Source organism: Pseudoalteromonas lipolytica, from assembly GCF_900116435.1.
Lineage (GTDB): Bacteria > Pseudomonadota > Gammaproteobacteria > Enterobacterales > Alteromonadaceae > Pseudoalteromonas > Pseudoalteromonas lipolytica.
In genome coordinates this window covers 291,852-334,755 of record NZ_FPAZ01000002.1, presented here as the reverse complement: position 1 = coordinate 334,755, position 42,904 = coordinate 291,852, and the positions used below count along the sequence as shown (strand labels likewise).

Annotated in this window: 31 protein-coding genes and 1 pseudogene (1 of these 32 running past the window's edge); 6 read left to right on the top strand and 26 right to left on the bottom strand. The window is 38.0% G+C overall.

Annotated features, from left to right (window positions below):
* Both BM378_RS20520 and BM378_RS02940 read left to right on the top strand, forming a co-directional pair.
* Positions 1-294 (top strand): annotated as a pseudogene (locus BM378_RS20520) (IS4 family transposase); the annotation flags it as partial.
* Between the two features lie 161 nt (positions 295-455).
* Positions 456-2,051, top strand: a complete 1,596-nt coding sequence (locus BM378_RS02940) for a carboxylesterase/lipase family protein (RefSeq protein ID WP_083422861.1) — start codon at positions 456-458, stop codon at positions 2,049-2,051.
* A gap of 40 nt (positions 2,052-2,091) precedes the next feature.
* Here BM378_RS02940 and BM378_RS02935 read toward each other — a convergent pair whose 3' ends face one another.
* The 3 genes from BM378_RS02935 to BM378_RS02925 all read right to left on the bottom strand — a co-directional run bounded on the left by BM378_RS02935 (position 2,092) and on the right by BM378_RS02925 (position 4,522).
* Positions 2,092-2,811, bottom strand: a complete 720-nt coding sequence (locus BM378_RS02935; RefSeq protein ID WP_074988568.1) for an SIR2 family NAD-dependent protein deacylase — start codon at positions 2,809-2,811, stop codon at positions 2,092-2,094.
* Positions 2,808-3,830: a Kelch repeat-containing protein gene (locus tag BM378_RS02930; RefSeq protein ID WP_074988567.1), complete on the bottom strand. Its 1,023-nt coding sequence runs from the start codon at positions 3,828-3,830 to the stop codon at positions 2,808-2,810. The genes BM378_RS02935 and BM378_RS02930 overlap by 4 nt, the downstream gene beginning before the upstream one ends.
* A gap of 62 nt (positions 3,831-3,892) precedes the next feature.
* The gene (locus BM378_RS02925) at positions 3,893-4,522 is read right to left on the bottom strand and encodes an NAD(P)-dependent oxidoreductase (RefSeq protein ID WP_074988566.1); all 630 of its coding nucleotides are present in this window, start codon (positions 4,520-4,522) and stop codon (positions 3,893-3,895) included.
* Positions 4,523-4,624: 102 nt separating this feature from the next.
* Here BM378_RS02925 and BM378_RS02920 point away from each other — a divergent pair, with 102 nt between their 5' ends.
* Together BM378_RS02920 and BM378_RS02915 are read left to right on the top strand one after the other, a co-directional pair.
* Positions 4,625-5,509: a LysR family transcriptional regulator gene (locus BM378_RS02920; protein WP_074988565.1), complete on the top strand. Its 885-nt coding sequence runs from the start codon at positions 4,625-4,627 to the stop codon at positions 5,507-5,509.
* Positions 5,510-5,554: 45 nt separating this feature from the next.
* A complete protein-coding gene (locus BM378_RS02915; protein ID WP_036972356.1) occupies positions 5,555-5,806 on the top strand; it encodes a TIGR03643 family protein in 252 nt (83 codons plus the stop codon).
* A 64-nt stretch (positions 5,807-5,870) separates the two neighbouring features.
* Here BM378_RS02915 and BM378_RS02910 read toward each other — a convergent pair whose 3' ends face one another.
* The gene (locus BM378_RS02910) at positions 5,871-6,125 is read right to left on the bottom strand and encodes a YfhL family 4Fe-4S dicluster ferredoxin (RefSeq protein WP_074988564.1); all 255 of its coding nucleotides are present in this window, start codon (positions 6,123-6,125) and stop codon (positions 5,871-5,873) included.
* A gap of 381 nt (positions 6,126-6,506) precedes the next feature.
* On the opposite strand from BM378_RS02910, the gene BM378_RS02905 reads away from it, so the two are divergent.
* Both BM378_RS02905 and BM378_RS02900 read left to right on the top strand, forming a co-directional pair.
* Positions 6,507-6,869 carry a hypothetical protein gene (locus tag BM378_RS02905; protein WP_074988563.1) on the top strand — a complete coding sequence of 121 codons (363 nt, stop codon included), beginning with the start codon at positions 6,507-6,509 and terminating at the stop codon, positions 6,867-6,869.
* 179 nt (positions 6,870-7,048) lie between these two features.
* On the top strand, positions 7,049-8,509 hold the full coding sequence (locus BM378_RS02900) for an ankyrin repeat domain-containing protein (protein WP_074988562.1): 1,461 nt from the start codon (positions 7,049-7,051) through the stop codon (positions 8,507-8,509).
* Positions 8,510-8,594: 85 nt separating this feature from the next.
* Here the strand turns inward: BM378_RS02900 and BM378_RS02895 are convergent, their stop codons facing one another.
* From BM378_RS02895 to csm6, 22 genes are all read right to left on the bottom strand, one after another.
* The gene (locus BM378_RS02895; protein ID WP_074988561.1) at positions 8,595-10,652 is read right to left on the bottom strand and encodes a DUF262 domain-containing protein; all 2,058 of its coding nucleotides are present in this window, start codon (positions 10,650-10,652) and stop codon (positions 8,595-8,597) included.
* Positions 10,645-12,210, bottom strand: coding sequence for a DUF262 domain-containing protein (locus BM378_RS02890; protein WP_074988560.1), 1,566 nt, complete (start codon positions 12,208-12,210; stop codon positions 10,645-10,647). The genes BM378_RS02895 and BM378_RS02890 overlap by 8 nt, the downstream gene beginning before the upstream one ends.
* Before the next feature lie 102 nt (positions 12,211-12,312).
* Positions 12,313-13,791 (bottom strand): VWA domain-containing protein, encoded by a 1,479-nt coding sequence (locus tag BM378_RS02885; protein ID WP_083422860.1) that lies wholly within the window; start codon positions 13,789-13,791, stop codon positions 12,313-12,315.
* A complete protein-coding gene (locus BM378_RS02880; protein ID WP_074988559.1) occupies positions 13,784-15,328 on the bottom strand; it encodes an AAA family ATPase in 1,545 nt (514 codons plus the stop codon). Before BM378_RS02880 ends, BM378_RS02885 begins: the two co-directional genes overlap by 8 nt.
* 11 nt (positions 15,329-15,339) lie before the next feature.
* The gene (locus BM378_RS02875; RefSeq protein ID WP_074988558.1) at positions 15,340-15,870 is read right to left on the bottom strand and encodes a HEPN domain-containing protein; all 531 of its coding nucleotides are present in this window, start codon (positions 15,868-15,870) and stop codon (positions 15,340-15,342) included.
* Between the two features lie 244 nt (positions 15,871-16,114).
* Positions 16,115-18,358 carry a dynamin family protein gene (locus BM378_RS02870; protein ID WP_074988557.1) on the bottom strand — a complete coding sequence of 748 codons (2,244 nt, stop codon included), beginning with the start codon at positions 18,356-18,358 and terminating at the stop codon, positions 16,115-16,117.
* Positions 18,355-19,569, bottom strand: a complete 1,215-nt coding sequence (locus tag BM378_RS02865) for a hypothetical protein (RefSeq protein ID WP_143104560.1) — start codon at positions 19,567-19,569, stop codon at positions 18,355-18,357. Before BM378_RS02865 ends, BM378_RS02870 begins: the two co-directional genes overlap by 4 nt.
* Positions 19,570-19,690: 121 nt before the next feature.
* The gene (locus BM378_RS02860; RefSeq protein ID WP_074988555.1) at positions 19,691-20,974 is read right to left on the bottom strand and encodes a TerB family tellurite resistance protein; all 1,284 of its coding nucleotides are present in this window, start codon (positions 20,972-20,974) and stop codon (positions 19,691-19,693) included.
* A 108-nt stretch (positions 20,975-21,082) separates the two neighbouring features.
* Positions 21,083-22,801 (bottom strand): dynamin family protein, encoded by a 1,719-nt coding sequence (locus BM378_RS02855; protein ID WP_074988554.1) that lies wholly within the window; start codon positions 22,799-22,801, stop codon positions 21,083-21,085.
* A complete protein-coding gene (locus BM378_RS02850) occupies positions 22,801-26,469 on the bottom strand; it encodes a patatin-like phospholipase family protein (RefSeq protein WP_074988553.1) in 3,669 nt (1,222 codons plus the stop codon). Before BM378_RS02850 ends, BM378_RS02855 begins: the two co-directional genes overlap by 1 nt.
* A gap of 287 nt (positions 26,470-26,756) precedes the next feature.
* Positions 26,757-27,230: a hypothetical protein gene (locus tag BM378_RS02845; RefSeq protein WP_074988552.1), complete on the bottom strand. Its 474-nt coding sequence runs from the start codon at positions 27,228-27,230 to the stop codon at positions 26,757-26,759.
* Between the two features lie 336 nt (positions 27,231-27,566).
* Complete coding sequence (locus BM378_RS02835; RefSeq protein WP_074988551.1) at positions 27,567-28,730, bottom strand: GTPase; 1,164 nt, start codon at positions 28,728-28,730, stop codon at positions 27,567-27,569.
* 120 nt (positions 28,731-28,850) lie between these two features.
* Positions 28,851-31,874, bottom strand: a complete 3,024-nt coding sequence (locus tag BM378_RS02830) for a DEAD/DEAH box helicase (RefSeq protein WP_074988550.1) — start codon at positions 31,872-31,874, stop codon at positions 28,851-28,853.
* Positions 31,875-31,915: 41 nt separating this feature from the next.
* Positions 31,916-33,610 (bottom strand): EH signature domain-containing protein, encoded by a 1,695-nt coding sequence (locus BM378_RS02825; RefSeq protein WP_074988549.1) that lies wholly within the window; start codon positions 33,608-33,610, stop codon positions 31,916-31,918.
* 2 nt (positions 33,611-33,612) lie between these two features.
* Complete coding sequence (locus tag BM378_RS02820) at positions 33,613-34,371, bottom strand: OmpA/MotB family protein (RefSeq protein WP_074988548.1); 759 nt, start codon at positions 34,369-34,371, stop codon at positions 33,613-33,615.
* Entirely contained in the window at positions 34,371-36,542 is a 2,172-nt protein-coding gene (zorA, locus tag BM378_RS02815) for an anti-phage ZorAB system protein ZorA (protein WP_074988547.1), read from the bottom strand. The genes BM378_RS02820 and zorA overlap by 1 nt, the downstream gene beginning before the upstream one ends.
* Before the next feature lie 42 nt (positions 36,543-36,584).
* Positions 36,585-37,736, bottom strand: a complete 1,152-nt coding sequence (locus BM378_RS02810) for a restriction endonuclease subunit S (protein ID WP_074988546.1) — start codon at positions 37,734-37,736, stop codon at positions 36,585-36,587.
* Positions 37,733-38,782, bottom strand: coding sequence for an HsdM family class I SAM-dependent methyltransferase (locus tag BM378_RS02805; RefSeq protein WP_256213512.1), 1,050 nt, complete (start codon positions 38,780-38,782; stop codon positions 37,733-37,735). Before BM378_RS02805 ends, BM378_RS02810 begins: the two co-directional genes overlap by 4 nt.
* Complete coding sequence (locus BM378_RS20610; protein WP_227006882.1) at positions 38,782-39,312, bottom strand: type I restriction-modification system subunit M N-terminal domain-containing protein; 531 nt, start codon at positions 39,310-39,312, stop codon at positions 38,782-38,784. The genes BM378_RS02805 and BM378_RS20610 overlap by 1 nt, the downstream gene beginning before the upstream one ends.
* Before the next feature lie 54 nt (positions 39,313-39,366).
* A complete protein-coding gene (locus BM378_RS20605) occupies positions 39,367-39,819 on the bottom strand; it encodes a type I restriction-modification enzyme R subunit C-terminal domain-containing protein (protein ID WP_227006881.1) in 453 nt (150 codons plus the stop codon).
* 12 nt (positions 39,820-39,831) lie between these two features.
* Positions 39,832-42,810 (bottom strand): type I restriction endonuclease subunit R, encoded by a 2,979-nt coding sequence (locus tag BM378_RS02800; RefSeq protein WP_227006880.1) that lies wholly within the window; start codon positions 42,808-42,810, stop codon positions 39,832-39,834.
* A gap of 67 nt (positions 42,811-42,877) precedes the next feature.
* Positions 42,878-42,904, bottom strand: partial view of a CRISPR-associated ring nuclease Csm6 gene (csm6, locus tag BM378_RS02795; RefSeq protein ID WP_074988545.1) — the final stretch only. 1,092 nt of this gene lie beyond the right edge of the window; only the last 27 of its 1,119 coding nucleotides appear in the window; its start codon lies beyond the right edge, outside the window; its stop codon occupies positions 42,878-42,880.

Sequence of the window (42,904 nt, the reverse complement as noted above, 5' to 3'; positions counted from 1 at the left end):
TTACTACTCGCTTACAACTTAATACGCATAATCATGCTTGATGCAACTAAAGAAGAAGATATCTTGCCTACTCAATTAAGCTTTAGCCAATCTATGCGGCAGGTAATCGCTTTCTTCATGTTTACGCCAATACATAGTGCAAGTAAGTTACCTGTTCATTATGATGAGTTACTGACAACACTTAGGTTGTTTATCTTACCCGATAGGCTACCAGACAGGCATTATCCAAGGGTGATAAGAAGGAAACCAAATAAGTATCCTTACAAAAGAAAATGCCAGTCAGCTCTTAACTGACTGGCATTACGCTTTGCGCGGGCTTTTCTATTCTTTATCATATGAAACAGCCAAAGACTAAACCAGCATAGTCTTTCCCTTGTTGCTGTGCTGGTTTTCTCGTTGTGGCTATTTGAATATGTTAATATTATAAGCCTAACCAAAACAGTCTGGGCTATGTTATGACATCGCGTATTTTAAAATCGATTTTCTATTCCTCTCTTATGTTAGGCTCAGCCCTGTTTCTACAAGGCTGCCAAGACCAACCACAATCCGACCATGTAGCAGTAAGTGGCGGCCTTATTCAAGGACAACAGCAAGGGCGAGTTATTGCCTATAAAGGCATTCCCTATGCAGCGCCCCCTGTGGGAAACTTACGCTGGCGAGCCCCTCAACCGGTTACTAAATGGCAAGGTGTCAAGGTATTGGAAAATTATGCCCCCGATTGCATGCAAAAACCATTTGCTGGCGATGCTGCACCATTAGCAACCACGCCATCAGAAGACTGTTTGTATTTGAATGTGTTTAAACCCGCCAAACACAGTGATAGCCTTTACCCTGTTGTAGTTTGGATCCATGGTGGCGGCTTTGTAAACGGTGGGGCTTCACCAGCAGTATACTCTGGCGAAAGCTTTGCAAAACAAGGTGTTATTTTTGTCAGCTTTAATTATCGTTTAGGTCGATTCGGCTTTTTTGCGCACCCTGCCCTCACACGATTTGAAAATGATGCACTGGGTAACTACGCATTAATGGACCAAATTGCAGCGCTTGAATGGGTGAAAAAAAATATCGCTCAATTTGGTGGCGATGCATCAAAGGTGACATTAATGGGTGAATCTGCAGGTGGTGCATCAGTGCATGCGATGATGCAAACGCCGGCTGCTAATAATTTATTTCAGCAAGCAGTTATTATGTCTGCTGGTGGCCGAGACCTATTTAAACAACGGCCTTTACACAGTAATGACGACACGGTGTTAAGCGCAGAACAAATCGGTGAAAACTTTGCTAAGCAGCATACAATTTTAGGCAGCGATGAAAACGCGCTGGCTGCACTTCGTGAGTTACCTGCCGAAGATATTATCGATGACCTCAACTTAAGCACGCTACACCAACAAAATACCGACGTACCAAACTATGTTGGAGGCCCCATTATTGATGGCACCATTATTAGTGCATCAACCGAAACGCGTTTAAGAAAAGGGACATTTAGCCACATACCAGCCATGGTTGGCACTACAGACAGGGATTTAGGGTTTGCAGGATTTGCTTCAAAAGACGCTTTATTCGACAGCTTTGCTGGGCACAGCACACAAGCAAGAATGACATACGACGCCAATGGCGACACTCCACTGCCCATGCTTAATTATCAGATTGGTCAAGATGCACAAATGCAAGAACCTGCTCGATTTGTTGCTAAACGCATTTCAGATATGGGCAAGCAGGCTTATTTGTACCGCTTTGGCTATGTGGCGCAAACTTTAGATAAACCAGGAGCTGAGCATGCCAGCGAGATTCCGTATTTCTTTAATACGGTGCAAGCAAAATACGGTCATGTTACCACCGAACAAGACAAGCAAGCGGCTAAAATTATGCACCGTTATGTTACTAACTTTATTAAATTAGGCACGCCAAATGGCCCGGGACTCCCGAAGTGGTCTGCGTTTAAACATGATGAGCCATTTTTACTGCAAATGAATAAAACAGGTACCGCAGAGTTTTTACCTGACCCATTACAAGCTCGGTTAAACATCACCGAAGCAAAAGCAGAACAACAATAATCAATAGACGAGGCGCGTAATATAAGCGCCTCGTTAGCTTTTAACCTTGCTGCTGTACGTACTCAAGTGCCGTCATTTTTTTGTAGGTCACATTAGGATGAAACACATGCGTGGGTTCTGGGTCTACCACTTCGATAGGCGTTCCCTGACTTCGTGCAATATTAAGTGCCATTTGCGTAATATTGACACTAAACGAGGTGCCTATAAATACAATTTTATTAGCATCGAGCATACGTTGCTGCGCCTCAGAAATACGATAAAGTTCGGTGTAATACTCATCGAATAACAACACATACGGCTTAAACGATTGATTAACAATAGGACTTTCATTACTAATGTTGAACACCTCAAGTAATGAATGGTGTAAGTTATCTTCGTTTACTTTATCCCATGGAGCGTTGAAGGCCATCACTTCATCACCTTGATTGTGAAAGACCGTCATTTGATCTAAACGACCGTGAATCGCAATGTAATCGGTGTTACCCGCCTTTCCATCAAGGCCATCAATGTTTTGTGTTATAAGGTTTTTATCGCTCAACCAATGATGAACTTCGTTCGGACCATGATGTCGGTACGTTGCAAAGCGATGGTAATACCACGCTAAAAATTCGCGTGGGTTGTTTTGATACATCGCACGTGTTGCCATTTCCATCGGCGTGTAGTTTTTGCTGCCAATGGTCCAAAATCCATCTTCGCCACGAAAAGTTGGGATCCCGCTTGCGGCACTCACCCCTGCGCCTGTGATATAGAGTGTATTCATAATGATAACTGTACCTTGTAGCCAAGCGCATCGGGTGTTACTTGCTGGTTATTGTTCATGCCCCCAATGCGATACAAACTGCCTTGATGTTCTAATAATCCGCGGTGATCCATACTGGCGGTATTTGCCTTTGGCATCGCGTGCCAATCATTGCTGTCGACATCAAAACGCCACACATGATCGCTTGCAGGGGCTGGTTTACCATCGTAACCCATGCCATTGTAATTATAGGGATTCGCTGAACCACCCATCATATATATATCGCCATTAAAGCTGGTTGCTGCCATGCGATAATGTGCCACGCCAGTGGGATGAGGAATCGTTCGCCAATCAATTTTTAAGGGGTTATTAGCATCAATGGTTCCTTTTAGGCACTGTGGAACCGCAGCAAACGAGCGACGTTTATCAGCATTCGCTTTGGTTTCTACGCCATCACAAACCAACATAGTATTGCCGCTAATGGCAGCCGCTTGACCAAACACCGGTTTCCCTAAAAATGGTGAAGCCTGTTGCCATGTATCCGTTTTAATATCGTAAACTTGCACTAAGTTTACGTTACCATCGTTATGCCAACCACTGACTAAATAAATATAACGTTGTTTATATGCCAAAGCGACACTGTCATCTACCGGCACTGGCATGCTGGTAAGTGGGGTGTATGAATTAGTAATCACATCATAACGATACACATCTGGGGTCGATACCTCTTGATGATCATGGCTTACTGTATAGCCACCAAACACATAAGCGTGTTCACCAACTCCTACCGCGGTACTTGCTAAACGACCCGTTAAAGGTTGAGTGCTCGGTACCTCTTTAGCTGCGTGCCAAGAATCATCACCAACTTTGAGTACCCATACTTTATTGTGAATATCATGATGTGCTTTACCCTTACCTAGTCCCATAAAACTTAAAAAGTAAGCTTGTTCATGAATAACTACTTTAGCAACCGCATTATTGGCTACCGGTTCTGGTAAGGCTGGAATTGTTGCAAGTGCAATAGAAAATAGCAGGCTCATAAGATGAATAAACGACTAAAAACAGACGTTAAGAATACCATTTTATGAGCCCGAGGAAAGGCCTAGTAAGCAATACTAATACGTTGATTTAAATGTGCTGCAGATTGCGCTTCATCAAGCATGGCTTTAGCATAATCGGTTACTGATATTTTGCTTTCGCCGTTTGAGTCAGTAAAGAAGCTGTCGCCTCCTACACGATAAGGGCCCTCTGAATCACCAGGATAAATTACCGCAGCAGGGGATACAAAGGTCCAAGCTGTATCTGCGGCTGATGCTCTAAACACCTCAAGCGCTTCACCTTGTGCACGTGCTTCATCTTTATATTCAGCAGGAAAATCAGGGCTAGAAATCAACGTGACACCCGGTGCAACCTCTAAACTACCGGCGCCCCCTACCCATAAAATACGTATGCCAGTGCCAGCCAATGCTCTCAGTAATTGTTGAGCACTGTTAGCCACAATCTCATGATTACCAAGAGCACGACCACCAATAGCCACAATTACTGCATCGCTGCCTGCTGCGGCGTTTGCTATATCGTCTTTTGTTAAATCAAATTCAGTTACCGTGACATTATCTTGGGTTACTTTACCTGCGTCTCTTACTAACACATTAACTTGGTGACCGCGTGTTAATGCTTCTGAAGTAATGTGGCTACCAATCCAACCTGATGCGCCTAATACTGCTAATTTCATGAGGAATACTCCGTTGTTTGTTTCATTAACAGCAGTTTACTTGTTCACCATTTACTGATAAATACACTACATAGATACACATTGTTTCATATTAAGATACCAATGGATAAACTCAATTCAATTACAAGCTTTGTCGAAGTGGCGCGAACAGGGAGTTTTACACAGGCCGCTGAACACTTAGGTTTAAGCCGACTACAAGTATCAAGACATATTCAAGATATTGAAAAGTGGCTTAATTTAAGATTGTTTCATCGAACAACGCGCAAAGTCAGTTTAACTATTCAAGGCGAAGAAGCGCTAAGCTATTGTCAGCAAATATTAAATCAAGTGTCTGACTTACAAAGCCGTGCTCACAGTCATAACAATGAATTAGTCGGTACAATTCGACTCGCATCTCCCATTGGTCTTGGGCAACATAAACTGTTTGAGGCCATTGAAGCATTTACCAAGCGCCATCCACAAACTCGGTTTGAGTTATTACTGTCCGATAGTCTATCGCAGCTTGTTGATGACCGCGTAGATATTGCCCTGCGCTATATCCACCAGCCTGATGAAGGGTTAATTGCTCGCAAGCTTATGTATATAGCAACAGCGGTATGCACATCGAAGGCGTATTTAGCACAGCACAATACAATAAACGACCCCAATGACTTAGCCACGCATAATTGCCTTGTCCATAAAAAACACAACGTGTGGCAGTTTCAACGTAACGGTAATACACAAAAGGTCACCGTTAAGGGCAACATAGTCGCCAATGATATGGGCGTATTACTCAAAGCAGCTAAACAAGGAATGGGGATTGCTCACTTACCCTGCGATTTAGCGAATGATCATTTGTTATCCGGTGAGCTTATAAAAGTGCTGCCAGAGTATACAACCGTCGGTTCACATATATGGGCAGTGTATTTATCGCGAAATTTTCAACAAAATGTAGTGCGAGCCTTTATCGACTTTTTAGCAGAGCAGTGGCATCACGATATTTTGTAATCTAAATGCGCTGCAGGCACGTACAACTAGCAAAAAGGAGTCGTAATGCAGCACTTAGACCACGAAATATCACGCATCATTGAAATGGCGTGGGAAGACAGAACCCCGTTCGAAGCAATAAAGCAACAATTTGGCTTAAATGAAAAAAGCGTGATCGCTTTAATGCGCCAGCAGCTAACAAACTCAAGCTTTAGACTCTGGCGAAAACGCGCAACAGGCAGGCAAACCAAACATTTAAAACTTCGCCACCCCGATATCTCAAGGGGTTACTGTAAGACCCAGTATAAGCACAGGTAAACCTGTAGACATATCGGTTTAGTACGAAGGCGATTCGTTGTTAAAAAACGCCAAACAGACTTAGCTATGATGCCTCTGTTGTTAGCCGTACATATTTTTCAGCAAGCTCATCGAGTGACTCGCGGTGATTTGGATCAGGCTTAATACAATCAATAGGACACACACTAACACAGGTCGGGTTATCATAATGCCCGACACACTCAGTGCATTTATTGGGATCAATTTGATAAATCTTTGCGCCCATGTAAATAGCTTCGTTCGGACATTCTGGATCACACATATCACAGTTAATACATTTGTTATTGATGAGTAATGCCATGACAAACCTTACAGGAAGATAAAGAAGTTACGCTTTTAAAACCTTCACCGAAAATTTCAAAACATAACAAAAATTGCAGCCGCGTAATATAGTTTGCAATGAGCAAACATTCTTTGATCTAGATCAAGCTCTACACCCGCATCACGCTCTAATCATTCAAGATTGAATGATTAACTTTAGTCAGGAGCCATCAACCGAACATAAATTGCGTAAAGAGATTAGTGAGCTGTTTTATAACATTTAGAATTGGCTTATCCCTACCAGCGTTGTTAGCAAAATCCACATAAAAAACAAATTTTTCGCAGAAATGTGGCTATGAGGAAGGGTTCTAAATTGGGCTTAACCGAGTAATGTCGGGAGATATAAATTTAGGAGTCCTATATGAATAGCAAAGTTGGTATTTTTTGGTTCGTTGAAAACACATTAGTCTATAAAGCTCAAAATGCTATCGACTTAAAGGCAGATCAACTTGGTTTTATCGATAGCCCACTGCAACACCAAGTCGAATGGGAGGAGAATAATATTTACCAATTGTTTGGGTTAACACTATTCAACAGTGACTACTACAACTTTCCCAGAGGCCGAGTTATTTTTAATACAAAGCTCAATACATCGTATGTCTATTTAGACAAAAAATTGTTTAAAAAGTATATAGTTAAAAAGATAAAAGCTAATTTTTATTTGTTGGATAGAAAGGTCAAATTCTTTACAGATCCTCATTACCATTGCTTTGGTAGTATTTAGTAAAATATAGCCCTAATTGAAGAGTAGTAAAAGCAAAGCATTTAACTAAGATAATTTATTTTTCAAAAGTTCGTTTTCGACCTTCAGTTCTTATCCTGTAATAATCTAGTTTGAACATATCTACCCAACAATGAAATTATTTATTATGATGTTACTAAAATGGATTATCAGGTAAGCATATGAGTAAAGGGAAAAAAATTTTAGAACTAATCGTGCCAATAACAATAATCGGCGGATTCCTAGGTGCTGTTCAAGACATACTAGCTCCTATTGGTAAGTTTGGTGTATGGGCAGGCTTGGTCTTTCTGTGCTTAGCTATCGCATTATACTTCGTTCCTGAGGAGTCTAAAATTGGCGAGCGAATAAAGAAAATGAGTGAGCATTGGAAAATGCCGCTCATAGTAAGCCTACTGATAATTAGCGTTAGTGTATTTATATGCACCAGTTTTTCTAGCAAAAATGTAAAACAAGGTGGTAAAGGTATTTTAGTTGAGAAAATGCCAATTTTTATAGAAATCCAAAATAAAATATTCTCTTTAGTCAAAGAAACGAATGAAATTGTAAAAGACACAAATTTAACTGTTAAAGACAACAACATAAGAATTAAAACGACTCAATTGGGTGTTGAAGAAACGCAAAACGATGTCAAGGTAATCCTTCAAAATACCAAAGCTACAGCAACACAAACTCTTGCTGAACTGGGATATAGTGTTGCTAACAGTTGGGATTTTTATAGAGCAATTCAAGAAACATCAGGCTCAGAGTTGGTTGAGGTTCTTAATTATTTCAAAAATGCCAAACTGAAACTTAATCGACAGGAAACTGTCTATCCTTATTTATTTACATCTGATAATGAAAGAAATAATGCTCTCTTACGCATGCCTAAATACGCTAACCTAATACACAGTTTAGTAATATTAGATATTCCAACAGAGAAATTAATTACCGTATTTGACGTTTTCACTGAAAGTGAACATTTGAAGTCACCTGTTGCAGATTTCTATGCACACGAGTCACTCAACCCAAACAGAAATCCCGCTGGGTACGAAACACTTCACCCTCAAGAACTGCTGGGTAACAATATGTCTAATTTAAACCGATCACTAATAAGTTATCCTTTACATAGAATGAAAAAAGATTCCACAAAAAGAGGGGGCTACTCCTTACTCCATACCGCAGCAGTTTTAGGAGAACTTGAACTCATAAAGCAGCTCATAAAACGAGGTCATAATCCAAATTTGACTAGTATTAGTGGATATACACCTCTAGCTTTAGCGATAGAAAATGAAAATCTAAATGTTGCAGACCTATTACTAGACTATAATACCGTCGATGTTTCAATGAACGAAAACGTAGCGTTAGAAATATCTCTTTTAAAAGCACTTGATGGCTATTACCCTATGCTCGAGACTAAGCAACCAAAAGATAATCCATACCTAAAAGTTGCTAAGCGTATTATGAATAAATTAGAGAAAAGGCCTGAACATGTCATTGAAGCAACTGAGAGTATTTATCGGTCACATATTGGGTTAGTAGAAAAGCTGAAGGAACAATACGAACCAGGTACATATTATTTCGAGGAATACACACAACATATAAACCTTGGTCAAAACTATTTGAACGCATTAAGAACATTGTGAATTATTTGTACTTGGACTGTACTAGCTCAGACTTGAACTGACAGTTACCACCTCACGAATCGGTCACTGTCATTTTTGTTCTTTGCTAGAGCATATTAGAGACCGCATCGTAATGTTTTGCTAATGCACTTAACATGTCTTTTTGGTGTTCTTTTATTTGAGCTTCTTGCCAATCGTTTTGTTCTTTTAATATTTTAAACATGGCTTTTAACTTTAAAGAGTCGTATTGAAGTTTTGCTTCAAAATCGACAAGCTTCTTCTTGACTGCTTGATTACTATATGAAGAGTTTTCACCAGGGCTTAATAAAACTAAATTTCCAAATGCATCTAAAAAGTCTCGCTCCAACATATTTTGGTATTCTTCATGCTGCGGGTAAACATGCTCAACAGAATTCTTAGCCGTGATACGATAGTTTTTGAATTGTTGCCGCTGCCTATCAGATTCTTGTTTCCACAAAATATATTCCAGCTTTTGAAACCAATAATGCTCAAAACTTGTTCCTCTTGGTTTGGCAAAATAATTTTCGTATGCCTGCCAAGAGTAAACTTCCGGCTGATGTTGCTTAGCTAGCTTGAAACTAGCTGTTTTTTGAGTTTCAGGCTTAGTCGCCAACGATAAGTCATTATCAATATTTTCAAGTAAGGCTATGGCTTGTGCATCTTGAGTAATATTGTCTTTTATCAAACCTGCAATAAATGGGGTTATCCAATACTGCGCACTTCGCTCACCGGTAAAGTTACGCACACATTGCAGCATTACTAATTCATTTATTTCTTTCTGAGTACGATTAATGTACCGCTTCCCATTTGAATCACTTTGACTAATATTAGTTAAACGTAATTGTTCATCATCGCTATCGTCACGCTCAACCCACTTAACCACCCAACGATCAAACTGATAACGCACTTGCCACAAGGTTTTGATAAATTCTTTAACTTCGTTTTCACTGGCTGTAATGAGTGGCTCAAAGGTTTCTAGTAATTTGTCAGCATGCACGCGAGGAGCAACATCATTAGTGCCATCACCTAGCTCAACAGCTCGGTTAGCCAAATAAATACGATAAGTATGGATAAGTAATAATGGGAAACCAATAATGGGACGACAATATACAGTTTCGGTGTCTAAATCGTAGGCGACATCACCTAGCTCAATATTAGATTTATTATCTTGATTTCCTTCGCTACCACTTACTGTGATTGCTTTTAATTGTTCTGCTAGTTGCATAATGGTTAAGCTCTGCCTAGATCTTTTACTAGCACTCTCATCTTTTACAAAAAGCTCCTCCTTAAAGCAAGCCAAATGCTCTGACTCAATTTTATCCCACGGAGCGTTAGGAAAGACTTTACGCACATTACGCTCAAAGTAATTTTCCATGTGTTCACACGCTAACCACATAGCATCGAATAAAGCTTTATCTTTAGAAACTTGTTTGAGCAGTTTTGATTTTAATATATCAGCCTGCTCAAGCTGTATGCCAGCAGTGTTCATGGTAGCGAACAAACGATTCAAGTCCATTTGAGAAGGCACTATATTATTCACCCATTGCACATTCTCAAAAATATAATCACCTAATAAAATACGATCTTCATTTTTGAGCGCTTCTACTTGTTGCTCTAACACTTGTAACGCTGCATATATACGCTTTAAATATGGATTTTCACCAATCGCTTCTAGCCCTGGAAATACATAATCATCAAGGCCAGCTAAGCTACCTAATAAGTGCTGTACTTGATCTCGAATAGTAAATTGAAGTCTCGGCTGCTTTTTAAAGGCGGCTATATCTGCAATGGCTGAATCAACTTTTGCTATTTTAAAAGCAAGCGCAATTAGCATTAGCGTGGTAGTGCGTTGTTGTCCATCGATTAGCTCATAAATACCATTACCATCTTCATCTAGTTCTACTGAGGTAAGAACTGTCCCAATAAAATAATTAGGCTCTTCCGCCAAACGAGCATCGTTAATATCGTTGAATAGCTTTAATACTGCTTCATCTGGCCAAACGTAGGGACGTTGATAACTCGGTATACTAAATTGATATTGATTCGTTTGAATGTAATTTAACGTAAGAACCTGCGTTTCAACGTGATGCTGTGTTATCTGATTTCCTTTATTATTAGCTTCACCTAAAAATACATTAGCCATTTTGGCCTCCTTGATTTGTGCGCTTGCTAATCTGATGCATAGCCATTTTTTCTGTGCCTAGAGGAAGAATGTAAGTATCTAACTTTGTAGTGTAAGTGTTTGCGAGCTCTTCTGCTGAAAGGCCATTAACAACGTCTAGTCCAAAGTTATTTAATACTTTATGTATAAAGCGTTTTTTAACGCTATTTTTATTCACAGCTAAATTAGCTGGGTCTGCTTTAAAGCTAAAACGGTCCAAATAATCAAAACACAGGGCTGGTGTGTGGCTAGCTGTAATCCAGTCAAGTACAGGGTTATCGCGGACAAAGGCTGATATAGAACTTTCTCTCACCGCTTTTTGATTGCTTACGCGAGGTGAGTAGATAACTCGGAACAGCTTCTTCGCTGCAATGTCTAACTGTTGTTCGCCAAATTGGCTAATGTATATAAGCAGTGCTGTATCGTATAACCCTTTTACATAACTACAACCCTCAAGCTGGCAGATCAGGTTTTGATAAAAATGAAAAAAGCTAATTAGAGTGTTTTCTGTATTCGTTGGAGAATGTGAAGTAACCTTTATATGGTTAGCCTTATTATTAATTCCGCCCGTTAAATACTTACACCTTAATTGTTCAAAGTAGCTTAAAAAATGAATAGTATTAATGCCGCTATTTAATGGCTGTCTCAGTTCATAACCTTGCTGTGCTTGTTTATCTATTTGTCCACCGTCTGGCAAATATGTACGTTTAAAGCGCCCAAAAGCAATATCGTCGCCTTTACCCGTACTTTCGCCAAGTTCATTGACAACAGCGCTTCTTACTAGATTAGGCTGGCGGTGAGAAGGTACATTACGGTTATAAAGTTTTTGCCAATAGCGCCCTTTAAGCAATGATCCAACAACGGGGTTTAAATCGCCTAATGCTTCCCATTTTGCAGCAAATTCATTTTGGTTTTGTCGCGCAATGGCTCTGAGGTGATGTGCTTTAATAATGTCAGGTCCACTTAACCTAACACCACCAGTATTCTGAGTTTCAAAGAAGCGATAGGCATCGTCTTCGCTACGAGTAACAACCAGAGTTAAATTGATTTTATTGGCATCAAAAGTGGCTATTTGGCTAGCATTACTGGTTGTCGAGTATGCCTGTAACCAAGCAAGGTTTTTAACGATTTGTTGTTGTGATTCTGGCGAATCGTAGCTTAGGTTAAGAGCAAAGCTATGTGATTCATTCGCTTCGTTAGCGTTATTAACCGTATAAGATAGATATTGCACATAGGAAATCAACGCTAAGGTTGTTAAACGTTGCTGACCGTCAATAATATTTAGCTGCCTACTTTCTGCTGACTGATGCAAGATTACACTGCCTAAGTAATACCCATAGGCACTATCGCTTTGTGCTAAATCGCTTAAAAAAAGCTGGTAGTCACTCAACAACTTTTTTATTTGTACTTCGCCCCAACGATAAGGTCGTTGATACTCAGGTATAGCTAACTCACCAGCAATTTCCGCTTTACTAGAACTAATAATACTTTTGCCACTGAATAACTGCGCTAAAGTACAAGATGCGACTTCAACTGACATAAAACTCCTTATTAGCTTGACTAAGAAGTCTATCTTAGTCACGCAAATCCATTTATAAAAAAACAACTACTTATAAAACACATTTCTGCAATCTTAAAATACTCAATCAATCCAACTATTAATAGCAACTAATTCAGAGATACTTGCGTGTTGAGGGTTATAAATCCATTCTTGATCAAATACTTCTCGTATTCGTTCACTTAAGTAACAATCACCAACAACCAAAGAGAAAAACTTATTCCCACATTGTTTTAATTCAGAAATTGAGTCTAATTGATTTTTTGGTAAGTTTCTCATGACAAAATCAGAAACAATTAGCAAATCAGCTTTGTTGTAAGTATTTTCAGTCATTAAATGCAAAGCATGAGAAATTGCAGGACCGACATCTGTACCACCATGGAACGACATAGATAAAAAATCTGTGAGTTTATCCAAGCTAAACCCTTTGGAAAGATCTAAAGTATTGATTGAAGTTGAAAAATTAATTATATAGCAGTCTCTATTCTTTGATTGTGCTTTTAGTGACATAACAAAGGCGACCGCTTTTGCAACAGTTTCAGGCGCACCTTGCATTGATCCACTAGTATCGATACATATAATAACAGGACCTTTTTGTTCATCTTCGTCTACAGCTAGAGCTTCTTCAATTTCAAACTCTTCATCAACAAGTTGCTGACCAGACATTTCAAAACACATCAAGGATGATTCAACATACTTAAGATCAAATAAGATTGATGTTTCAATATCACTCAAGAGTGCTAATTCTGAAGGGAGAGCGTGCTCAATATCTTTACTTAATTTAACACCTATAATTTCTTCTTTAGAGTTCACATCTGTTACAGCTGATTTTTGTATGAATGAATGCGTAACGGATTCAATTTTTTCGCTTTTTTCTGTTTGGTTTAAACGCCCAAGCAAGTCTAAGAGCCTTTTAACTCCCTCATCATTAGATATCTGCTGCAACAAGCTTTTAACTCTTGATAAGTTATTTAGCTTTAAAGTTCCACTAGATAGATCAAGCAAAAAGCCTGGTTCGATACCTAAAGAACGAAGTAACCCAAGCATTTCATCAATGAGTTTTAGTTTTTCAATCAGGCCATTTAAGAACTTTTTTCTTAGTAGGGATATTTGCTCTAGTTCCCACTGTTCATACTGTAAGCTGAGTAACTTTTCCCACTCATTCGCCAATAAATTAACGGAAGTAACTAAATTACTTGTACCCATAACACCATTAGGACTCAAAGTGACAGCATCATGCTTAATGCTCGCTAAGTCATTATCCCAAAAATTATTGTTATAATTAACGTTACTTTTAGAACACAAAACTTTGTATTGATTTAGAGCTAGTTCATACTGTTCTATAGTTAGGCTATCAAAATCTAGTGTTTTAAACACATTCAGTTCATTTTGAGCTTCATAATGAGGAAACTCTAAAATACAATGACGGTGGGACTTATTGGCCCAAGTTGTTAATCGCTCTTCAACTTGTAATGCTAAATTTGGAGCATGCTTAAATACGCTTTGGAAGTCGTCATGTATATTAGCGCGCATACTGTTCATATAGTCATCAACTTTACGCACTGCATAGCCCTTTTAAACGGTCACAATCTTTAATTCTTAATTTCAAATCACTTATTTGCTGATTTATACCATTTAGCGCAATGTTACACGATTGCTCAGACACAAATGGCGAGTACAAGTTAGCCATATATTCTGATTGTTTAGCCTCACATAACTCTAAAGTTATTCTCAAAGTTTGTTTTAGTTCCTTAACTTCATTTTTTAAAGCGTCAATTAAACGACTATTTACGTTCTGTTTTTTTTGTCCTTTTGAGCATAAGATTTTAGGTGTGAAGTGAGCCTCAGAATCATATCGCCCCTCTAGCCCTGTAATTTTAACATCGCAACTACCTTGACCATCAAATGTACACGTGTAACCTGTAAGCTCATTGCCATTCGAGTCTAAAGGTTTGAAGGCTTCTCTACTTTTCATTTTAGAAACTGGAATGTAAAAGGTACGTGTAGTCTCTTTATTATCATTATAATATCCGGTCTTATAGCGAAACGTTATTTTCGCCTTATAATAATCTTTGCCTTTGATGTTGTGTGTTTCATAAACATCATTTTGATAAAAAACTTCAACATTAATTTCTTTATCAAGCTCATCTTTCTTCCGATCAAGCTCCGCTAAGCTAACTTCAGGAGAGAAACCAGACTCTTCAATAGCAGTATTTACTATTCTTTCAACTTCTTCTCTGTTTGCTTCTGTTGTCCAAAGACAATAACGTAACAATAAAGTATCGCTATGATTGGTAACCATACGGTTATTAAAAAATGCCGAGGCTTTAAGCAATTGGGCGGCTTTTTGCCAACGTCTGTCAGACACATAAACACCAAGCTCTTCAAATTGTTCCGACAGCTCTTTTCTTATTAAATGAATAATTGTTAACGTATCTTGTGAAAGTTCAACGGTATCGATCTTTTTAAGCCAGCTAGTCCATTCATTATTCTTAATGACTACCTCATCAGCTACTTTAATTTCAGCGAGGGTTGGTTTGCTACTAATTAGGCTTTCAAAGTTTTCTTTTATCTCAATTGGACCAACCATTAACCTGATAATAAAGCGATCGTATAAAGCATCTAAACCTTGGTTTTCTTCTGGTGTTTCGTTTGACGCTGCAATTAAGGCCTTTAAAGGGGTCTTTTCAAGCTCTTGTCCATTTTTAAAAATCCCCTCATTTATAAGCGTTAATAGGCTATTTAATATTGCAGGACTCGATTTCCAAATTTCATCTAAAAACGCAAACTCTGCCTTCGGTAAATAATTTTCAGTTTTACGTGTATATTGATCTTCTTTTAACGCTTTTATCGATACCGGCCCAAACACCTCTTCTGGAGTACTAAAACGGTTCATTAAATATTCAAAATAAGGCGGGTTATCAAATGCTTTAGCGATACGTCGCGATATTAAACTCTTAGCTGTGCCTGGTGGGCCATATAAAAATGTATTTTGCCCAGTTAGTGCACCAAGTAATGCAACTGGGATTATCTCCTCACGCTCATGCATGCCAACAGAAATTTGATCAATTAATTTTTTTATTCTTGTTTGTAAACTCATTATTTATTCCTTTAAATTTGTTCTAATGCTTTGTCTGTTGCTTGTGCAAGTGCTTTAAAAAAACGCAAACACTTTTCTAGTTCATCTTTTTTGATTATTTGAGGCTTTGTAGTGTCAAATTGTACTCGATGCACTGCATCTCCCCTTTTATTAATCCATTTGTTGAGCTGTTCCCTCGCATCTTTTGGTAATACATTCGGCCACTTCCACTGCTCTGTAACATCTAGCCCAAAAAATTCTTCAAATAGTTTCTTAGTTTTATTTGAATTTGGGTTATGAAAAAACTTCAACCTTTCATGTAATTGCTTTTCAGCAAAACGACCGAATTGAGACCCTTTAATTAAAGCAAATTTGTCATCAAACCTTTCTGTTACAACATCTTCCACATAGGTTTCCCATGCAGTTAAGATCATTATCAGACTAGCTTTTTTCAATACATCATACGAACACAATTCAGGGTGGTTATTTAAAGTTTCAAAGCATGTTAATAGCTGTTCAGCTTCAGATAGAGCTCTATTAAAATTTTGTAATGAAAGAGTCATATTTTTCCTTAAACATCACTAACAACTGAGTGCTTGTTAGTCATTCCTTTTTTATAATATACAGAAGATTATCATTCTTTAATTCGCAAGCTTGCGAAATATTACTTGGCTTAGACTGAAAACTTTGTAAACAACAACGCGGAACTGGCTGTTATTTATTTTTAATGTAACTTGAGTTGAGGTACCTCTTCAACCAATTACCTTAAGAATAAATGTATAAGTTTTAGTATCCTGAGTGTTACGTTCATAACTCAGTCAAGTCAGTACTAACATTCTGCAACACATCGTTGTAGCCTTTTAGGACATTTTCTTTATGGATTAGATCTTGTTTGAGTTGTTCAACTTTTGTAACTAAATCCTTTGTTAAGCTAGGAACAAAGTTATTTTTCTCAATCACTAACTTCTCTAATATTAAGCGAATACACCGTTTTAGTTCGTCACTAATATCATTTAGTAATAGAGCAACAACTCTGGCTTGCTCTTTGCGCAATTGCTCTATTTCATCACCTTCAACTTGCTCAACAGTAAATTGTTGTCGTATTGTATTAATATGCGCATCAAGATCTAAACTAACTGCAGGAATCGTAATTCGTTCAACTGCATTGTTTAATGGCATTAAAACCATTTCGGGGTCAAAGTCATCATCCCCAAAATCAAACATCTCTCTAATTGATGCTTTTATATCCTGTTTAAATAAGCTTAATTGAATTGCATTTTCACTTACGTCATAAAGTGCTTTGCTTGTTTCTATAACAAATGACTCAAGCTTACTCACAGCATCATGAACACTTGCATAGGTGTAATTAACTGTGCGGTAATGAGTTGACGTAACTGTACGAGTTGAACCCCATGAGAATGGGTTGTACCATGATGAGTCACTCACTTCTCGGGATGTTGTATAGCTTTCTTCTCGCGAGCCTGATTGCGAATGAACTTGTTTTACCTGTATCGCATCTTGATTTATGTCAGTTAATAATCGCGTTAATGTTTTTTCAGCTTGAATACTGTATTTTTCAAAAACAATATTAACTTTAACTGTGCCAGCCTCTATGCGTTTAACAACTGCTTGTTGTTTTTTCGCTAAGCTTTCAACGTCGCCTTCAAGTAAGTTTTTACGCTTATAAGTTACGTCATCGGCAATTTGAGTTAGTTTTTGTTTAACCTCTCGTTTTGAGCCTATTAGCAGGTTATTAAAACGATCTGCCAATATCTGTTCTTTTTTCACCTTAACAGTATCTAACTTAGTTGTTACTCTTGTGAAGTTAGCAACTGCTGAAAACGTATTGGCATTAAATGTAAAATCATCAAACATACCGTTAAGAAGATTCAACGTATGCAACTCTTCTTCATTTAAAGATTGCTCTGGCTTTATGGCTAAATCGTAACAGCGAGATGAAATAAATATAGGCGGCAAAGCATTTTGTAAAGTGCTCATTAAGTGGCTTTGATTATTATCATCTTCAGTACTATGATGGGCTGAAAATTCATTACATACCTTATCTACATTACTCTTGGCCTGATTATTAAGTTTTGTAGTAATAGCCGGTAACGCCTCTTGAATAGACGGGTACTTATGGTACTCATCCAATAAGGCCCCATCAAACAGTGAACCAATTAGTACAATATCTTCAATACCTTTATTGGGAATATTTTGCGCCAGCAAGCTCATATCTGATTGGTCTAAAAATTGGCCGCTATTGCTGAGTACAAATACAACGTCACATTGACCTATAAACTCTTGTGTACGCCTACCACGGGAGATTATAGGGTCGTTCATTCCCGGTGTATCAACCACCTCAATATCGCGTAAAGACTCAATATTCAAATGCAGCTCAGTGCTTTTTACTATTGGTGTAAACTCGCCGCTGGCTCCCACATAGTTATTTAGTTTATCGACTAATTCATCATTATTATTTACTTCATCAAGCGATATGGTTGTATCTAAATACTGCGCAACGTTTAGTCCTGAACTTTTAACCATATTTAAAAGCTCAATACTGGCTTTTTCTTCATCAGATATAACAGGCTTAGCGGGTGAAGAAATAAAAACGCCCTGCTTTTGCGATATTGCCTTATTGGCTTGGTATTCTAGCAATGCGTTTTCGTAACTTGCTTGTTTAGTGAATGCTTTATCCGCTAAGTTTTTAACTTTATTCCACTCATTTTTGCTATAAAACTCAACCAGTGCTTTTGGCTGTTGAGCATAACAAATTTTAGTTAGCGCAGCCGTCATCGGTGTTGCTGCTTTTGGGAGTACGTCTTGGCCATTAAATAACAAACTATTTAAAAACGAAGATTTACCTCGTTTTATTTGGCCAATTATACCAATACGCAACAACCTATTTTCATTCTGTGTCTGTAGTGCGTCGTTTTTAAAATTACTAGCCAGTACCTGTAATTCAGCCAGTAATTTCTCATCTACTGAGCTACGATACAGCTCGTAACCTTTACTTATTTTTAATAAACTTAATGATTGCTCTTCAATCATTTTTTACTTCCTTTTATTGGCCTCATTAATCTAAATTGGCCTGAGACTAAAACTTCCCAAGGAGATAAATCACATAAATAATTAATATCACTCATTAATACCTCCCCCACACAACCTGTATTTATATAAAGCTGATCATCCAAACCTAGTACTATTTCATTCTGTAAAAAATAGTTACTGCTGTAAGGGAAGAATATTTTCTCTTCCGTTTGTATATTTTTTAAGGAAGCTGCCCATAATCTTGCACCATTGATACCCGATAAATATGATTGTTTCAGAGCGTAATCCTCTGCTTGAGCTATTTCAGCAGAAAAAATACTCCCGAGAATGACATTAAGTTCATCATAAGACTTACTTTCGTTAGAATTGTTTGAGTGTAGAGGGTGAAGAATTAAATCAAAGAAATCTTTAGAAAGCTCGCTCGAGACAACAATATTATCACCTGATATGTACTCTGCTTTTACGCTCAACGTATTACGTTCACTATCATAGACTAACAATAGATCTGACAAGTTGGCATAAAGTAATTCTTCTGCGTTTTTTACTATATAAATATCATTGTTCGATATACGTAGTTCGTGACGTTCAAGCTTTATTTGTAAAAATGGCAGGAGTAATTCATGGGTTAATAAATTTGGAATAAAATTAGTTGTAATTTCATACTTTATTTTATAATTTCCCTTTGTATAATTAAGCTCTTCCCACTCTAAATCATCTAGGTTAACTTTTTTCTTTATTACTTCAATTAATCTATTTCTTCTTATCTCAGCGGTTTCTGCCATTAACGCTTTATATTCAACTTCATGATAGGCGAGTAAGTGTTTAAAGTAATCGGGGGTTAATAAATGTGAGCTGAAATATAATGCACTTTCTTGCCAGTTACGGTTTTTAATATGGCAGAATAAATCAAAAATATCTTGTTGAGTGCCTTTTAGTATTTCAAGCTGGGTTGCCATTGCGTTTACTAAAGGCATTTCTTTTTCGTGCACTTGATTATCACGTCGGGTCATCATTAGCGCATCAAATAAAAACAATTGTGCTAATGGTTTACGCTGATAATAAGTAACAAATGCTTGAATAGTTGCTTTGTCTGGCGCTTTAGCAAAATCAACCACATCATCTAAAACAGAATTATCGAGTGAAAAAGAGTTTATTAGAATTTGCAAATACTCAACCTCAGTTTCATGAATGTTATTATCTACATTCATCACTAAACTGCCCTTCAATCCCTTGTTGCGCAATTGGGTGGTTTTCAAAAGCAGTTGGCACTTTTGTCGCTTCCATAAAAGTTGCAAGCATGTCTAAGTCAGTCATTATCAATGTCCAAATATGTTATTTAACTAAATAAAAGCCATGTTCTGTTAACATCTCTGACAAAGTAATTTTAGTAAACCTCCTATCTTTATCGTCGCAGATACCTGATTGTGTTCCATGCCCTCCAGAACAATGATTACAGTATCTAATTTCTACTTGGTCGCCCTTTATTTCATTTATAGCATTAGGGTGGCCCTGATTAGCAAAATAATGTCCTGAAGTAATAGCCGATACTTGAACTCCATCACATGTTGGTAAGTGACCTGCATTAGAAACGGCAACATCTATTGAGTCAGTTAAAATTAATAAATTATTTAAATCATTTTGCTCAATTAAGTAGTTAAGATTCGTATACCTTAGAAAAGCATGTAATATCTCTCCAGAACCGATGCTTTTCTGAGCATAGTCAAGGGAGCCTAGATAAAAAGCATTAGCTTCTTGTTCGTATTTAAAAAATGAATTAGAAAACTCAAATAGTACTTTTTCTTCAGGCTCTTGAACAAGATAGACCGTTTCTTTTGTAACCCTCAACTCCCCTCGATCTAACATTCTTTGAAGCCATGGCATTACAATAGAACATGATATAGAGCTAGCAATAGCTTTTAATAAAGTAATAGGCTCTTTCGTAATTAATGAAGCCTTTTGAGGTGTCCCCTCACATGCAAAAGTCCCCCACTCTAAAGAATCAACGAGCTTAGATTTCATTATATCCAATAATCTATTACTTCTTATCTCAGCGGTTTCTGTCATTAACGCATCAAACTCAACTTCATGATAGGCTAGCAGATGTTTAAAGTGATCGGGATTCAATAAATGGGAACTGAAATACAATGCGCTTTCTTGCCAGTTGCGGTTTTTAATATGGCAAAATAAATCGAATATATCTTGTTGAGTGCCTTTTAGTATTTCAAGCTGGTCGGCTATTTTGTCTACAACGGCCTTTTCTTTGTCTTCTACTTTGCCATCGCGGCGGGTCATCATGAGTGCGTCGAATAAAAACAACTGCGCAACCGGGCGACGGCGAAAAGTGCGGAAAAAAGCTTGGATGGTGTCTTTGTCTGGGGCCTTAGCAAACGTTACCATGTCATCAAGTGTTGACTCATCCAGGTTCATTGATTTTATAAGTATGCGAATATATTCTTTTTCAGTGTCATCAATATGGCCGTCTGCATTCATAACAAGTGCTAAACCATTTAAATATAATAATTTCTCTTCAATGGTAAAATCAGCCGCTGGATGACCTTCAAATGCATCAGCTTCTTTTGTTGCCTCATTTATAACGTCTAAAATATCAAAATCCATCTTACTTCCTTTTTTATTAAATAACTGTGTTACTAATTTAATTTCATTAACACGTATTTGTTGTTAAGTCTTTAATATGTATATAAATTTATATTTTATTATTAAAAGCTATGCCGAAGCTATATCGACTGTAATGCTCGCTTTTTTCTCGTTTACTATGTGAACTATCACACGCAGGCCTTCGCTAAAATAATCACCAATCATGGCAGCACCCAGCTGAGCTTTTATTTTTTGTCTAGTAATTATGATGTCGAAATCAGTTTGTACTTTCTCATCTATTTTAATGTGCACGCCCACTGCACTTAACTTAATTACTCGCCCTTGCAACGCGGTTATATCAGCAATAGCCGACAATTGTTTAATACTGCCTTGCACGAGCGCTTCAAATACTAATGACTGTTGGGGTACATTATCGTTACCAAGAGAGCAAGTCGTATTACTTGAACTCAATGCGACAGAGCTCGGCTGCATGGTTGTTTTTACATTGAGCAACTCACATAACTGCGTTATTTGCTTTTGTAATTGTTGCTGAATTTTAAGGGCAACTTGCTTTTGTGTGGCTAATGCATTCAACTGTGCTTTTGTTTTATTATTTATATCGTCTAAGTGTTGTTTGTTCTTATCGGATATAGTTTCAGCAAAAATAAGCTCTTTAATCGTGCCATTTGTTAAGCTAAGAATTTGACGACTAGACTCATAAAAATTTATATAGCTATTGAATATTTTTGCTGCTTGCCATGAAACAACTGAGCCATTTTTACCTTTACTCACTGTTTGTAATAAATCAGTTAGTACGGTTTTGGAGCTTGAAAACTCTTTATTTAACTGGGCTGAGTACCCTATTACGTCTAAAAAATTAATTTCGGCTCGTTGTAAATCTTGTTTTGCTGTATTAATAATTTGTTGTATTTGCGATTCTGGTTTTTTATCCGCTTTACTAATCACCACTAGTACAGGCTGAGTTAGCTCTAGGCTTTTTAAAAACTCAATATCCTGCTGCGGCACAGTGCCATTTTGTTGATCGACCAACCAAATTAAATAGTCTGCACTGCGCAAATGCTCCCGAGCAATGTTTTCGTCGGTATTGTTTTGTGTGTTAACTATATCATCGGCTTTGCTATAACCAGGGGTATCTAAAAACACAAGATTAGGGTATTTGAAGTCTTCTCGTTCAACTGATATTAGCTGTAGTAAATGGCTAAAAGTTACACCAAAACGCTCATTAAATGCATGACATATAGCTTTTAAAGCTTCTTCATCTATTACTGTTTCTTTACGATAGAAATTAAGCGCACTTATTGCATTGTGCTCACCCAACGACAAATAAGTAGGAATAGATGTAGTGGGCGTTGTGTCTGTTGGCAACAACGAGGGGCATCCTAACACAGAGTTTAAAAAGCGCGATTTACCTGCACTAAATGATCCTCCAACTGCAACGGTATAATATTTTTCGAGATGTGGAAAAGCAGCAATTTCATTTAACTTTTTTTCAAGCAGTAACAATTGAGCATACGTATAAGCCCCCGTAGTATTGTCGTCTTGTTTAGCAAGCAGTAAGAAGTCATGCTCAATCGTGTGTTTAATTTCGGCTAATAAACGGGCAACTGGTGTATTACTATCGCCATTAGCAATTAATTGAGCGCATAAGCTTAACCCTTTTTCGCTTTCGTATAGGTACTGATTAACCCCTTCTGCTCTTGTGTTTTGAGAGGACGCATGAGTTTGACCTGATTGCTCATTTGCATTTCTACTTACACTACTATTTTCATTATTATTTGTATCAATGTGGCCGTTCATTAAACTGTCAAAATCTAAATCAGTACTCACTAGCTACCTTCCTTTATAGCATTGGTTTTTATTTGTGCGGGTTGATGAGTTTGCTGAATTTGAATTAAAGCATTATCGAACTTTAACTGCTGCTCATTAAACGCTTCTTCGCTTTGCCGCAATCGTTGTTTGAGGTGCTCAATACTCTGGTTGAAGTCGATTTGCTCTTGCTCAAATGAGCTTAAAACAGCTTTTTTGATTTTTGATACCGCCGTATTGAGCTGTTGTGTGCAATGTTCTACAACCATATTTACGGCCTGAGGAATAACTTGCTCACGCACTTGTGACTCTATTTGTTGCTCGCGTTCTTCTGCGTTATCTTTTCGGCCCAGTAAGCCACCTATAATACCAGAGACAATACCACCTAAAGGGCCTAATATAACGGTAGCGACTCCTGCTGCTACCGCTGCATACGTTGCTGAAAAAGCTTCTTTTTGTTCTGCGGGTATATTAAGTGTAATTTGTATATCGCTATGTTGTTGCTCGCTTATGATATCGAGTTTTTTATCTAACTTTTGTAATTCTTGCTTTACTAAGTTATCAACACCTTGTTGTAATACGGGCCTTAATAAGTCATTTATTTTTTGTGATACTTGATTTGATTTTGCCACACTGACTAAAACTGATACCGATGAGCCTAAAACATGTTGAGAGCGTTGAATTAACTCCTCTTTTCCCAAGCTACATAGGTTATATTCAAGATCTTTAAGTGACGCTTGTAGCTTTTTTTCTACCGAGCTAAATGCACTTTGGGACTTATTTATTTTTTCTTGTAATTGGGTTTCATTTGACTGGCTAGATTTTTTTAAGCTATTTATAGAGCTGCTTATTTGCTTTGCTAGCTTAGCTATTTGCTGTGAATAACGCATACAAAGCAGTGTATCAAACTGATTTAATGCAGTGTCGACTGCATTTTCAAAATCAATTATGCTTTTGTTCTTCCCAATATTTTCGATATTACCAATAGTAATGTCACTCACTAAAGCTTCGGCCAGATAGGTTTGTAACTGACTCTTAACCTCTAATAGCTTACTACTTGTTAACCGCTCTGATTTAGACACAATGTGAGCAATATCTTTTTTATAATTAAAGTTAATTTCTTTCAGCTGGTCAATAGCCGTTGCATCAAAGGGTTTTTCTGAGGGTATTAAGTTTATAAAATAATCACCACGCTCCAAGTAGCAAGCGATCGCCTTGGAGTGGCCGGCATTATTTGATGCAAAACCCGGCATATCAACCAGTATTAAGTTAGGGCGATTTTTAAGCTTTTGGTTATTAATAAAAACCTGAATGTAGTATATATTCGCGTCAACTTTTAAGTTTTGCAACTCGCTTAATGCTTTACGCTCCCCCTGTCTATTATCAATATAATTAATTATTATATATTCCTCTTCGCTATAGCTTAGCTCAGTAGCAATCGAGGTTTCAGGGGTTATATCGCATTTAAGATAGTCTTGCCCTAAGTAATTATTAAGCAGTGAACTTTTGCCTGCTGAGAACTGGCCAATTACGGGCACGATAACTTTAAATTGTTCAATTTGCTTTCGTAAAAAGGCTAAATCATCTTTGATATTTTTATTGTTTAAAATATCATTATTAACGGTATTGTATGTCGTAATTTGACCTAACAATTGAGCTTGCATGGTTGAAAGCTCATTCGCAGTGAGTAAATTTATATTTTGCGTATTTGAGTAAGCAGGCTGTCTTTTATCATTACATTTTAGACTATGTAATAGCTCTAATCCTAGCTCGTAACCACTCAATTCATTATTGAGTGCTAAACCGAGTTGTTGCTCAACAGTTTGATTCACTTCTTCAGCGGTTGCGTCGTTTTGTGCATCACTTGTTATTTGCAGCCCTTTTAATAAAGGGTGAAACTGCTGGTGTTTAGGGTCCACAGGTAAAATAGCACTTGCTTCTATGTTTTTTAAAAATAACTTAGCTGAGCTTGGGTTAAATAAGCTGCACGGCGTTAATAATGTTCTATGTAAGCCAATATCATGCAATAAATTTGTGTAGCAACTAAGTTCACTGTTAGACCAATCGCGCCCTAAATCATTATAAAATCCAAGGGTTACACTAATTAATAATTCACTTGGCGGCAGTGTATTTAAACTGATGCACTTTGATTTAGTATTGTTGTACCAATTGTTTACTAATTGACTACGTTCTAGGTTCTCAATTCTATTTTCAAGTTGGTTAAATCTAACGTCACATTGATGTGCTAATGCTTCTATTCCTTGCTTCATTAAAGCAACCGATTGAAAAACATTTTGTTCAAGCTTTTTAACGCTACCATATAACACATTAACATGGTTCATCAGGTAGTTTGTTTTATTCGCAAGCGACACCATTGCTTCCATTGTTAGCGCTTGTTTATGATTAAGCTTTTGAATTAGTAATTGGCTTGAATAAATAGCGCGATTAAAATCATAGTTGATACCTGCTTGTAACTTGGCATTGCTACCAGTGACAGAGCCGAGCAACCGACTTACATGGCTTTGCTCTAACTGCGCGTTTATACGCCCTTCGGTAGAAGCAAGTGTAGTAATGGTATTAAAGGCCTGTTCAAGTAATTCATTAGAGTTATCAGCAAATTCGTCTATCAAGCTATCAACATTTTGATTTGCTATATCTCTTTCTTGCTGATTTAACGTATGGGCAAATTCGTTTAATACATCGTCTAATGAATCTGGAGGTGTAAGCTGCTTTGAATCTAAAGCTCTTTCATCACGCAACTGTTGGTTTACTAATATCTGATCATTGAATTGTTTGTTTGAGGCCGCAAACTCAAAAGCAGCCTGCATAAAGCGAGCTTCATCATCCATAAAGGGTTTAAACTGCTTAAGGATTTTGGCAGTATCGCTATAACCCAACTCAATAAGGTTAGCTGCATTTTCTTTGGTAAAATTAAGTGGTTCGATTAAGCCTGCGAAAGCTTGTGACGGGACTATGTTCCAAAAATTAACCGCTGAATATTGTTTACTTGCAGTAATAGTATCAGCTTGGCGATCTAAATAAATATTTATAATATGAGTACAGTTATGCTGTTCAACTAGTGGTTTATAAGGTGTATTGTTGCTATATGAAGGAAGTACGCCACCATCAACATAATTTGTACTATCTATTTCAACTGCTTTAAAAACAGCCGGGATTGCAGATGTTGCCAGTAGCCACTTCTGTTTGTCTTCAGCGCTTAATGTATTTAATTGAGGATAAACTAGCTCGCCATTTTTAGCGGTTAATGCACATAAATGCAGTGGCAAATTATCATTATCAATAGCGTTGCAAACATTACTTTGGTAGATAAGTTCAGCAAGTCCATCTTGTGAAAACGCACCTGCACCACCGATTAAAGAGCTAAGCGTCATTAATGCTTTTGGTGCAACACCCGGTAAATAAGCTCCAATCGCGAACTTAGAAACAGCCAAGGCAATATCTTCTGTTTTAAGTGTTAATACCTTACTTGGTGCAATATCAAGCCATAGTTGCTCAGCAGAGCTGTAATCACCAGCAGTAAATAAAGCAGCATTTAAACCACCAACAGAAGTACCTGCAACTGCTTCCACGTTTTTGGCTATACCAAACTCATTCAGTGCCTTCCATACACCTATTTGATAGGCGCCTTTACCGCCACCACCTGAAAAAACCAAACCTAGCTTTGTCATTTAAGTCCTTTTAATTTAAGTACAGATACCGATTAAGAATTAATAAATTTTTTCTTAAATATTCGAGCGTTCAAAAGCGCTCACCTCAATGACTCTCATATCTTTAAGGTTTAAATAATTATTACTACATTACCTCTAGCTTTTACTTTTACAAGCTTGCAATAACTCTTTAAGCATTTTAAAACGAGCACGTGCAAACTAAATAACATCGATTAGCTCTCGTCTAGCTACAAACAAAAAATTTACATACTCATACGCACTACATAAGTAAAGCTTAAGTACACGAATCAATCCGTAGTTGGTTTTTTATTGCCTCTAAACCAAATAAAATAAATTGCTAAGCAAAGGATAAAGGTCATGGAACCGTAAACCTTTGTAATGACCCAAGTTGAATTCCAGTCAACACCTAAAACATAATATAAAAAAGCTCTTAAAGAGAAGTTGAAAATAACGTAAATCACACCCCACTTAACCAAAAAGCTTAGAAGCTTTGCTTTTCGCTTTTTATATAATAACTCTGTTTCGGAGCATAGCCTTACAACTGCTAGCAAACTTGATAATAAAAATAGGCCCACAATAAGCGTTATAAATGTTACAAACCCTTTAAACTCATTAAATGAAATTTTGCCATTAGTACCAAACTCCAAATACAACAAAAAAAGAATAAAACTAATGATGAGGGCAAAATTTAAAACCCTAGATTTTTTTGGCATCAAACCAAAAGCGATTAGAACTGCTATAAAAATAACCACTGCAGCCATTAATGTTTATCCTCCAGTAACAAACTAGTCATATCACCTACTATTATTTGAATACTAGTTTTATACTCTCAAGTACACTTAAGTCTATGAGTTCAATGCGCACAGATTGACACTCTGGACAAACCTTTTTAATTGTATTTTCGAGTAAAGCATCCGACTTCGGAGCAACTATCTCATTCCAATTACAATCTTTGCAAACTTGCTTAAATGGCTGTGGCTTTTTTGGCATATAAATTACTTTTGTGAGATAAAAAGGCAATATAATTATTATCAGTGTGGTATTTCTCAGCATTTAGCAGCACCATTCTCATACTGCTAAATGCTTAACAACTAAAATTAAATTATTTTTTTAATTAGACTTATCCAAAATTCACCTTTTAGCAAATCTTCTTTATTAGCTGATTTTGTTTCTTTCTGTAATGTAGCTCTGATTTCATTGAATACTGACAGTAATTGCTCTTTATCATCAAAATCAATTTCATGACTTAATAAATAAGCGACCGCAGATAACATTGCTGCAGTGACACTAGCTGCTATCACTGCGGCGGCAAGATCGATAACTCCAGTTGGCGGAAGGAATGATTTAGTTAAAAGGAACAAATTCATTCCAACCTGCTCAGCAGCAAACGTTCCAATAAGTGAAATTGCATTTGATTTGCTTATTATCTCGCCAGTATATAAATAGCCCAAAGAGCCAATAGCTACCACTTGAATCCCAATAAGGTACGCAGCACTACCTGGAATAAATGCAGCACCTGCTCCTGAAGCCGTAGCCGTTGAAATGATTGCTAGAGCCTTTTTGCTTTTATCTTTCAATTCCTTCGCAAGTAATAGGTCTTTGCCTTTCTTAGCTAAAAAATCTAAAACATCATCCCTTACTGCATCAATTCCTTGTAAAGTTTTAGGGCGACCATAATTATCGACCTCTATATCGTACTCTTGTCCCCTAAATGTTTCTTTATCTTTAGGATCATAACCACGAGATACTACAGGGTATATTTTTTGTTCACTTGAAAGACCTAGTTGCTCTTTCCATTGTTCAATCACATGAGGTAAGTTTTCTTTAGAAAAGTTGTCTGCTTTATTTAAAACAATAAAAACTTCCGATGAGTTCTTAAGTAAATCATCGTAATGCCCCTTCTGAGATTTATCTGCTGAACCTGAAAGGACTAAAATACCAACATCTACCCCTTCATCTAGCATTTTTAAAGTTTCAGCTGAATTTTCACTTTTAATATCATCTAAACCAGGAGTATCTGCTATAGAGATATTCTCACCTAACTTTTCAAACTTTACCTTGGTGGTCTCGCCAGACTTCGCATTTACCTCGAATAAAACGTCGTCCATTTCTCTATCAAAAAATGCATTTAAAAAGGAGCTTTTCCCGGCACTCACCTTACCTAATACCAATACATTTAGCGGAGATTCAAGCTTAACTTTCCACTCAAGATACATCTCATCTACTTTTTCATCGATGCTTTTCTCATTATAATTTTCCATGCTCTATCCTTTTTTAGCCTAAGGTCTAATTAAATACTTCAACCCTATTAGTTGATGTGTATAAATAATAATATTTTTCTCTTTGTTAAAAATTTCGCAAGCTTGTGAATCAAACTCCTTTTACAACCCCATTGATGCCATTAATTCATGCTCGTTGACTGCTTCAGGCGTAACCACGGCATCTCTGAGCATCGTTTTCTTTGCAAGTAGCTTATCTAAATTTACATCAAATGAGTCATACTCTGGGTGTAGAAGACAAGGTAAGTGAATAAAAACAGGCTTTTTTTGCCCTATACGATACACACGATCTGTCGCTTGTGCTTCCTTTGCTGGGTTCCAGTGGCGCTCTAAATGCACTACATGGTTTGCGCCAATAACAGTTAAACCTACCCCTGCAGCAACAGGTGACATAATGATAATGTTAAAGCCGTCTTTTGCTTCAAAGTCAGTAATCATCCCCTTACGGGATAACTGATCTTTATTAGTTTTCATCGCTTTACTATCGCCATTAATAACATGAATATTAAGCTCATAAATTTTATCTAGGCATATCTTAAGAACAGCTTGAAGTTTTTTAGTTGTTGCAAAAATTATTACTTTCTCTTGTCTGCTTTTTATATCGGATAATATATCTAACAGCATGCGTAACTTTTCAGACTCTTGTAAATTACGCTGAGCATCTTTTGCATTATTAGGTGGCTTTTTAAAAACCTCGTCAAGCCTAGGGTGTAAACTAACAGCCCTTAATTGCTGTAATACCGTTAAGGCATGTCCACCACCCTGCTCTTTTGCTTTTTCTGCTCTGTAATCTTCTACAACTTGGTTATAGCCAAGTAGTTGGCCACCGGTCATATTACGAGCAAGCTCTGGTGTAAATGCCATATTTTCAGCCAAGTCTTTATGAATGCCTGTTTTAATTGTTTTAGTAGGCATTCCCGTTAGCTCGTCTTCCTTGGTTCGACGTAACATAAACTGGCCTGTAGCATTACGTAAATCGTTACCAATTTCTAAACGCACTTCTGCTTTTTCTTCCTCATTAGCACTGCTTATTGGCTTAATCCACCGCTCTCTAAAATAGCCCCAATCGCCTAATAGCCCAGGTTGTGCTGTATCCATTAAACACCAAAACTCACTTAAACTATTTTCAACGGGTGTACCTGTTGCTAATAACTTGAAATCAGCTTTTAAACCTTTAGCTGCACGGGTAGCTTGCGTATTAGGGTTTTTAATATTTTGAGCTTCATCAAATACCACAACCCCCCAATCAATTACACATAGTGAAAACTGATAATCTCGAAGTGTTTGGTATGTAGTAATAACAACACGTCTATCCATGTCCAAGCGTTTTGTAGCTGCATCAGCCCCAACGTGTAAAGCGTAACGAATAGATTCATGATCTGCATGAGAGTCATTTATAACTGAGGTCAGCTGCATCGACTCTCTTTCAGCACCTTTAACCCTAAACTCTTTTAGATCTCTTGCTGACTGTAATACTTTGATATCTCTAAATGGCGACTTATTAAAGGTAGCACCAACCTCTTGTTCCCAGTTTTCCAATAAGCTAAGTGGAGCAACTATTAATATAGGCTTTTCTAGTTTGTTATTTTGCCTTTGCATTTCCATGTACTCAGCCATCATTACTAGCGTCATATATGTTTTACCTAGCCCCATATCATCCGCTAACAAAGCCCCCTGTACTCGATACATATCATCATAGTTATCCAACTGCGCTGATTTAAGTAACGACAACATCCAACTAATGCCTGATTCTTGGTGTGGAAAAGGAGTTCTCGCTAAATTACTCCTGTCAAAGCTAATACCTTTATCAAGCTGCGAAACTTTATTAACTATATCTTTATTATGTTCTTCGGTGTCTTTAAGTAATAAAGAAACTTGTTCTGTTTTAACCGGCAAATCATCAGTATCAGATATGTTATTTTCATCGGGTAGGTTTGCTAAATTTTCTCTTACCTCTGCGAGTGTTTCAGTTACTCGCTGCTCATCGCGTATATCAATTGACTCATCATCAACAAGAACACTATCGGCATTTTGACCTTTAGCTTGCTGATAGCTTTGTTCAAACGATACAACATCTTCCTCACACTCTAGTAGCTTAACCAAGCGCTCTGGTGGTTCACTTTCTGCATTTGTCGAAAACCAGCCATTACTGCCATCGCTGTCTTGACCAAAGGGAATGTGTACCATTTTACCAATACCAGCTACTCTGAGAGAAAATCCAAGATCGAGGTTTAAAACAGATGCATCTAAAAAAGCTGAAGGTGTTTTAATAAATTCAGCAACTTTATGTGCAGGAATAGTTCTATTTTGCAGTACTTCTTTAACAGCTTGCTTTTTATCGTCAGTAAGTAAAACAATGCGGTCTTTTATTCGCATTACTTGCCCATCGCCCTGGAGCTGAGCTAAACGATTCTGCACGTCTTCAGGTGATGAACCATCACCAAAGCTTGGGCTAAGCTCTAAACTACCATCGGCCCTTTGGTTTGCAGTTACTGTGATGTTTTCTGGTTGTACCAAATCAAACTTATCAAAATGTTTTAAATCTAGCTTTAATCCATCTTTAACAGCTTGCTGTAACTTAGCGACAACCAACACATTATTTAATTCATTGCGTTCATCAGGTTTAAGCGAAGAATGCTCTTCTACGGCTAACACAGCATTAAGCTGCTCTGGCGTCATTAAATACTGAGTTTGTTCACTAAAAAAAAGTGTAGGGCCTTTTCTTTTTACTGGATATTTTTGCTGCTCAAATTTTGCAAATAACTGCAGGTTAAAACTACATTTAGTTGTTCTACCTTGAATATCAATGTCAAAGTCGTTATTAAAAAAAGGCGGTAGCCCTAAAACGCCTGCATCTTCTGGGTCTAATAAACATGCTTGCTCACTGTCTAATCTAAAGCCATTAGGTAGTGTTTCAGCTATATCTCTTTCTTCAAGCATTTTAAGGACAACATGTTGAATAAGCTGCTGCCCTCCCCCCTCACCTTTGTTCAGGCAATGGAATGACGCCTCATCAGTGGCAAAATTAACGCCATACGAGTCATACACTAAAGAATACTGTTCATCTACTAAAGAACTATTTTTATTGTTTGGCAAAAGCCCTTTTATCAAACTAACAAGTGACATATTTTATCGATTCCCTTTCAAACATTCCTAGAGCACAATTTTCAAGCAAGTTGCCAGTAAAGCATGTCGTCTCTGGTTACTCTACTTTCAGATAACATTGAATAAAGTTTAGAATTAACAGTTGAGCGATCAGCCATCATATTAAACTCACTGTTTAAAACCTTTACGAGCTCTTTGGCAGTAATTGGTTGGTACATCTCTAGTGCGTTTAATAAATTTATTTCAAAAAGATTCTTTTCTTCAAAATTTTTTTTTACGACAGGTAGTCCATAACGATTTATATATCTTCTGTATTCGTCTTTATCAAAGAGTTTTTCTAAATCGAGCTCAACACCGTTCTGAGTTAAAAAATCAATAGCATTTTTTTGCCAAGAAGTCGGCGAGTGTTGAATTGGCATTAGCTCGCCTTTGGGATAGTTTCTTTTATACTCTTGTGGAAAGCTATTTGTTAAAGCAAAATGGTTTAACTCACTCAAAGAGTAATCGTTAAGCTTCTCACTAGGTAAACCCATATAAATCCATAACTTAAAGTTATGCGAGCCTTCAATGATATGAAAATCACCACAATCTAAATAAATAATGGAAGTTTGAGCCATTCCTCTAAGCTTTATATAACTGGTAGTTAAACTCTTTCCTAGCACTCGCTTAACTGTAAGCTCCGCTTGGTTTCCAAGCATTAGCCGCGCATTGCGCACAAAACCATGCTCATAAAGCCCTTCTAAAAAACGCTTACGCGCAGGGAACATTCTATTTAACGCTTCATCACCGATGTAATTCGCGTACTCCTCAATGGCTCCTAAAAATAATCGTAAGTCTTCTTTAGCAAGCCAGCTTGTCACTGCTTTTATTCTGTTTTCACCAATAGGCTTCCACCACTGGCGGTAGTTATTTGCTGTATTAGCAATACGCGGATCACCAGCTAAATTCAGTACAAAATTTTGCCATATTTCACTGGGTGCGCCAGCAGAGCGATCAATAATAATTTCAAGCGCTATGTGCCCTATTCGTTTACCTTCTTCAAAAGGCATAGTGGCAACGTCATGCTTTAATAACTCATGCAGTACATCATGTTGCTCACCAACAGGAATTTCTCTTAGCGTATCTAAGTAATATTGCGCGTGGCAAATATCTAAAAAGCGCCCTTGTGGCAGCTCGTTTAAGCGTAGTTTTTTTAATTGTTCGTTTAAGTCTAAGTGGTTTTGTTTGGCAAGGTTAACTAGTGCCTTAGGGGCTGTTAAATCAAGCAGCCATTTAGCCTGATTAAGTACCGACAATATTGTGTCACTTGAATTTTTGCGATCTTTTAAACGCAACTCTATTTGATGGTTAAGCCACTGCGTTAATCGATTAAAAATATTGCCATCAACCAGTGCATCAAAATAACGATAAACTAACGAAATTAAATTCATTAACGACGACATACCAAGTTTGGGGTGTATAGCTTGAATGTAATCTATTGTTTCTTCGTTTAAGGAGTTTTTTCTTACTTCTTCTTTATCAATCCATAACTGAGTTAAAACACGAACACCTTTTCGCTTAATTAAAGTTTCTTTTAGCTTTTCTTTTTGATCGTACATAACGTAGCGATTAACCTGTTGCTCAAGGGATTTAAATTCTTCGCCTTGTCCTGCCCCATCAGCAATTTTTTTCGTTTGAACTGTTAAGCTACTCCACTGCTGTGAAATACGTTCCCAGTTAAACTGAGGAAGCTCTGGGATAGGAGGTAAAAGCAACATACTTACTGCATCTCCAAACGGCTTCTTACAGTTTCATATTCCGCACTAGTAGGCCTACGAATAGTAAAACGGATATCTATTCGCCTATTTGCTCTAAAATCAATTTCTGTTAGTTCTTCAACTATCATTCTACGTGTTGCCGCATAGCCACTAACCGAAAAAAGTGGGTTACCTTCTTTATTCATAATCCCTGCGAGGTCATGTTGGCTCGGCAGTAATTTAACCCAAAGTTCCCATAACGAAATAGCTCTAAACGTAGACAATCCCCAATTACCTTTACCCATCATGCCGTAAAAGTTTTTACTGTCGGTATGTCCTTCAATAAAAATAGTATCGAGAAATTGCTCTCGGTTATCTTTATTTATAACCTCGGCAAGCACTTCACCAATTTCAAGCGCGGTGCCTTCAAACTCTGGACTTATATTAAATGCAGCGCTATCAAATCCTAAAATATCATTTGGAATACTCAAAACTGTTTCATTTTCGCTAACTGTAACTTGTATTCCTCGCTTACGAAGCAAATCAGCCGCTTCATGTAAAATAGTTCTGCGAACACCTTCAGCTTTATGAAGCATTTCAAGCTCTTGAGTAAATACTTGCTGCTTATTTTCAAGCTCTTGTTTAGCTTCTATAAGTTCAACCATCAATACTACAGATGCTAAAACAAATAAAATCAGTAACCCCGACAAGATATCCGAAAATGACATCCAATACGGGTTTTCTTCATCAACACTGACTTGGTTGCTTCTAAATACTCGCATTAGCTACGCTCCAATTCATCCACTAAATCAGAAATAGAGCTAACGGTTCTGCGCATTTGGTCACTAAACTCAAGGGTTGTGGTATTCCAGGTTTCCATACGCTCTTTAACTTGGGTATTTACTTCTGATGAATAACTACGTAGCCACTCATTCGTTTGCTTTTCAATATCCGACACTTGCTTAGCTAACGTATTACTTAGTCCCTCAAACGATGCCTCAACACCACGTACAAATTCACTCTGGTGTGTTTTCATTTCGCTAAAGCCACTTTGAGCTAGTTTTGCCGTATTGCCAAACTGCTCTGTTGTAGCAACAAGCGACGTTTCCAGTCCTCTTAGCACTTTAGCTTGATCAATTACATGATTTGCTAATCCATCATTTTGCGCAGAAATACCTTTGATAGTTTCAGTCATATCAGCTAAGCGCGTATCAAATAGCTCAGTTGCCTTTAATAAATTGCCCGATAACACCCCAATTTGGTTTGCGCTGTTACTCAAGTTTTGGCTACTCGTAGCTGATGACTCTGCAACCGTTTTAAGCTCGCCAATTACATCTTTATGCTGTGCAATAACCGAGTCCATATGAGTTTGTGTTCGTTTTACCGCATCAGTCATTGAGGTAAGCATTTGGTCTTGTTGTGCTAGCCACTTACTTAACTGCGATTGTAATTGCTCACGATATTCTGAGTCACGCTTAGCCGTTTCAAGCTGTTGGCTATTAATTAATGAGCCAAACGTGTCTTCAAGTGCCTTTTGACGCTGTTCAGTGTTTTGCATAAAGCTTTGTAAGCTGGTTTCAAGGCCACTGGTAAATGCCTGTTGCTGCGCCGTTGTTTTTTCGTTTTGGTTCGAAAGCTCATTAACAAATCCACGGTTCGATTCGCTCATTGCAGTTTGTACTTCGGCCATAGAGTAAGAAAGTTTACTAAGCGTTTGCGACTGCTCAGTTAACCAACCACCTAATACCGACTGTAAATTATCTACATGGTTTGCCTCTCGCGTAGCTTGCGATTGCTGCTGCGACTCAATCGCTGTAAATAACTTTTGCTCCATAAGCTGTTGTCGTTCTTCGCTTTTACTCAGCATCGCTTCGAGTTGCTGGTTAAATAGCGATGACGCACTCGCTTGTTGCTCAACCAGTAACTCAGCTTGTTTACTGCTTTGTTCTAGCACTGCGCTCATTTGCCCGCTCAAGCTACTTACTGCATCATGCATTTGCTCAGTTGACTTTTGTATAAGCTCGCCTTGGCCTCTGCCTGCGGCTTGCATGCTTTCAGTAAAGTTACTAATTAAATGCTCCAGCACGCCGCTGGTTTGTTGGCTGGTATTACTGACTAACGACTGCATCGCAGGTGCCATTACATTATTAAGTGCGTTAGTAAAAGCATCTTGCATGCTGTCACTCACACCGGAAATAGTCTCCTGTAATTTATCTCCAATTCGCTCATGCAGTTCCTTTAAAGCCTCACTGCTATCACTGGTGTTTTTAGAAATATCAACAAGTGATTTTTCAGCGGGTAAACGCGGATATAAAAAATCAATACGGTGCTGTACGGCAGTAATGTTTTGTATAATTAAACGCTCTGCTATTTTTTCAATAAAGTTCAGCAGTAAGCTTAAACCAACTCCCCATACAGAGGTAACAAAGGCAAAAGCTGCACCGCTCATCATACTAGCAATACCGGTTTTTAGTATTTCAATATCGTTACTTTCAATATGAATATCACGCAGGCCCATAGTTAGGCCCATAAACGTACCTAACACACCAATTGCGGTTAAAAATGAAGGGGTAGCCGCTAATAACCTATTAGATGAAAGCCCCGCTGAAAGGGTTTTATGGTTAAAAAAGTGCTCTGCATCCAAAGTATTGTAAATACGTTGCGAGCGGTCGTCTTTTACTAAGCTTTCACCAAATTCATGCCACAGGCTATGCACTATTTTAGATTTTGACGCTTTAGCACGTTCACTAATAACCAAACTATTATCATAAAGCGTGGTAATAGATTCACCATTAATAATGTGCCTGACCTGCTTTACTCGACTATTGCTCTTAACGGTAAGTACAATAATCGAGATAAAAGCAACAACAAACACTGCTATTAATGCAAACCAAAACGATACACCCAATAAAGATTGCGGTATCAACCAATGCGATGGCATAGAATCCAACATATTTACTACTCCCTTAGTTTATTGGGTATTACTTAATTTTTGTTATAACTCGCCAGCGAAAGCTTTTTGACTTAATCCATTGAACATTTGTTCTGATTCTTTAAGCCCTAATTTCGCTTTTTCTAACATGCTTCTGGCAACATTGACCTTCTCCACAAATTGCTCTTGCATTTCTTTTGGAGGATAAATTATTGGAAACTCCTCTAAATGATCTTTATTTAACTGGCGTTTATCAATTCCACCAACGCAAACGCTTCTAATGTAATCGCGGTACTCTATAGTAGTTAAAATAAAAACTACAAACTCATGCAACACATCTTCAACCAGGCGGATAAAATACACATGTCCATTAAGGTTGGCTTTTCCATCGTCACCTAAATACAAAGCTGCACGACCTAAACTACTGTTCACAGTATTAATACGGCCAGTCTTAGTCATCAATATATCTTTATGCTTCAAACTACTCTTACTCATCGATTCATGAGTTTTTTCGTCGATATAAACCACGTCGTCCAGTAATAACTTGTTTTTCCAAACGTTTTGACTTCGTAAAAAGGTGATGCCTTCGTCAACATAGTTCTTACTGCCACCATTTGGCGTGTTACCACTTGCGATTTTGCTAGATATCTCTTTTAACTTTTTAACTTCCCACCGTTTCGGGTTAGAAATAGGATCGCCGAACATATCTAGGAAGACGCTGCGGAGGAAGTCTTCGGCGAGGTCGATGGCTTGTTGACGTTTGCGGCGCACGCTGTCGGCTTTATCTAATATCGCAGCGATGCGTTTTTGTACTTCGAGTGGTGGAAGTGGGATTAGCTCGTCGTGAACCAAATTCCTATTTAATGTCGGAACTCCAGCTCCTTCGACAAACCTTTCAAGTTTAAAAGCTTGGAGCATGTAATATACCCACTTAGAATAGTTACTATGAAAATCAGTGACATACAATGCTGTGTTGAGAGGCCAGTAGTCCTCTTCAGTATAATGAACCTTTCCGATAGTTCCTGAACGACCAGTAATGACTCCGGGAGCTTGAATTTTCACTTCATTATGAAAACCATTTTGTCCATTTGCAGCGTATATTGGAACATCGCCTTCAACCCTGTTCTTTGTTGGGAGGTCATACCCTCTTTTAAGAGTCGCAACTTCTTTTAGAGGTACAAGAGGCCAACCTGCTGAGTTAGTGAAGAAGCTCACAGCATCTCCTCCAGCGCTTTCAAATCAGCCAATATCTCATTTTCCAATGACACTAACTTACCTAAAATTTCTTTTGGTGGATCGTATTGTTCTTCTTCGTATACCACTTCTTTGTAGCGGTTTATTGAAAGGTCATATTTATTTGAGGTGATGTCTTCTTTGCTGACCCAAAACGCCTTTTGGGTCTTATCGTTTGCTTCCGTTTCAGCTACCGCTTTATCACGGGCTTTAAACTGGGCAACCAAATCTGGTAGGTCGTTCTCTTTAATCGGTGCGCGTTTGTCATCGAGCGAAAAACCATCGGCTTGTACATCATAAAACCAAACATGATCGGTAGTGCCGCCTTTGGTGAATATTAAAATCGCGGTTGAAACGCCCGCATAAGGTTTAAATACACCACTTGGCAAGGATATAACCGCTTCAAGCTGGTTGTTATCGACTAGCAATTGTCGCAATTGCTGGTGTGCTTTTGATGAGCCGAATAATACGCCATCAGGAACGATAGTCGCTGAGCGACCACCCACACGTAACATGCGCTCTATTAAGGCAACAAACAGCAACTCGGTTTTTTTGGTTTTAACTTTACGAAGTACTTCAGGGCATACGTCTTCTTCGTCTAACTTACCTTTAAATGGTGGATTGGCAAGGATAATGTCCATGCCATCCTTTGCCTCGTTTGGAAAACGTTCAATAAAAGATTGGCTTAGGGTATCTTGGTAATGGATGTCGGGCTGTTTTATACCATGCATCACTAAGTTCATGGCGGCTACGCGCAGCATGGTGGCGTCAAAATCAAAGCCGTGGAACATATCGGTATCGATGTGCTTGCGAGCGTCTTCGTCAATTAAATCACCCGAATACAAGACGTTTTCAAGCTGATTACCGTTGTTGTCTAATAACGGCTTGCCATCGATATCAAATAACGGCTCGCGTTCAATAGCGTCGGTTGAGGTATATTTCTCAAGTAGGTACTCGTAAGACACTGATAAGAAGCCACCTGTGCCCGTTGATGGGTCACAAATACGGCTGTTTTTATCAGGGTCCATCATTTCCACCATTGCACGAATAATGTGGCGTGGCGTATAAACTGGCCGTTAATGCCTGCTGTTGTTAGTTTGCTTAGCAAGTATTCGTATAAGTCGCCTTTGGTGTCAGAGTTTTCAAGTGGCAGGTCGTTGACCATTTCAACCGCTTTAACCAATAGCGACTGCTTTTGGATCATCAGTTGCGCATCTTTCATAAACTCGTTAAAAATTGCGCCTTCGGTTGACTCGTCATCCCCTGCTTTTGAAAAGTATGGGAATAGCTCATCTTTCACTAATTTATAAAGCTCTTCGGCCCCTAAGTGACGAAAGTTTTGCCAACGCAAATGTTGCTCGTCATCATTAAAACGGCGGGTAAATGGTTTATTGGTACGTGCACTGCGTTTTTCGTCAGCTTGCTCGCTCATATCAAGCATACGGGCGTACATTAGAAAGGTGATTTGCTCGACTACCGTTAACGGGTTAGTAATACCACCGGTCCAAAATTCTTCCCAGAGTTTATCGATTTTGCTTTTAAGTTGACCTGTGATCATTAATATTCAATTCCTAATGCTTTTATATGTTGCTGCGCAGTTTGAAAAATAGGCTTATGGCTGTAATTGCTTTTCTACTGCATTAATTTTGGTGCCCAATGGTACATTAAATTGCGCAATAAATTGCTCAATTATGTCGGCTTGTTGTTCACTAAATACGCCATCGAGCCCCATATCATGAACTTGAGTAAATGGCGCATCGTAAAGTTGCTCAATATTAATACTACCATTGCGAACAAGGTGATTTTTTAACATGCCAATAAAGCGCTGTTGTTTGGCATTCATATGCGTATGAGTTTGTTGCACAAATTCTGTAAAGCTTTGCTCAATTGCCTGTTTATCCATACCCACTATAGTACGCAGTATTTTATCTAGGCTCGCTGTTGAGTCAGGGAAAAATTCTTTCAGTGTATTCAGGTCGACACTGGGGTTTTGGGTGTGAACTAGTGAACTTAACTGAGCAAGATCGGCCTCTGTTACGGGCTCTCCGGCACGAATTTTTTTCAATACAGCATCTGTTTAAAATAGTGGCGCAAGGGTTTTTTCTACTTCTTGGCGGTATATCTGATAATCAATCGAGACTATTTTTGTTAGCCTGTCGGTTTCGTGTATTTGATTTGAATCTTCTTTTATATCAAGTACAAACTCGCTTGTTGGCGGCGTCACGTTTTTATTACGTAAATGTATAATACTGCGTAAATCAACACGGCTTTGTTCAAGTGCTGTATGTGTTAAATATTGCCAATATTGATCTGTTTGGATCACTGCTATTGCTGGTGCTTTTGCACGCACTTCGTTTAAGTGCATTTGTAGCGACTCAACTTTAGCCATGACATTTTGCTTTGCTAGATCAATTTGACTTGTATCTGTTAATAATAATGTTTGAATAACAGTTATTTCGCAATCAAGTTTATAGGCTTCACTTTGCCCCATAATATTGCGCCATTGCATTAGTGGTGCAACTTTTTCAAGTAAATCACTGACTGTATTTGGTGTAAATTGATTTAGGCGTTTTAGGCCTTTATAGGTTTCTACTACTTGCCAATTATCGCGCACTGATATTGATTCCATTGGTAAAGAATTAATATCTTGGTGAAGTAACGATATAGTTTGATCAAACACATCCATATTGGCTTTTTTAAGCGCTGTTTGTGCGAGGTTTATGCGCGTTTCAAACAGTTTTTGCAACAGTGATTTAGCTTGTTTAACGTCTTCTTCTTCTGGGTTTTCGTCAAAGTATTCAAAGTTTGCCCAATGATCAAATATCAAGAAGTGTGTTTTATGCTTACCTGGGCCATATAAGTGCTCACATAAGCGTGTACCTCGACCAATCATTTGCCAAAATTTCACCTTTGATTTAATTGGCTTAGCGAACACAAGATTGACACACTCGGGTACATCAATGCCAGTATCAAGCATATCAACTGACACAGCGATACGAACACTATTTTCGTCACTCGATTTGAAGTCATCTATTAGCTCTTCGGCACGTTCGTATTTTGAATGAATAACGCGGCAAAAGTTAGCACCATGTTGTGGATAAAGTTCGCTAAACAATTGTGCTAAAAGTTCTGCATGAGCTATGTTACGGGCAAATATAATTGTTTTACCTGGTAGCTGCCCGTCTTTGTCACGTAGCCCTTTTTCCATTAAATTACGCAGTATTAATCTATTGGTATCTTTATTTTTAACGGCTTCGTCTATTTGCTTTGCATCGAAGTCAAGCTCGTTAGGGTCTATACCTTGATCTTCTAATTGTGCTATTTGCTCATCAGTAAGGTTGTCTTTTTTAATACCTTCTCGTAAAAATTGTGTGGTGTAACTTACAATTTTGTAAGGTACTAAGTTACCTTGCTCTATAGCATCCTCAAGGGGATAGTTAGCGGTTGGTAGTTTATAATCACAACCAAATAGATCACAGGTTGAGCGCGATACCATTTCAACAGGTGTAGCGGTTAAGCCGACTTCAAGCGCATCAAAGTATTTAAAAATATCACCATAAATATTGTAAATTGAGCGGTGCGATTCATCAGCGACAATAAGGTCAAAAAACCCCACATCATACTTGTTCATTATGCGAAGCATACCCGGATAGGTAGCGATAAATACACGTGCACTACCAGCGCTGTTTTTAGCACTTTTACCAACAATATGGACTGGTTCATTAGTAAATTCAGTAAATGCGTTGCCTGCTTGTTTGCGTAACTCTTTACGGTCACATAAAAATAATACCCGTTTTGCCCAGCCAGCATCGAGCAAACGTTTAGCAAGTGCAATAGATACGCGGGTTTTACCTGTTCCCGTCGCTTGAACTATAAGGGCTTTACGGTGTTTATCGCTAAAACGCTCACACACGCGGGTGATTGTTTCCATTTGATACAAACGACCCGCAACGTTTGTATCTATTGGCGTTTGATTTAGGTCTTTTTTTAGTGTGCGTTGCTTAAGTAAGTATTGCAGAGAATCTTTTGAATAATAACCATATAAGCCTCGACTATTATAACCTTGTGCATCATCGAGGATTTTAATGTCCCAACCATTCGAGTAAAAAATAACGGGGCGCTGGCCATATTGCTTTTCTAAAGCATCAGCGTAGAGCGTCGCTTGTTGTCGACCCTTTTCAATATTTTCACGAGATCGTTTTGCTTCAATAACAGCAAGAGGTTGACCATCGTTATCCCATAAAACGTAATCGACATAACCAATGCCTGTTGGTGTTGGTTGCTCACTCACTTTGACTTCTTTGCCAACTTCTTCTGTTGATTCATCATCAAGTGCAACATGCCAGCCTGCATTACGAAGATCTAAATCAATAATTCGTTTACGAGTTTCGTCCTCGTTAAAATCAAAGCTGGAACTAACTATTTGCTTATTAAGACTTTGTACTTGTTTTAGTTTTTCTTGATTGATCGCTTGCTTTAGCTTTGCAGCTTGCTGTTGTGCTAATTTTTGTGCAAGCTCTGCAGCTTCAAGCTCATCGAGAGCACGCTTTAAACGAGCTTGGTTCTCGGCTAATTGCTTTGTAAGCTGTTTGTTCTTTTTAGCAAACTCAGCATCACTTTGATTACTTGGCTGAACTTGTGCAGGTACTTTAAACTCTGGACACTCTTGTTGAGACCCTTTTGCATAAGCCATAAACAAATAAGAGGCAATAAAATAGCTTTCTTTTAATATCCATATAGCTTGCTGTTGATCTACTCTACCTTGATGGGCAGCTTGATTACCACTTTTACGAATTGCATGGAGTTTATCCGTAATTTGTCTTGGCACTACGCTTGTAAAGTCATCGGCAGTGAGTTTATCGAATATATTAGAATTTGGTAAAACAGGCAGGCATAACTCTTCATATAAAAAGCCAACAACTTTCTCTGCAAAGCAACGCAATTTTACCAATGAGCTTTGAGGATCGCTGATAGCATACTCTTCAGCAAATGCTGCAAGTTGGTGTAATTCAGGCCATCGTTGTTTGATATGTTCAAAGTTCATTGAGTGTTTCATTGTTGCTAATTCCTTTTTCATCCTACTTGATTGTACTATTTTTATACTTTTACAAGCTTGTAAAATGCTATATCAATTCTATTTTTACTTTGCC

Coding starts and splice junctions, on each gene's coding strand:
- BM378_RS02940 (WP_083422861.1), top strand. CDS start 456: ATGACATCGCGTATTTTAAAATCGATTTTCTATTCCTCTCTTATGTTA.
- BM378_RS02935 (WP_074988568.1), bottom strand. CDS start 2,811: ATGAATACACTCTATATCACAGGCGCAGGGGTGAGTGCCGCAAGCGGG.
- BM378_RS02930 (WP_074988567.1), bottom strand. CDS start 3,830: ATGAGCCTGCTATTTTCTATTGCACTTGCAACAATTCCAGCCTTACCA.
- BM378_RS02925 (WP_074988566.1), bottom strand. CDS start 4,522: ATGAAATTAGCAGTATTAGGCGCATCAGGTTGGATTGGTAGCCACATT.
- BM378_RS02920 (WP_074988565.1), top strand. CDS start 4,625: ATGGATAAACTCAATTCAATTACAAGCTTTGTCGAAGTGGCGCGAACA.
- BM378_RS02915 (WP_036972356.1), top strand. CDS start 5,555: ATGCAGCACTTAGACCACGAAATATCACGCATCATTGAAATGGCGTGG.
- BM378_RS02910 (WP_074988564.1), bottom strand. CDS start 6,125: ATGGCATTACTCATCAATAACAAATGTATTAACTGTGATATGTGTGAT.
- BM378_RS02905 (WP_074988563.1), top strand. CDS start 6,507: ATGAATAGCAAAGTTGGTATTTTTTGGTTCGTTGAAAACACATTAGTC.
- BM378_RS02900 (WP_074988562.1), top strand. CDS start 7,049: ATGAGTAAAGGGAAAAAAATTTTAGAACTAATCGTGCCAATAACAATA.
- BM378_RS02895 (WP_074988561.1), bottom strand. CDS start 10,652: ATGGCTAATGTATTTTTAGGTGAAGCTAATAATAAAGGAAATCAGATA.
- BM378_RS02890 (WP_074988560.1), bottom strand. CDS start 12,210: ATGTCAGTTGAAGTCGCATCTTGTACTTTAGCGCAGTTATTCAGTGGC.
- BM378_RS02880 (WP_074988559.1), bottom strand. CDS start 15,328: ATGAGTTTACAAACAAGAATAAAAAAATTAATTGATCAAATTTCTGTT.
- BM378_RS02875 (WP_074988558.1), bottom strand. CDS start 15,870: ATGACTCTTTCATTACAAAATTTTAATAGAGCTCTATCTGAAGCTGAA.
- BM378_RS02870 (WP_074988557.1), bottom strand. CDS start 18,358: ATGATTGAAGAGCAATCATTAAGTTTATTAAAAATAAGTAAAGGTTAC.
- BM378_RS02860 (WP_074988555.1), bottom strand. CDS start 20,974: ATGGATTTTGATATTTTAGACGTTATAAATGAGGCAACAAAAGAAGCT.
- BM378_RS02850 (WP_074988553.1), bottom strand. CDS start 26,469: ATGACAAAGCTAGGTTTGGTTTTTTCAGGTGGTGGCGGTAAAGGCGCC.
- BM378_RS02845 (WP_074988552.1), bottom strand. CDS start 27,230: ATGGCTGCAGTGGTTATTTTTATAGCAGTTCTAATCGCTTTTGGTTTG.
- BM378_RS02835 (WP_074988551.1), bottom strand. CDS start 28,730: ATGGAAAATTATAATGAGAAAAGCATCGATGAAAAAGTAGATGAGATG.
- BM378_RS02830 (WP_074988550.1), bottom strand. CDS start 31,874: ATGTCACTTGTTAGTTTGATAAAAGGGCTTTTGCCAAACAATAAAAAT.
- BM378_RS02825 (WP_074988549.1), bottom strand. CDS start 33,610: ATGTTGCTTTTACCTCCTATCCCAGAGCTTCCTCAGTTTAACTGGGAA.
- BM378_RS02820 (WP_074988548.1), bottom strand. CDS start 34,371: ATGCGAGTATTTAGAAGCAACCAAGTCAGTGTTGATGAAGAAAACCCG.
- zorA (WP_074988547.1), bottom strand. CDS start 36,542: ATGTTGGATTCTATGCCATCGCATTGGTTGATACCGCAATCTTTATTG.
- BM378_RS02805 (WP_256213512.1), bottom strand. CDS start 38,782: ATGGACCCTGATAAAAACAGCCGTATTTGTGACCCATCAACGGGCACA.
- BM378_RS20610 (WP_227006882.1), bottom strand. CDS start 39,312: ATGATCACAGGTCAACTTAAAAGCAAAATCGATAAACTCTGGGAAGAA.
- BM378_RS02800 (WP_227006880.1), bottom strand. CDS start 42,810: ATGAAACACTCAATGAACTTTGAACATATCAAACAACGATGGCCTGAA.